Below are 56,116 nucleotides of genomic sequence, written 5' to 3'. Positions count from 1 at the left end.
CTGTCCGTCGTGGACCTCGGGTCCACGGACCTCCCGGTGCTCCGTTCCGTCGACGCCGGGAACAACCCGTGTGCCGTGGTCGCCGGGCTGACCGGGGACCAGGTCTGCGTGGCCGACTGGGCGGGCGGCCAGGTGACGGTGTTCGACAAGGAAGGGCTGTCGCCCGCCCCACGGAAGGTGGGCGCCGGTCCGTGCGCGCTGGCGGCGGCCCCGGGCGGGCAGGCGGGACGGGTCTGTGTGGTCAACGGGACGGATGCCACGGTCTCCGTGGTCGACGTGAGCGCACCCGGCTCGCCGTCCGTGGCCGCCGCTGTCCCCGTGCCCGGGGCCACCGGGGCGATCGCGGTGGCGAAGAGCGGGCGCTTCGCGTACGTCGCGAGCCGGGGCGACGGTACGGCCGACGGGTGGGTGACGGTGCTGGATCTCGACGCGGGAGGCCGGGTCGTGGGTGCGCCCGTGCCCGTGGGCGCCGAGCCCAGGGCACTGGCGCTCGGTCCCGGGGACGACCGGCTCTCCGTGGCGAACTACGGCTCCGCGACGGTGTCCGTCGCCACCGTGCACCCGGGCACCGGACGGATCGGGACGCCGGTGGCCGTCCCGGCCGGCCCTCATCCGGTCGCCGTCGACTTCGCCCCGGACGGGTCCTCGGTGCTCGTCGTGGGCCAGACCTCGGGCACCCTGACCGCCGTCCGCGTGGACACCCTGGCCCCCACGCGTCTGGACGGACCCGTCGGCGCGGTCCCGGCGGGGGTGGTCCACGGCCCGGAGGGCGCCTTCGCGTACGTCGGCGACCAGGCCACCGGAGACCTCGTCACCGTACGCACCGCTCCTCGCAAGACAGCCCAGATCACCACGGGAACGGGCTCGAAACCGGTGAACACCGCTGTGGCACCGGACGGCACGTGGGCCTATGCCACCGACTCGGTCTCGGACAAGGTGGCGGTGCTCGATCTCGGTACGCTCCGGCCCGGCACTCCCGTCGCCCTCGGCGCGCCGCACCAGCCGTGGGACGTCGCGATCGCCGCCGACCGGACGTTCGCCTGCGCGACCGGCCCCGGCTCGTCGTCCCTCCTCGTCCTCACCCCCGCCCACGGGGACACTCTCACCTTCGACGGCGCGGTCACGGTGACGCCCATCGCCCTGGCGCCCGGCGCGAGCCCGTACGGCGTGGCCATCACTCCCGACGGACGGTACGCGGTGACCGCCGACTCCGGCACGGCGACGGTCTCCCTCGTCGATCCCAAGGGCGGCCGGTACACGATCGACGCCGACACCGTGGACTGCCGACAGCCCACCGGGGCCGCGCTGTCCCGGGACGGCAAGACCTTGTACGTCGCCGACTTCGCCAGTACCCAGGAGGGTCAGCCAGGCGGCAGGATCGCCGTCCTGTCCCGGACCGGCCCGCAGCGGTGGCAGCGGCTGGACCCCATCGACACGGCGACAGGACACCTCTCGGGTCCGCACGAGCTCGCCCTGTCGGCCGATCAACTCCGGCTGTGTGTCGCCAACTACCAGAACGGGACGGTATCCGTCCTCCAGCGCGCGACGGTGAACGACGCCTGGACCTTCCACATGGCCGTGGCCAAGTCGCCCACGGCCATGAGGAACCCCTACGGGCTCGCCCTGACGTCCGACGGCCGCACGCTCTACGTCTCCAACGCCGCCGCGCAGAGGACCACGGTGGAGGTCTTCGACATCTCCGCGAAGCCGGCGGTATACCGGCGGACCATCACGGTCGAGAACGACATCCGGATCCCTCCCGGACTCGCCCTCTCCCCCGACGAACAGTATTTGTACGCGGCCGTCTCGAAGGCCTGGATGAGCGACGACACGCCCTTGGGCACGGTGTACGGCACCGAACTGGCGAAGAACGAACCCGCGATGACCGTCGTCGCCACGTCGCCCGCCGCGCCCATCGACAGGCCCAACGGGCTCGCCTGCCGGGACGACCACACCCTGTACGTCGTCAACCAGGGCCGCAAGGACGCCCCCACGCGCGACGCGTGCCTGGCCGTACTCACCCTGGACACGACGCGACTGGCGGTACAGGGGCAGCCCAAGGCCCTGCCCCTCGACAAGAACGACGTGCCCTACTCGATCGCCGCCGCCGGGGACGGCACGGCATACATAGCCGACTTCACAAGCCGGACGGTCACCGTCCTCACCTCCGGGGTGACCCCCATCCAGGTCGGCAGCCCGGGAACCTCCCGCCCGTGGGACGTCGCCGTCACCGACGACGGCGTCCACGCCTGCGCCAGCGACCGCGACGCGGGAACCGTCCACTGCGTACGGCTGGCGGGAGACCACGAGGTGACCTCGCTGGCCGTGGGCCGGGACCCCATGGGGGTGGCCTGCGCCCCGGGCGGTGCCCGGGCCTTCGTCGCCGGCCACGGGGACGACACCATCACGGTCATCGCCCTGTCCGGAGCGCGGGGGGTGCCCGAGGTCGTCGCCACATGGCGCCATCCGCTGATCGTCAAGCCCGAATCGGTGTCGGTGTCGGCGGACGGCGCCCTGCTCTTCGTCACCGGCGAGAACAACGGAGCGTTCCTCATGCTCGACACCACGACCGGAACCCCCCTCTTCTCCGTGCCGGCCGGCCGGGCACTCGCCGGAAGCGCGCCGGATCCACGCCCCGCGACGCCCCGGGTGTACCTCGCCGACACCGAGGGCTCGGCCGTGTCCGTGGCCGACACCACGGTGCTCGGCCTCGTCGGCCCGACCCCGGCGGCGTTCGACCTGCGGCAGGCACGGCGATGATCCAGCTGGTCGACCAGGCGCTGAAGGCGCGCGTCCAGCAGGACATGACCTGCCTGCCACCCGGTTTCCCGGTCACGTTCCAGCCGCCGGGCCGTGAGACCGGGCTCGGCGAGACAACCGGCTCCGAGGCGGTCGGTGTCTACCTGTACGACATCCGCGAGGACCTGGACCGGCGACAGACCGGCACGGTCCACCGGTACGGGGGACTGCCCCTGGGCCCCCTGGGGACCATCCGCTTCAAGGAGGCGCAGTTCGACCCGCCCCGGTACGCCCGGCTGTCGTACCTGGTGGCCGCGTGGGCGCCGGACGCGCTCATCGCCCACAACATGCTCGGCGACCTCCTCGTGGGCTTCGCCCGCGACCGGGAGCTGCCCGTGCGGCTCCCCCCGGAGCTGGAGGAGATGGAGCTGACGACGCTGCTGGACGTGGGGCACCCACCGACGGAGGACCGTGCCCTGACCGAACTGTGGAGCGCGGTCGGGCACACGCTCGTCCCCACCATCAACGCGACCGTCACCATTCCCCTGTTGTCGTTCGTCCCGGAGTCCTACACCCACTGGGTGACGAAGCCACCGGTCGTCAACGAGAACATCAAGCCCGGGCCGACGCCGGGAGACACACGATGACGGCGCCCACGGCGCGTCCCTCGCGTGCGCCCGTGCCCGTCCCCGGGGACTGGCTCCTGGCCCGGCTGGCGGTCGTCGAGGCCACCGTGCGACGAGCCATCGCCTGGCGCACGGGCGAGGATCCCACCGACGGTGTTCTCCCCGAACTCGAGGAGACGCCCTTCGACCCGTTGCACGGGCTCTACGTCCCCGACGACATGGCCCCGCACCTCCTCGACGCGCCCACCGGCCCCCTGCCGCCCGCGTCCTTCGAGGACGCCCTCGCCGCCTCGGTGCGTGCCCGGGAGGACGCGGCGACGGCCGCCGGGGCGCCGCCACCCGTGCGCCGTCTCGCCGAGGGCTTCGGCCTGGACGAACTCGCCACCCAGGTCCTGCTGATCGCGCTCGCTCCCGACGTCGACGCCCGGTTCGAGCGCTGCTACGGCTATCTCAACGACGACGTCACCTGCCGGCACGCCACCATCGGCCTCGCGCTGACGCTGTGCGGTGTCCCGGCCGTGTCCGCCACCGCCCGCCGGCTGTTCTCCCCCGACGCGCCGCTGCGCGCCGGCGGGCTGCTGGAGGTCGTCGACACCTCGCGCCCGTATCCGACGCGGGGCCTGCGCGTCCCCGACCGTGTCACCGCGCATCTGCTGGGCGACGACACCATGCCGGCCGCGCTCCGGCCCCTCCTCGCCCCGCCGCCCGCCCCGCCGTCTCCGGGGGACGGTCCCCTGGCCGGGGCCGTACGGCACGTCACCCGGTTGCTCACCCGCCCGTGGCCCGTCTATCTGCGCGACAGCGCCGACGGCACCGCCACCGCCATCGCCCACGCGGCCCTGGCCGCGTCGGGGCGCCAGGGGCTCCAACTGGCGCTCGACGACGCCGACCACGCGGCGCCCCCGGCCGATGCCGTCCGGGCCGCGCTGCTCGAAGCCCGGCTGCGCGGCCACGGTCTGGTCATCGGCCCGCTCGGCTCCCCCGACGACCGGTGGACCCGTGCCCTGCTCGCCCCTCTCGCCGACGCGCCCGTCCCCCTGGTGCTCACCGGAAACCGGCCGTGGGACGCCCGCTGGACGCGCACCCCACCCGTTCTGGCCGACTGCCCGCCGCTGACGCGCGCCGAACGCGCCGCGCTGTGGCGGCACGAGCTCTCCTCCCCCACCCCCTGGGCACCGGACCCGACGGCAGGCGACCACGCCACGGACGACGGGGCGGCGGGCGACGACGCCGTGACGGCCGGCGCCCGCCACCGGGCGGGCCCCGCCCGGATCCATGCCGTGGCGACCGCCGCCCGCCGGCAGGCCGCCGCGCGGGGCGTGCCCGTGGACGCCGCCGCCGTCCGGGAAGCGGCCCGGTCCTGGAGCGGCGGCGCGCTCGGCCGGCTCGCCCGGCCCGTACGCCCCGCCGTCACCTGGGACGACCTCGTGCTGCCCGAACGGCCCCACGAGCAGCTGCGCGACCTCGTCCGGCGCGTCCGCCACCGCGACCGCGTCCTGGGCCAGTGGCGGATGCGGCCGGGCGGCGGGCGCGGACGCGGCGTCGGCGCCCTGTTCAGCGGCGGGTCCGGGACCGGCAAGACCCTGGCCGCCGAGGTCGTGGCCGCCGAACTCGGCCTCGACCTCCACGTCGTCGACCTCGCCACCGTCGTCGACAAGTACATCGGGGAGACCGAGAAACACCTGGAGCGGATCTTCACGGCCGCCGACGCGGACGAGGCCGTCCTCCTCTTCGACGAGGCCGACGCCGTCTTCGGCAAGCGCACACCCGCCCAGGACGCCCACGACCGCTACGCCAACACCGGCACCTCCTATCTGCTCCAGCGCCTGGAGTCCTTCGACGGCCTGGCCCTGCTGACCACCAATATGCACGCCAACATCGATCCGGCGTTCCTGCGCCGCCTCGACCTCGTCGTCCACTTCCCCGCCCCCGACGAGACCCTGCGCCGGGCCCTGTGGGAACGCTGTCTGGGCCCGGCCGTGCCCCGGGCCGGTGACGTCGGCGGGGCCGGGCTCGCGGCGCTCGCCTCGGCCTTCGACCTGTCCGGTGGTGCCATCCGCTGCTGTGCCGTCACCGCCGCCTACCGCGCCGCCGACGACGACCGGCCCGTGGCCCTGGCGGACCTGCTGGCGGCCGTCCGCGAGGAGTACGCCAAGCTCGGCCGCTACATGGACGAGTCCGCCTTCCCCCAGGAGGTACGACCGTGAGCCCCGGCCCGCCGCACGCGCCGGCCGCCGCCACGCGCGCGCAGGCGCCCGCCCCGGCACCCGCCGAGCCGGTGCCGGACACCGCCGCGACCCTGGCGGAACGGCTGCGGAACCTCCAGCAGGAGGCCGGCAACGCCGCCGTCGCCCACGCCCTGGCCGGCCCCGCCGGGCAGCGCGCCGCCGGGGCGCCGTTCGGCCACCGCCGGGCGCTGGCCGCGCCGGGCTGGCACCAGGCGGCCGAGCTGTACGAACAGCGGCTCGGTGCGGCGCTGGCCGCCGCGCCGGAGGTGGGCCGCGCCGCCCGGACCGCCGTGCTCCGGCTCCACGAAGTGCTGAGCCGGGGTTTCGCTCCGGACGCGGCAGCGGGCGCGTTCCTGAAGGACGACCCGCAGAGCGCGGGGCAGGTGGGCACCGAGGGCGAGGCCGGGGAACGGCTCCTCCAGTGGACCGCCCCGGGCTCGTCCGCCACCGTCCGTGAACTCGTCACCGCCTTCTACAACGCCGCCTACTACAAGCACGGCCCCCAGCCCCACCCGTTCCCCGACGAGCGCGAAGTGTCGTTCAAGACCCTGCTGCACCGCGTCGTCCTCGGCGGGGACCGGCGGCTGGCCCGTGAACTCGGCCTGGACACCGAGGCCCTCGACGCCCAGCGCGCCTATCTGAGCGGCACCGCGCGCGGCCTCCTCAGCCGCCTCCCGCGCCAGTTGGGGCAGCAGTTCGCCGACGACGTCTTCGCCCTGGGGAACCTCACCGTCCAGCAGGGCCCCGGCACGACCCTGTCGATGGGCCGCAGCCAGCGCCGGCGCACGGAGCGCCCGGACCCCTCGACCGGCCCCGGCAAGCGCACCCTGCGCGACTACCGCGACCTGGGCGTACCGCTGAGCGAGGCCGAGACCGCCCACGCCCGCCGCAGCACCACCGGCCTGTCCGTCGAGGGCCTCGACGACGACCTCGCTCCCCTGCGGCACCCGGTCACTCCCGAGGAGCTCTGGGCCGCGATGACCGGGCCGGGCGAGGAGGGGCCGGAGTTCCCCCTGCCCTGGGCCCCGGGGCAGGCGGTCTTCGCCATGAGCCCGGACGACAACTGGTACCGCAAGCACCACGGGCGTGGCGCGCCCCTGGTGGCGGGGATCTCGGGGACGACCACCCGGATGCTCAGCGCCTTCCACTGGCTGCGGGCCGTGCCGGGCGGTGGCGCGGGGGGCGGGAAGGCGTCGGAGCTGTCGGAGCGCGGGTTCTTCCTCGCCGTCGCCGCGTGGATGCTGACCGGGCGTGACCACTCGCTGTACGAGATCCTGCGGGGCGCCAAGGCCGCGGGCCTGCCCGCGCTCGCGGGCCTGACGGCCTCGTCGAAGGACGTCGCCCGGATGTACCGGGACTTCGACGCGTTCGTCAGGAGCACCCTGCCGACGGCCGCGCTGCCCGAGTTGCCGTACGCGGCCGTGTACGAGGAGAAGGCGCTCGCCGCACCCGGGGACGGGGGCATGGTCACCGTGGACGACCGTACGGTGGCCGGGGCGCGCCGCAAGCGCCGGGCCCTCCTCCGGCCGCACCCGGGTGCGGATCTGACCGGCTGGCTGGCCGGGCAGGGCCTGTCGGGGCCGGAGGCGGACGCGGAGCGGTCCCGGCTGGGGACCGAGCTCCGCCTTCCGTATCTGCTGGCACTGGCGCAGTACACCGGGAGCAACCACCAGCTCGTCAACCGTGTCCTGTCCGCTCCCGGCGCCCTGGGGGCGACGGGCGTGCACCGGCTGGTCGACGAGATGATCTCCCTGCTGGTCCAGGGCCAGGCGGTCGAGGTGCCCTACGCCACCTGGCGGGACGCGGAGCTTCAGCGGTTGATCGACGCCTACCGGGCGCCGGGGCTGTCCGACGTGGAGCGCGCGGTGCGGCTGGAGGCCGTCCGGGGGCGGATGCACGGCCTCGCGGGCACGCTGCGGGCGGAGGCCAAGTCGCACGCCGACATGCTCCAGGAGGCGCTGGACAGGCTGCCGCCGGTCACGGGGGTGGTGTACCGGGCGGGCTGGGAGCTGGTGCCCCGGCAGCGCATGTCGTTCAGCGGCTTCACCAGCACCAGCCGCAGCCGCGCGGAGGCGGAGAAGTTCCTGCCCCTCCAGCACCCGCCCGCCGGGGGCCGCCGGGTGCTGTACTGCCTGGAGCTGACCGGGCACAGCGGCAGGGACATCGCCTACTTCTCCAGGGAACCGGACGAACAGGAGGTGCTGCTCCTGCCGAAGGCGTCCTTCACGGTGAACATGCGCAACCGCGACGAGGGCACGGTGGTGGGTGGGCGGCAGATGCGCTACGACTTCGTCTGGGCCACGGAAGTGGCGGGCCCCCCGGGCTGACGGCCGCGTGCGGGCTCCTCGGGCGGCCCTGATCAGGCCCCATACCACAGGTTGAGCCGACGGACCTGAAGACTTGTCACGTGCGGCCCGGCCTGGTGATCGTTGGATCTCCACGGGGGCGTACGCCGCATCGGCGGGCGGACGCCCCGGAATCCAGCGAGGAGGGGGATCAGGCATGCCGCAGAATGTTCCGTTGGACATTCCCTTCGAGGTGCGGATCAGTCCGGATGTCGAGGCCGCGAACGCCCGCCATATGAAGTGGCTGAGGGCGGAGGGGTTCGTCACCAGCGCGCCCAATGCCGAACGCTATCTGACCTGGGCGGTGGCGGAGCTCGCCGGCCGTTTCCACCCCGACGCGTTCGGGGACGACCTGGAGCTGGGCATCCAAGGGCAGACCTTCTATTTCTTCTTCGACGACCTCTTCGACAGCCACCTGGGCAGGGATCCCCTGGCCGCCTACGCGCTCTGCCGGGAGATGGCCGCGCTCGCCCGGCAGAACCCCGACTCGCCGTCGGTCAAGCCCACCTTCCCGCTCGCCCGCCTGTGGCTGGACCACTGGGAGCGGCTGCGGCAGGGCATGTCGACGGCCTGGCGGGAGCGCGCCGCCCGCCATTGGGAGCAGTACTTCCTCACCTATGTCACCGAGGCGGTCAACCGCAAGGCCGGCCTCGTCCTGGACATGAACCGGTACATGGCGTTACGGCGGCTGGCGATCGGCGTGGAGGGCGTGCTGGACACCGCCGAACGCTGCGGGGGTTTCGAAGCTCCCCCGGAAGTCCACGAGAGCACTCTCGTGCGGGAGATCCGCGAGATCACCGCAGAGGTGGTGATACTGACCAACGACCTCCACTCCCTGGAGAAGGACATGGCCAACGGGGAGGCGGACAACGCGGTCCTGCTCCTCCGCCGCGAGCGCGGTTGCTCGCAGGAGGAGGCCGTCGGCCTGTTACGGGACATGATCCACCGACGGATCGACCGCTTCCAGCGGCTCTCCGCCCGGGTGCACGAGCTGTGCGCCGCCCTGGGGCTGTCCCCGCGGCAGCGTGAGGGCACCCACCGTTTCCTGGACGCGAACCGGGCCTGCATGCGCGGGAACTACGACTGGAGCCGGGCCACCGGCCGTTACAGCCGGATCGGGGTCGAGCACGTCCGGCGGTCCCCGCGCATCGAGGACACCATCGCCTCTCACACGGACGGGTAGAACGGACGGGTAGGGCGGGACTATCCGGCTGTCACGGGGCGGGTACGGGGGCAGGCGAGGGTCGCCGTTCCGGGGTACTTGTTCCCCTGAGTGTCACTGGCGCCGGAGGGATGGCTCGCCGGGGCGTCCACGGTGAGGGTCAGCTCGAGTGGGCCGCCGTCGACGACGACTTCGATCGCGCCATGGCCGGTCCTGGCGTACTTGGCCCGGTCCTGGGCGGGAACCTTCAGCTGGACGCTGCCTGTTCCCGCCTGGGGCAGGGCGGGTGGTACCGCGTAGCCGACGGAAATGACCATGGACTCGATGTCGTCCGGTACGCAGGCGGGGAACCCTTCGATCCGGAAGCCCGCCGTGCCTTCGGGAATCGGGAGGACCGGGGACGGCGGGACGAGAACCGCAGGGAGTGTCAGGGCCAGGGTGACGGTGTCGCCCTGCCTGGCCACGATCTTCTGCATCGACGACGCCCTCAGCCGCTCGCACCGGGCTGTCCGGCGATCTGGGTGATGGTGAAGTGGACGAACTCGGCGGGGCGCACCGGTGCGACGCCGATGTCGCAGATCACCTTGCCCTCGTCGATCGTGGCGGACGTGTTGTTCGTCCGGTCGCAGATCACATAGAACGCCTCGTCCGGCGTCCGCCCCAGCAACGCGCCCTGCCGCCACTGGTCCGTCAGGAAGCTCACGACCGAATGGCCCAGCGTCGCCCACAACCGGTCGTCATTGGGCTCGAACACCGCCCACGTCGTCGACTGCCGGATGGAATCGGAGAGGAAGGAGACGAGACGGCGTACGTTGAGGTACCGCCAGTCCCGGCTGCCGGACCGGGTCCGCGCGCCCCATACGAGCAGCCCCCGGCCGGGGAAGACGCGGAGGCAGTTGACGCCCTTGTCGTTGAGCTCGCCGTTCTGGTCGTCGGTCAGGAGGGTGGGGATGCCGAGGACGCCGCGGAGGTTCTGGTTTGCGGGGGCCTTGAACACCCCGCGCTCGGCGTCCGTACGCGCCCACACACCGGCCAGATGACCCGACGGCGGCACCGTGCGCCGCACCCCGTCCACACCCGGAACCTCCACCCACGGGTAGTACAACGCCGTGAACGCCGCGTCGTCCGAGTCGGGGGTGGCGAGGGTGCCGACGAAGCTCTTGAGCGGTTCGACGAGTTGGCCGGGGGGCGCGTCGACGACCGCGAGCCGGTTGCGCAGCTGGACGCAGTGGGCGAGGACCTTGTCGAGCAGGCCCTTGCCGGTCGGCAGATCCGGCGCCGGCGGGGTCTCGGTGTCGGTGGCGGCGACGGTCATGTCCCAGAGGCTGGGGACGGCGACCATGGTGACGTCCGGCACGGTCTCCAGTCCGCCCAGGCCCGTGCGCGCCTCCGCGTCCCCGGCGAGGGTGGACCCGGTCACCGGGGTGGCGGGGTCCAGGAAGCCGACGATGTAGCAGGTCGTACCGCCGTTGGCGAAGAACCCGTACACCGCCTCGGCCAGGGTGAGGCAGCGCTGGAGCACCTGGATCTTCCTGTGGTCCCCGGCGGGCAGGGGCGGGTCGTCCTTCTGTTTCTTCAGGAGGGCGGCCAGTTCGTCGCTCAGCTCCTTGATGCTGTAGCGGTCGACGAATTCCTGCCATCCCCGGATGGGCTGGGGGATCTTGCGCTCGTCGGCGGTGAAGGGCGGGGTCGTCCGTTCCGGGGGCGTCACGCCGGGCAGTGCGGTGTAGCCGAGGAAGGCCGGGGTGGAGGTGCCCACTCCCACGATCATGCGGACGCCGCTGGACTTCTCGGTGACGTGGACGCCTGGGGGCCTGTTCGCCATCACTGCTGGTCCTCCCGGCTATTCGACGGTGATGTCCTCGTAGGTGATGGTGACCTGTTCCGTGGCGGTCCCGGAGTTGGCCGCCCCGAGCTGGGGGCCTTCCCAGCGCGAGGCCCAGGCGTTGGTGAGGTGGATGCGGCGGACTGTCCGCTTCTGGGCGTCCTTGAGGGCGATGGTGATGTTCTGCCGGGCGCTGTCGAGGTCGGCGTTGACCAGGGTGGTCTTGATCCAGTCGGTGAACGCGGTGCTCTTGTCCATGCCCCGGGTGATCGTGATCTCGCCGGTCTTCCGGGCTCCCGGCTGTTTGCGCACGATGAGCTCGCCGGTGGCGGACACCTGGCGGGTCTCGACGACGTCCTGTTCCAGGGTCAGCCCGGAGACGTCCTGGACGGTCTCGACCTGGAACTTGCCCAGTTCGATGGCGAAGGTGTTGCTGCTGAAGGTGTCACCGGTCAACACGTGCGTGTGCCTCCCCGCGTTCAGGTGGTGGCGCCGGGCTGTCCGGCGATCTGGGTGATGGTGAAGTGGACGAACTCGGCCGGACGCACCGGTGCGACGCCGATGTCGCAGATCACCTTGCCCGCGTCGATCGTGGCGGACGTGTTGTTCGTCCGGTCGCAGATCACATAGAACGCCTCGTCCGGCGTCCGCCCCAGCAACGCGCCCTGCCGCCACTGATCCGTCAGGAAACTCCCCACCGAATGGCCCAGCGTCGCCCACAACCGGTCGTCATTGGGCTCGAACACCGCCCACGTCGTCGACTGCCGGATCGAGTCCGACAGGAACGACACCAGACGGCGTACGTTGAGATACCGCCAGTCCCGGCTGCCGGACCGGGTCCGCGCACCCCAAACGAGCAGCCCCCGGTCGGGGAAGGTCCGCAGGCAGTTGACGCCCTTGTCGTTGAGTTCGCCGTGACGCCGGTCGGTGAGCAGGGTGGGCAGGGAGATCACACCGCGGAGGTTCTGGTTGGCGGGGGCCTTGAACACCCCGCGCTCGGCGTCCGTACGCGCCCACACACCGGCCAGATGACCCGACGGCGGGACCGTACGCCGCACCCCGTCCACACCCGCAACCTCCACCCACGGGTAGTACAACGCCGTGAACGCCGCGTCGTCCGAGTCCGGGCCCGCCAGCCGGGTGAGGAACTGCGATACGGCGTCGGGCGCGGTGTCCGGGGGCGGCTCGCAGAGGGTGAGCCGGTTACGCATGGTGACGCAGTGGCCGATCACTTTGCCGATGATCGCCGCGGCGGTCTCGGGCGGCGTTTCCTTGTGCCACAGGTCGGGTACCGCGACCATGTTCACGTCGGGGACGGACTTCAGCCCGGCCAGTCCGGTGCGTTTGTCGGGGTTGCCGTCGACTTCGCTCGCGAGGTCCTTGGTGGGGTCGAGGCGGAGGATGTAGCAGGAGCTTCCTCCGTTGGCAAAGAATCCGTAGACGGCTTCGTGGAGGCAGACGGTATCGGCCTGCTCGAAGACCTTCTCCAGGAAGACCAGTTCGTCCCGGCGGCGGCAGAGGGACGCCAGGTGGTCGCCCGCCGCGATCCACTGGGCGTAGTCCTCGGGAAAGGCCGTCGACACCTTCAGGGCCACGGCTTCGGCTTCCCGCCTGTCCGCGTCGCCGACGGGCTCGCCCGCCCAGTCGGCCGTCCGCACGGCGACGAGCTTGTCGAACTCCTCCGTGGTGGCGACCGGTTCGGCTCCGGTGGTGGCCAGGTGCCGGAGCGCGTCTTCTTCGGCCCCGAGGGTCGCGATCGCCTCCTCGACGGCTTCCGGCATGCCGTCCAGCGCCCGTTCGATCTCCTTCCGTCCCAACGGGGAGCGGAAGTGGAAGGTGTCCACGAACTCGGACCAGCTGCGGATCAGTGTGGGTGGTGTGGGCGCCTCCGGGCCCCCCACCGTGTAGCCGAGGAACGCGGGGGTGGACGTACCCACCCCGGTGATCGTGCGGACTCCGCTCGTACGCTCGGTGACGAACACTCCGGGTGCCGGGGGACGAGCAACCATGCCCTGTTTGCCCCTCTCTTCGGGAATGCGTGCTCGCAGCGAACCATTCCCGCGGCAGATCACGCATGCGAAGAGGGGAAGCTACGTCAGATTGCGTAGCGCCATGGAGTGCTCACACCATGTGAACAAGCCAACCCGCGCCCGGCCTTCGCCGCCGGGTTCCGGCGGCGAAGGGCGCGGCGGGGTCAGGAGAGTCGGCCGCCGTAGTCGGGCAGCTTGAAGCCCTTCTCGTAGGAGCCGCCCTCGAAGTCGGTGGGCCGGTTGCCGATGTTGGCGGTGATCGTGTAACCGTCCCGGGTGAGTTCCTCCCGGCAGCGCTCCTTGCCCTCGCCCTTCTCCTCGCCGTGCTCGCGCGTGCAGACGGCGTCCACCGGGTAGCCGGCGTCCACCAGCTGCTGCCGGGCGGACGACGAGGAGGTGCGGGCGGTGACGAACAGCACGGAGACGTTGTGCTCGTGCGCCCACTGGGCCACCTTGAGCACCGGCTTGTTGGCCTGTCCCTCGTGGTAGTAGGTCTCCAGCGCGGTGTTGTCGATGTCCAGCACGATGGCCGGGTTGCCGCCGCCCTTGGCGACGCGGTCCCGCAGCCACGGGATCGCGGGGGCTATCGCCTTGTTCACATCGCTCTGCCACGTCTGGTAGCCGGGCACGCCCCGGCCCGAGGCGGCGTCCGCCGTGGTGGCGGTGCCGAGTGCCCCGGCCGGCAGTGCGACGGCGGCGAGCGCCGCGAAAGCGGCGACGTGAGACTTCCTGACGAACACGATCCTGTTTCCTTCCGGTGACCTACTGCGCCGGTCAGAAAGATCAACATCGCGGGAAGTCGCTCAGCCGACCGCGAGGTGTCGCGGACATGAAGAAATCAGGAGCCGCCGTCTCCGGTTCCCCGGGGGAACCGGTGCCGGGCGCGTGGTTCTCAGGCCTCGCGCTTGGCGGTCTCGATGAGCACGTCGTCCTTCGGGACGTCCTGGTGGAAGCCGCGGGTGCCGGTCTGAACGCTCTTGATCTTGTCGACGACGTCCTGGCCCTCGACGACCTGGCCGAAAACGGCGTAGCCCCAGCCGTTCGGGGACTCCGACGTGAAGTTGAGGAAGTCGTTGTCGTTGACGTTGATGAAGAACTGCGCGGTGGCCGAGTGCGGGTCGTTCGTACGGGCCATGGCCACGGTGTACGCCATGTTCTTCAGGCCGTTGTTCGCCTCGTTCTTGATGGGCGCCTTCGTCGGCTTCTGGTCCATGCCGGGGGCGAAGCCGCCGCCCTGGACCATGAAGCCGGGGATGACGCGGTGGAAGACCGTGCCGTCGTAGTGGCCGGCGTCGACGTAGGCGAGGAAGTTCTCGACGGTCTTGGGCGCCTTCTCCTCGTTGAGCTCCAGAACGATGTCACCGTGGTTGGTGTGCAGCCGGACCTTGGCCATGTTGTGCTCCATATGTTCAGTGCGCTTGTTTACGCGTTTCAAGCAGAAACGATCACAGTCTGTCACACCTGGGCTGCGGGGCCACCGCGCTTCCCGCGTTCGCTCGCGTGTCCACTGTTGCTGGAGTGACCGTTTCGGCTGCGCGGCCCATCACGCTCACGGCACCCTGGAGAGCATGGCAGAGCTGGACGGGGAGAACGTCCCCGCGTACCGCAAGATCCGGATCACGGTTCCGGAGGAGCCCGTCGCGTCGCTCGCGGACGTCGAGGCCTGGCGGGCCAGGGAGGCGTATCCGGACATCCTCCTGGACGGGCACCCCGTCTTCGGTGTGGCGAGGGAACGGATGGAGGGCGGCTGGGAGCTGGTCTCCTCGCTGTCGTGCCTGGAGCCGCAGGAGGCCCGGGACTCCATGGGCTCGGTGTTCCGGCTGGCGGCGCGAACGGCCCGGGAGGCCGGCGACCCGGCCGGCCACGACGCGTATATGACCGCGGCGGAGCGCATGGACTGGGAGGCGGTCGACGAGCTGACCGTGCGGGGCGTCCGCTACCGGGTGGTGCGGGCGGAGCGTTTCCTCCGCGGCGGGCCGCAGGGCCCCGAGCCGCCCCGGCCCACCGACCCGGACCCCATGGAACCGGGCGACTCCCACCGGGCCCCGGACCCGGCGGACGGGTTCGTCATCGACCCGTTCACCGCGACCGGCATGTCGGAGGGCATCCTCAAGATGGAGCTGCTCTCCCTCGTGCGGAAGGAGGGCACGGTACCCGGGGCCGTCCGCGACGACTCCGTGCGCGCCACCGAGACCCACCCGGGAGGGGTGCTGCTGCCCGCCGTCTTCGGCACGGCGGAGTGCGCGGACGGACGCTGGCGGCCGGACTCCGCGGGCACGTCGACCACCCCGCAGGGCGCACGGGACTCCCTGGCCATGAAGCTCCGCGTCATCCTCCCCTGGCAGCGGGACCTCGCCCCCGGGGAACGCGCCCCCTACACGGCCGCGGCGGACCGGCTGGACGAGGAGCGGTGCGACGAGCTGGACGTCCTCTCCCTGCGCTTCAGGGTCGTGCGCATGGAGCGCCTGGTGCGGATCGGCCCGGACGGCCCGGAGGGCCCGCGCCCCTCCGACCTGGACTCCACACCCCCGGTGAAGGTGCAGGACCAGCGGCTCCGCGCGCAGGGCGCCGACACCGACGACGAGGACTCCCCCATCGTGCTCGACGAGCACACCCAGCGGCTGGCCGACCTCTTCCACGAGGAGGAGGCCCGCCGCAAGTCCCGGCGCCCTCGCGGACGCTAGCCGGACGCACTGCCTCTTCATGTTTATTGCCGCACGCTCATCGAGTCCTGGGGGTATTGAGATGAACGATCTCGTGGAGTCCGTCGAATCGGTGGAACAACTCGCCACGGTCTGGCGCGCCATGGTGCTCGACCGCGACACGCGTGCGGATGTGCGCGACCTGCCGGGCATCGCCGTCCGCTGGGCCGACTGCCGGTTCTCGTTCTGGAACTGCGTCACCCTGACCGACGTGGGCGCGGGAGCGGAGCTCGTCGGGCAACGGCTGGGCGAGGCGGCGGACATCATGCGCTCGAAGACGCGCCCCGGCTTCCTGTGGCTCTTCGAAGACCTTCTCGGTGAGGAGGCTCGTGCCGCGCTAGGGGCGGCGGCGGACGAGGCGGGACTTCAGTACGCCTTCCCCGCCACGGGCATGGCCGGAGACCTGCTCCCCATTCCCGAGCCGGCCCACCCCGACCTGAGGTTCGTGCGGGTGACGACCGACGACCAGCTGCGGGCCTACGCGGATCTCAACTCGCGTGCCTACGCGTTCACTCTGGACGAAGGCCGGGACGGGCTCGCCGGATCCACGCTCTGGAAGAACGAGGTGTTCGCCTACCTGGGCATGCGAGGTGACGTCCCCGTGGCGTGCGCCGGCGCGATCGAGGCGGAAGGCCGCCTCTTCGTCGCGCTCGTCGCCACGGACCCGCGGTGGCAGCGCAAGGGCTACGGCGAGGCGGTCACGCGCAAGGCGCTGTACGAGGGTGCCCGGGCCACCGGGCTGACCCGCGCCGTCCTCCACGCGACCGCCGCCGGGGCTCCGGTGTACCCGCGTATCGGGTTCAAGCCGAACTCACCGATCCATTTCTACGCCCTCAAAGGCTGATCCGCTCAGCCGCTCCGGGTACCGCCGTCGCAGCACCAGCAGCACGCCCGTCCCCAGCAGCAGCCACGCGCCCACGGCCGCGCCCGCGTACGAAACCGGTGGCTCGAGTGGGGTGACGAAGGAGAACACCGGCAACCCGGCGGCGGTGAACAGGGCCGGGACGAGGACGGCGCTCGCCAGGGCGGGCACGAGGAGGTGCCGTACCGGACGGAGTCCTGGATTCCGCAGGAAGTACCCCGCGCAGGCCAGGTCGGCCGCGATATACACGACGACCACCACGATGACGACCCCCGTGGCGATCAGGTAGAAGGCCGTGACGGGGCCGTACACGAAGCCCAGCGCCAGGGCCACCACGACGGTCACGACGGTCTGTGCCGCCAGGGCCGTCACCGGGGAACGGTGCCGGGCGTGGACGGCGGCCAGGGGCCGCGGGAAGAGTCCGGCACGGCCGAACGCGTAGGCCGTGCGCGTCGCCGCGCTGGCGCCCGCGTTGGCGTTGGCGACACAGGAGTTGACGACCGCCAGGAACACGGGCACCCACATCAGGCCGAAGGCCCCGCGGGCCACCCCGTCCCAGGACGCGTCGCCGTTCGCGGCGAAGCCCGCGAACCGTCCGGGCCCGTGGAAGACGGTCATGGCGTAGGTGGTCAGGACGTAGAGGGCACCCACACCCAGGGCCGCGCCCACCACGGCCCGCCGTACCGTTCGCCGGGACCGGCGGGCCTCCTCCGCCAGTGGGGCGGCGGCCTCGAAGCCCGCGAAGGCGAGCAGACAGTAGACCGAACCGGCGAGCACTCCTCCGACGGCGGACTCGCCGGGGGCGGTGTGCGAAGGGGTGAAGACGGACAGAGTGTTGTCCTTCCCCGCCCGGACGATCAACAGCACCGCGAACACGACGAGGACGGCGATCTCGAAGGCGCCGAGAACGGTGCCGAGCCGCGCGGAGGCCCGGATGCCCCGGTACCCGGCGGCGGCGACGGCCGCGGCGCCGGCCAGGACCCACGGCCACCACAGGCCCGCCGGGTACGCGGCCCACTGGCGGTGCAGCGTGCCCGCCACGGTGAAGCCGAGCTGGAGCAGCACCAGCGGTGGTACGAGCGCCTCGGCGAAGACGTACCCCCAGGCCACCAGGAAGCCGGCCGCGGGATGCAGGCCCCGGGCGGCGTAGGTCGCCACCGAGCCGGCCGCCGGCAGGTGCCGGGCCAGTTCGCCCAGGCAGGAGGCCGTGAGCAGCGACGCGGTGAGGGCGAGGAGGACGGACAGCGGCAGGCTGCCCCCGGCGAAGGGGGCCCCGCCCGGGATCGAGGCCACCACGGCCGCGGCGGGCGCCATGGCCGTCACGCTCTGGAACAGCACATCGGCCCCGCCCACGGCGTCCCGCCGCAGTCCGGTTCCCGTGCCCCCGACGAGTGGGCCTGCCTCGGCCGGCCGAGGCCGGGGGCGCCACGGCTTGAGACGCACTGCGAGTTCGGGAAGGTCCATGCCGGGCATCGTGCCGCGTACGACGCGCACCCGGCCAGGGGGCGGCGACCACGGCCATGTCGACGCGGGCGGCTACGGGGGCGACTCCCCCGAGGAGCGCACGGCCTGGCTCGCGGGCTGCGGCCCCCTGTTCCCGCCGGGCACGCCCGTCGGGCCCGTCCGCCACCCGGACGTCGCCGCCCAGGTCCACGCCTCGCTCGGCCGCACCGTCGACCCGCACTGGACCTTGGACGGCCGTCCGTTCGGGCAGCCGGCCCCGGTGCCGGTCGGGGCGTAGCCGAGGCCTCCGCGAGGGCGGCGGGCCGGCGTCACAGGGTGCCCCGGCCCTGCCGGAAGCGCTCCCCCACGACCCCCGGGTCGGTCTCCCACCAGGGGCGGGTGGCCTCGGGGACGGGTACGCGCCCGGGCGCCACGGCCTCCTGGGCCGGAGCCGGGGCGGCCAGGGCCGCCTCCGCGTCGAGGCGGCGGTCGAGTTCGGCGGTCCTGACGCGTTCCGCGCGCACCCACTCGACGAACACCGCGATGAGGAACGGCAGTCCCACGAGCTCGGCGATGGCGAGCATCAGCCCGCCGCCCAGCACCTGGTCCCGGTCCGGCCCGGGTCCCCAGCCCGGCTGCCGGGCCGCGTACCAGCCGGCCGCGATCCGGGTGCCGCTGCTCATCACGAGGATGCCGGGGATCGCGTCCACGAGGCCGTCGACGAAGACGAACAGGGCGCGCAACGGGTGGGTGCACCAGGCGGGCAGGAGGTCCTCGCGGCTGAGCACGGGCAGCACGAACAGGCACCCGGACAGCAGCAGCTGGAGGTACAGCAGGGAGTGCACCGCCCCGTCGCGCAGCGCCGTCTCGAAGTACGGGGTGAAGTAGACCGACAGCTCCGAGGCGAGCACGAGGAGCGTGCCGATCACGGGGAACGTCAGGACGCGGAGCAACCGCCCGCGCAGGACCCGGCCCAGCCGGTCGGCGCCCCGCTCGGGCAGTGCCAGGCGCGCCAGGGCGAGCGGGTCGCCGAGCGCGAGGCCGAGCGGGGCGACGAGGTCGAGGAGGATGTTCTGCACGGCGGCCGGCCAGAACAGCACCCGGCCGTAGACCGCGAGCGAGGACATCGTCGCCACGGCGACCGTCCCCAGGCCGAGCACCGCGAAGGCGGCGGTGCGGACGGCCGGCCAGCGATGGCCGTTCCGTCGAGCCCGGAGCACGCCCCACCCGTAGAGCCCGCCCAGCAGCACGACGGCGGCGATCCCGAACGGGTCGGCCTGCCAGGTGCCGGCCCACCGGCCGGGGGTCGGTCCCGGCAGCGCGAGGGCCGTGGAACCGGTTGCGAGGAGACTGCTTGCCATTGCCACGAGGGGTCAGCGTAGGACCCGCCCGTAACCGATCTTCGGGCGGGTTCGGGGGATTTACTCCCCTTTGCGATTCATGGAGAAGCGCTTTGCCTGCTCTTCGCCGGCCCCGGGCACAAGCGTGCCGATCACTTCAGGTCAACCACCCGTCATCCCACTTCACTTGATGCGCGTGAGGGAGTCGCCGGTTACGCTCGTCGGGTTGCTCGGCGAGGGAGGCCGTACCGCGTGTTCCGGGTGCGGTGGCTCCGTGATCGGCGCGCGCTCTTCGCAGCGGTTCGTGGAGCTCCGTCCCGAGCCGGGTGATCCATGCCCAGCAGTCCACGCGTCGTACGAGGAGTGCAGAAATGGCTGAGGTCAAGCTGGCCGCGGAGCCGCGGACCGTCTTCGGCAAGGGCGCCGCCCGCCGGATCCGCCGCGAGAACAGGGTTCCGGGTGTCGTGTACGGTCACGGCGCCGAGCCCCAGCACGTGACGGTCGACGGTCACGCGCTGATGATGGCCCTGAAAACCCCGAACGTCCTGATAGACCTGGAGATCGGCGGGAAGAGGGAACTGGTCATTCCCAAGGCGGTGCAGCGCGATGCCCTCAAGGGCTTCCTCGTGCACATCGACCTGCTGGCCGTGCGCAGGGGCGAGCGGGTCACCGTGGAGCTGCCGATCCACACCGAGGGCGCCCTGGCCCCGGGCGGCAATCTGCTCGAGCACCTGCTGAACTCCCTGCCGGTGGAAGCCGAGGCCACCCACATACCCGAGTCGGTCACGGTGTCCGTGGCGGGCCTGGACGCGGGGCACACCGTGCACGCCCGTGACATCACGCTGCCGGCGGGCGTGTCGCTGGCGATCGACGGGGACGCGGCGGTGCTCCAGGTCGTGACGACCCAGGCGGAGGAGCCCGGCGAGGACGACGAGGCCGCCGAGCTGTAGGCCGTTCCGGCCGGGGGCCGTCGTCCCGTTCCCTCCCGGAACGGGACGACGGCCGCGCTCAGCCCTCCTGACCGAGCTCGTACCACCGCTGGAACCTGCCGCCGGCCGTCACCAGCTCGCCGAAGGTGCCCTGCTCGACGATGTGGCCCTGGTCCATGACGACGACCAGGTCCGCGACCCGCGCGTTGACCGGGCGGTGCGTCACCACGACCGTGATCCGGTCCGGGGCGATGGTCCGGACGAGCCGGAACATGTCGTGCTCGCCCTGGGCGTCCATCTGTGAGGTCGGCTCGTCCAGCACCACGACGTCGGGCTCGCGGTAGAGCACCCGGCCGCAGGCGACCCGCTGCCACTGGCCGCCCGAGAGGGAGACGCCGCCCCACAGCTCGCGGGCCAGCAGGGTGTCGAGGCCGTCGGGCAGTTCCTCGGCCGCCTCGCGCATGCCGACCGCGTCGACGACCTTCCACACCCGTTCGTCGCCGGACGTGACCGGCTGGCCGAGGGTGACGTTCTCCCGGGCGGACAGCGGCCAGTACCCGAACTGCTGGGTGACCACCCCCGTGTGCTCCCAGACCCGGCGCAGGTCCATCTCCGCCAGGTCCGCCCCGTCCCAGAGCACCCGGCCCTTGTCGGCGGTGTACAGGCCGCACAGCAACCGGGTCAGCGTCGACTTGCCCGAGCCGTTCTCCCCGAGGACGGCCACGACCTGCCCCCGGCGCAGGGTCAGCGACACGCCGTCGACCGCGGGCCGGGTCTTGTTGGGGTAGGTGAACGACACGTCCTCGATGCGGATGGTCTCCGGCCGGTCGGGCACCACGACCGTGCCCCGGGCCGGGTAGTGGGCGCGGCTGGAGGTGATGAACCGCTTCCAGTCGCCGAGGAAGAGACTGGAGTGGAAGAGGGACGCGGCGTAGTGCACGGCGTTGGTGAGGTTGCCGAGCGCCGCGCGCACGGCGAGGACGGCCGTCGCGGCGATCGCGAGCGACATCCGCCCGGTGATCGTCAGCCAGGCCAGCGTGGCCCACGCCAGGGTCAGGCACACACCGCCGGCGCACGCCGAGACCAGGTTGATCCGCAGCGCGCGGGCGGCCCCGGCCAGCGACCGGGCGTCCATCCGGCCGGTGATCGTGCGGTACCAGAACATCAGGTACGGGGCCATGCTGTTGCCGCGCACCTCGTCCGCCAGCTGAGTGGTGGTCAGGTACCAGCGCATCATGCCCTTGACGTTGCGGCCCGAGCTGTTGGCGTGGTGCGTCCGGTGCTCGATCCGCGCCTCGGCCATCGCCCCCGCGCCCGACGGGGCCACGGCGAGCACGAGGACCGGCAGCATCAGCGGATGGAGGACCGTGAGCACGCCGAAGGCGGCCACGAGCTTGATCAGCGCCGACATGAACGACTGCACGTCGTAGATCAGGCGGTCGCAGCGCAGCGATCCCGCCTCCGCCGCCTCGTGCTCCTCGGCGAATCCCGGCTCGTTGAACGCCGCGAGCTCCACGGACACCATCGCGTCGACGACGGCGATGTCGGCGGCGGTCATCAGCCGTGGTCTGAGCCGGCCCACCGACCAGGACGCCAGCCCGTGGGCGACGCGGCCGGTGCCGGCGGCGACCGCGATGGCCAGCAGCGCGGGCAGCGCGGCGTGGACGCGGTCGGCGACCGTGCCGGTGCCGAGGAGGTGCACCATCGCCCGCGACGTGGCCGTCAGGGCCACGGCCGAGCAGATGCCGTAGGTGAGCTGCGCGCCCACCATGACGGTCACGTCGCGGCGGTCGATGCGCCAGGCCATGCGGAACACCTGGGCCAGGACCGCCGGGATGGACGCCGACAGCCGCCATACGCCGGCGTGGTCGAACGCCGATGTCGCCCACTGCGCCTTGCGCCGGGGTTCCACCGGCTCGGGGAACGGTAGCCTGTGAGCCTGATCCTGTTTATGGTCTCCCGGACTCTCCATGGGGTTTCCCTCCCTCGGTTGGTAAAGAGCGCCTGGTTCACGGCACCCAGTGCTCAACCGGCCGGCGGAGGAAGGGGTTCGGCTCACTTCGCCCCTTAACGGTGGAAGTCGGGGGCGCCCGGATGGCCGAAAGAGCGCGTGGAGTGCGTGGCCGGCGCCTTGTTACCGGCTGGTCCCCCGTCGGCCGGCGCTGTCAGACTGGCCGCTGGTTCACGGTGACTGGACGATCGACCGTTCACTGGGGAGGCTGCCGTGCAGAATGTCAGGGTGTCCGCCGGAGTCGTCGAGTACGAGGACGCCGGGGCGGGGCCGCCGGTCGTCCTGCTGCACGGGCTGCTGATGGACCACACGGTCTGGGACCGGGTCATGCCGCTGCTGCCCGAAGGGTTCAGATATCTGCGGCCCCTCCTGCCGCTGGGGTCCCATCGCCGGCCGATGGACGCGGGCGCCGATCTCACGATGCGGGGACAGGTCCGGCTGGTCGCGGACTTCCTGGACGCGCTCGACCTCGACGCGGTCACGCTGGTGCACTCCGACTGGGGCGGGTCGCTGTTCCTCACCGCCCACGGCCTGGACCGGCGCGTCGCCCGGAAGGTGATCCTCCCGTGCGAGGCGTTCGACAACTTCCCGCCCGGACTGCCCGGCAAGATGCTCACGATCGCCAAGCACGTGCCCGGCGGGATGAAGCTGGCGGCCCGTCAACTGCGGATCGGTCCGCTGCGACGGTTGCTGTACGGGCAGATGGTCCGGCGGCCGCTGCCGGACGCCCTCGTCCGACCCTGGACGGAACCGATCCTCACCGACCCGGCCATCGAGCGCGACCTGCTCGCGTACTGCCGCGACCCGTTCGACAAGAGGGAACTCATCCGCGACACCGAGGCCTTGCGCCGCTTCACCGGCGAGTCGCTCGTCCTGTGGTCGCCCGACAACCGGGTGATGCCGCCCGAGCACGGCCGCCGCCTCGCGGAGTTGCTGCCCGCGGGGCGCTACGCCGAGATACCCGGCGCGTATGTGCTGTCCATGCTGGACGAGCCGGAGGCGGTGGCCCGCGAGATCGGCCGCTTCCTCACCTCCCCCGCCGGCCGGTAGGCGCGGCCGGTCGGCGAGGTGAGGCCGGCGGGCGCGGGTTTTGGAGCGCTCCGGTCAGGAGGCCGGGTGGCGGTCACGGCCGGCGGTCAGTGCCGCGCAGGCCACGGCCGTCACCAATCCGGCGGCCAGGAGGCCCCGGTGGGACCGCGAGGACATCACGGACCACCGTGACCGGGAGGACAGCAGGGAGCCGGCGCTCAGCCAGGAGCCGACCGAGGCCACCGACAGGGCGCTGCCGACCGAACCGACGGACAGGAACGACCCCGCCGAGCCGATCGAGAGCACCGAGCCCGCCGAACCGATCGACAGTACCGAGTCCCGTGACCACAGGGACCACCGTGAGTTTGCATCATGCTTGGACATGCACCGATCGTAAGGCGCCCGCTCTGACCGCCGTTACGTGCCCGGGCCGTTGGGATTGTCCGGCAACGGGGGTGTGAAGGCCACCTTCCCGCCCTTGAAGGCCGCCCGGATCTCACGCTTGCCGCCCGACGGGCAGCACAGGGGATCCGAGGTCGTGAAGACGGGGTAGGAGATGGTGACCGTCGTCCCGTCCTGCTTCACGATCGTGGATTCCGTGACTCCGGGGTTGTCGTAACCCACGTAGTCATTGCCCTGGAAGAAGAAAACGCTGACACAGTGGCCGTCGACGCTTCCCGTGCAGTGGCCGTGAAGGGCACGGAAGGGGCCACGGAGGGCCTTCAGGACACTTGGCTCGTCGTCGGCCGTGTACCCCAGGCGCTTGATGCGCAGCATGGCGGCGTCCACGTCGAACGGCCCGTCGGCCGCCGTCGACGGCGAGGGGCGTCCGGCCGAGGGGTTCCACAGGGTGACCGACCGGGTCGGGCCCGGCGAGCCGACCTGGTTCCCCGACGAGCACGAGGTGGACGCGGCCACCAGGAGGAGGCACATGGCCGCCACGGCGCCTACCCGCGAGCGCATGCCGTCACCCCCAGCAGATTGCGCTCCAGGAACCCGTAGCGCACCGTTCCCATGTCGCCGCGCGCGATGTCGCGCGTGACGCGCGAGCAGAGGCCCGTGGCCCAGGCGTCCGGGGACGCCTGTTCGAGGCGAAATCTCACGTCGAGGTCCTTGCCGGTGGTCAGGAGCATCCGCTCGCCGTCGGGTGAGGGGACGACCGCCCGCACCTGGGCGGCCGTGGGTGTACGGGTCCGGGCGATCAGGCCTTCGGGGCCCCACAGTTCGAAGGCTCCCTTGCGCATGCTGACCACCTGGGTGGAACGGGCCAGGAAGACCGTGGTGCGGGAGGGGGCGGCGGGGATGCCGATGAGTTTCCGTCCGGTCTCCGCGTCGCGGACCTCCGTCTCCCCGTCCTGGCTGACCAGCATGAGGCGCGTGCCGTCGGCGCTGTACCGCACGGCCCGGTACCAGTCGAGCAGTGGTGCCGTGAAGCCGGGGACGATCACTTCGACGCGATGTCGTCTCTCCAGGTCCCAGATCTCGACGCCCCGGCGGTCGGGGGTGGTCACGGCGGCCTGCCCGGAGCGGGGGTGCACGGCCAGAGCCGTCGAGTACTCGCGCCGGTCGACGGGGGCATTGCCCGTGAAGAGCAGCGGACGCCCGGTCGCCTCGCCGGTCGTGGTGTCCCAGCGGGAGACCGCGCCGCCCGCCAGCACCGTCAGACGGCCCCGCGCGTCGAATCCCATGCCCGTGACCTCCCCCACGCGCGGTGGGGTGTCGGCGGGCAGATCGATGCGCAGCTGACGGAGCACATGGAGTCCCGGCACGCTGTAGAGCGTCACCACCGGATCCGCCATGTCGCTCACGGCGAGGACCTTCTCCGCGGGGTCGAAGACCGCGTACCCCGGAGACCCGGCCTTCGACGAGCTGTCGGTGGCGATACGGCGCCCTGTCGCCGGATCCCACAGCGTGACCGTGCCGCTGTCCACGCGCACCGTGACCAGATAGCGGCCCGTCGGGGAGAACTGGGCCGCTTCCGCGTCGCCCTGCTTGCCCTCGGGGGGCGAGCCGCTGGTCCAGTCGACCGTGCCGAGGGAGTCCGGCGCCGGGGCGGTCATGACCAGGACCTCCGTGCCCCGGGCGTGGACGATCCTCCGGCCGCCGTTGGACAGGGCGTACCGGGTGTAGCCGCCGCCCGAGGTCGCGTCCTCGTCGAACCGCGACAGCTGCCGGCCGGTGTGGGCGTCGTACACCGTGACCGTGCCGTTCCCTCGTGCCAGCACCACCTGGTCGGACACCCCGGCCAGTTCACCGGTGGTGGCGCACGGGACGGCGCGGGCGAGGCGCGGGTCGGTCGTGCCGTCGGCCGGGGCCGTCAGGTGCCATCGGCCGTCCACGCACTGGGCGACGACCGGGTGGGGGCCGCTGAGGAAGGACACCACGGGGAGACCCGGCCCCTCCTCCGGGCCCTTCTTCGCCACGACACGGCCGTCGCGCGCATCCCACACGTGGTGGCTGTCCCCGATGTGGGAGGCCACGACGTGCTCACCGCTCGCGTCGAAGGCGAACTCCCTGGCCTCCCCTTCGGTCCCGGTGGGCGTCCGCAGCGTCACCGCGGGAGCCGTGGGCCGGTCGAGATCCCACACCTGGGCCGTGTCGTCCAGCGGTGGGTGCGCCACGAGCCGGTGCCCCGTGCGGTCGAAACGCAGTTGGTCGGGCCGTTGGCCGGTGCTGGCGGTGCTCGCCGCGCCGCGCAGGGTCAGCAGCACCTCGCGCTCGCGGACGTCCCACACCACGATGCGGTTGCCGTCGCCCCCGAGCGCCAGCCGAGTGCCGTCGGGGCTCACCGCCACGGCCGAGACGTTGTCCATGTCGGCCAGCCGGGAGATGCCGCCCGAGGCCGCCACGCGCCAGACGGTGAGCCGGCCGGCGCCGGTGCGGACGGCGATGACCTGCCCCGAGTCGTCGAGCGCCGTTTCCGCGACCGTTCCGTCCGCGGGCAGCACCGCGTCGTAGGGGGAGTCGGCCAGATAGCGGTCGAAGAGGTTGTCGCGGGCCTGCTGGGTGGTGGCCGTGCGCCAGGCCGCGACGGACAGCAGGGCCGAGGTCTCCAGCCGGGAGCCGGCCTGGCGCTGCGCCTCCTGCACGAGCCCGCCCGAGAGCTCCGCCGCTTTGCTCTCCCGTACGGAGACGAGACCGGCACCGGTGAGGCCCGCCATCGCCGTGAGGACGGCCGTCCCCGCGAGGGCCCCGCGGAACCGGCGGCGCCGCCGCCACTCCGCGCTCGCCCGGATGTACGCGAGCTCGGCTGCGGGGATGTCGTCCTGCCGGTCGCGCAGCCGCTTCTCCGCCGCGCTCAGCTCCGAGCCGCGCATCAGCAGCGCCCGGTCGTGCCCGCTGAGCTCCCAGCGGCTCATCCGCGCCCGGAGGTGCTCCTGCCAGGTGCGGAAGTCCCGGTCGGCGTCGACCCAGTCCCGCAGGGTGGGCCAGTGCTCCAGGACCGCCTCGTGGGCGAGGGCGACCGTCTCCACACCGTCGGAGGCGTGGTCGAGGTGGACGAGCCGCTGGGTGGCCAGGAGCTGGGCGGCTTCCCAGCACGCGGAGGGCAGTTCGGGGCGGCGCGCGGTGCGCCCGGTGTCGACGGGGTTGTCGGAGGCGCCGTCGCCCGGGCGGACGAGCTGGACGAACAGCCGCCGCACCTCGTCCCGCAGGTGGCCCAGCCGCTCCTTGACGGCCCGTTCCGCGTGGCTCGCGAGGGCCCCGGCGACCCGGCCGGTCTCCTCGTAGGCCGCGTGCGTCAGCACCCCGTGGACCCGGCGCTCCCACAGGAGGGTGAGGGCGAACTCCAGGAGGGGCAGGGCCCCGGGGCTGCTCCCGGTATCCGACAACAGGCGCTCCGCCAGCCGGTCCTCGAACCGCACGGCGCCGTGGAAGGAGTCGACCGGGGCCAGCACCACCTCGCGCAACTGGTCACCGGACAGCTTGTTGACGAAGAAGGCCGACGTGTCGCACACACGCTCGAGCGCCGGGAACCGGCGCATGGCCTTGAGGAAGTCCAGCCGCAGAGTGAAGACCAGGCGGACGAGCGGGCCGCCGTCCGCGGTGCGCCACTCGGTCATCCGGAGGGCGTGCTCGACCAGCGCGTCCGCCTCGCCCGGAGGGCAGCGGAAGAGCACCTCGAACTGGTCGATGAAGAGGAGGAGTTGTGAGGTGCCGGAGCGGCCGACCGCCTCCGTGACCACGGGGGCCGCGGCTCCGTCCCGTAACCGCCGCGCCAGCCGGTCCAGGCGCTCCCCCACGTCGCCCGGGTCGTTCTCCTCGCCGGGGAGGGCGTCGAGCAGCGGCAGCAGGGCCGAGGCCAGCATGTGCTCGGCGCGTACGGCCGGTTCGGGGACCAGCGTCACCACGCTGTAGTCGCCGCGCCGGCGCAGCGCGGGCAGGAGACCCGCCTGGACGAGCGAGGACTTGCCGACCCCGGACACCCCGACCACCGGGACGACCCCGGACGTGGTGACCGCCTCGGTCAGCTCCTCGATCTGGACGGAACGCCCGAAGTAGTGCGCGGCGTCCCGCTCCCGGAAGGGCATGAGCCCTCGGAAGGGGGAGTCCGGCGAGGCGTGGCGGGCGAGCTCCGGGTGGGCTTCGAGGAGCGTGTCGAGGGTGATGGCGTAGGCCGCCCGGCCCACGAACCGCCGGTCGGTGGCGACGACCATGCCGACCACGCCCTTGAGCCGGTCGTCCCACAGGGGTGTGCCGCTGAAGCCCTGGAGGATCTCGCAGGCGCCGGTGCTCTCGATCTGCACCCAGCCCCGGCCCCGGTCGTCGACGATCGTGCCGTGCGACCACACTCCCTCGTCGTCGCCGGCGGGAAAGCCGAAGGCCGCGAAGGGGTGGTCCCGTACCGTGTCCACGTCCAGCAGCCGCACGGGCTCCGCCCCCGCGGGCGGGTCCTCGGCTAGGGTCAGGACGGCGATGTCCCCGGTGCCGTCGTCGGCGACCGGGATGTGCCGGGCCAGGGACGCGGTCAGCCGGGGGACCGGCAGGCCGGCGAGCGGGAAGTCCAGCTCGACGGCGAGCCCCGGGGGCAGGGCCACGGACTCGGGCTCCCCCGCGATCGCCGATATGACGTGTCCGCAGGTCAGCACGGTGCGCGGGGCGGCCAGGAAGCCCGCGCCCCGTGGGGCGCCGTGCGACCACAGCCGGGCGATGCCGGGGTTCGGCACGGGTCCGGGCATGGGGTGGTTCTCTTTCTCCTCGCCGCGGTCAGCCGGCCACGGCCGCCGCGCCGTTGGCGGCTGCTCCGTTGGCGGCCGTTCCGTTGACGCCTGTTCCGTTGGCGGCCGTTCCGTTGGCGGTGACCGCCCTGGTGACCGGCAGCGCGTCGGGGCGCTGTCCGTCCCACTCCAAGGTGAGCGTCAAGGACGCCTCGCCGGCGGTCTTGGCGAGGAAGACACCGGTCTCCCCCGAGAGCTTCAGCCCCAGTTCGAGGGTGATCTTGTTCGGCTGGCGGGGGAAGTCGGTCAGCCTGCCGACGACGGCGTGCGCGGCCTCCCGCACACTGTCCAGCCCGCGCTCCAGGGTCTCCGCGGCGTGCGCGACGGCCCCGCCGCCGCGGGCGACCCTGACGACCGCCTGAGGGTCCTCGTCGATCTCGACGAGCACGGATCCGCCGCTCTCGAGTGGCACTCTCAGCAAGTTGGGCACCGGCCGCTCCCCCTCCGTCGCTCCGCCGATCGGAACGTGCGGGACTCTAGCGAGGAGCGGCACTCCGGGTTCGTTGTTCGTCGAAGCTGCACTCGTCAGGGCGGTGCGAGTGGTAAAAGGTGCCGCGCGGCCCGCGCGTGCGGGCGAGGAAGATGCCGAGGAGGACGACGAGGAGGCCGACTCCCAGTTTGACCGCCAGGCTCCACAGCGTCTCGCGCAGGTGCACGTCGTTCCGGTTCGCGTAGATGTAGAAGGCGGCGGCGCAGAGCAGGACGAGCACGACGGCGGCCAGTCTCAGGCCCAGCCGCCGCGCGTCCCGGGTCAGCAGCGCGGCCGCCGACCAGCCCGCCAGCAGGAGGAACACCCCGGCGAGGGTGAAGGCCACGGGAAGGCCGGGGACGAACAGGGACATGGCCAGCAGGACGCCTCCGGTGACCACCGCGAGGTCCACCGCACGGCGGCCGAACCTGCCCGGACGGGTGAGGAAGCGGACCATGGCCCACACCGCGAGGGTGTAGCCGCGCAGGGCGCTGAACACCGCGCCGACGGCCTTGACGCGGGGCGCGCCGACGGCGCTCGCCGTGACGGCGGCGCTGTGTGCGGCGGTTTCGGCGAAGAGGTCGCCGCCCGCCTCCTGGGTGATCCGCTGGCCGCCGATGGTCCGGGCGCTCTCCCACAGTCGCCACATCGTCTCCGCCGGCAGCGGCCGGCCTGTCGTCGTGGACGCCGCCGCGTCGTACTGGGCGAGCCATCGCGTGCTGTCCTCGGGACGGCCGTCGCCTTCCGTGCGGACCGCGTCCGCCAGAAGGTGGAGTTCCTGTCTGAGGATGTTCGTCTGGAGGGCGTGGGTGACCGCCTCCACGCAGAGGCCGAGCCGGGGGTCGTCCTCGGGACCGGGTCCCCCGGGCGGCGTTGCGGGACGGATGGGGATGATCTGTTCCGTCGCCAGGCCCCGGCACGTGGAGGCGTAGTGCTCCTGCCAGGTCTGCTCCAGCCACGCCCGGTCGGCGGGGTCGCGCGCGTCGACGGCGCAGGCGCGCAGCGCGTCCACGAGCCGGTGGGCCGCGTCGTCGGCGTCGTCGTCCGTCGCCCAGACCTGCCGCAGCCGCTCGACCGACATCAGTGCCCGCGCCAGGTGGGCGGCGCCGTCCATGCGCCCGTGGATCCAGTCGTTGACGCGCCAGGAAGCGCGGTAGAAGGCGCCGAAGTGGTGCAGTTGCCTGCCCGTGAGCAGGCCGGGTTCGCGGGAGGAGACCTGGATCAGTTCGACTTCCTGCTCCACTGCTCGCTGGGTGTCGCCGTACGCCTGCTGGACGACTTCCAGGCGGAGCATGCGGTCCAGGACGTCCTGGGTGGAGTGGAGCAGGTAGTCGGTGAGGGCCTTGAGGTGGGTGCGTTCGGTTCCGACGGGGTCGACGACGGCCTCCCCGGCCAGGCCCCCGGGCCCGGCCTCGGTTCCGGTTTCGGCTCCGGTTCCGGCTCCGGCGACGCGGGACAGAGCGTCGTCGCAGCTCATGAGAGAGTCGGCCAGGGCGGTCGCCTGGCCGTACCGGCGCGCGTGCCGTTCCGCGTAGTCCTCCGCGCCGGTGTCCGGCGGTCCGTCCCAGTCGGTGAGGGCCTGGTGCAGCCAGTCCTCGAGGCGCCGGGTGGCGGCAGCCGTCGCCTTGCCGAGCCCGTCGTACGCGCCGGGCGGCAGGCCGGCGCCGGCGCGGGTCCAGTGCTCCGCCAGTGTGCGCCAGTCCTCCTCGATCTCCTCGAACACGGTGTTCGCCCGGCGTCGTGCCTCGATGATGGCGCGGCGTTCCGGCGAGCCCATGGGCGCGAGCCAGACGGCCCGTCTGAGGACGTCGACGACGATGTCGCGCAGTCCCTGGACGGCGGTCTGCCCCCAGTCCCAGTCGGTGCCGGTCCGGCCGGTGGCCTCGTCGACGGAGTCCCCTCGGGGGATGAACGACTCCGGTCGTGCGCGCCGGTCCCGCAGGACCACGCGGAGGCGGTCGGCGATCTCCCGTTCGCTCCATCGGCCGGCGGTCTCGGCGGGCTGCCCGGCGGCCAGCCATCGGCCGATGGTGTCGGCGGCGTGCTCGATCCGTGTCTCGAGGTAGCCCTGCCATGCCGCTCCGGAGAGTTGTCGCGCCGCGCCGGCCAGGGCGTACGCGAACCGGGCCCGGGCCCGGCGCCGGTGCCGGGCGTCCTCGTTGCGGACCTGGATCTCGGTCAGCTCGCGTGAGACCGAGTCGGTCGAGCGCAGCCGTGTCAGGACGCCGAGGAGGACGTCGGGGGCGCGCAGGGGCGGCGTCCCGGTGGGTTCCGGGGCGGGAGCCTGCGGTGGTGCTTCCGACGGGTCGGGCACGACGTAGGTGAGGACCCGGCGGACCTGTGACTGCGCGGTCTGCCGGTAGACGGCCTCAAGGGCGGGGCGGATGGGTTTGTTGAGCAGGATCCCGCCGTCGACGACGTACTGCGGGACGCGGAAGTTGGCGCGCCCGGCCGTCGAGGGCCAGGGGCCGTCGGCCGCGTCCGCGTCGACGTCCACCCACTGCGGCGCGAACGCGGCGGGGAAGGAGGAGGTGCAGCGGGCGGCGACGGCGAGCCGGTCGATCACCCCGTCGTCCTGGAGGTCGGCGACGGGGTCCGTGGCCCCGGCCTGCGAGGCGAACCGGAAGCGGGCGTCGTGGTCGACCTCGGTGATGCGGACGCCCGTGTCGTCGCAGGAGGAGCTGTACCGGCCGCGCCACAGGGTGCCGGTGAGGATGAGCTCGACGGGCCGTCGCCCGGTCCTCCCGTCGTCGGCGCCGGTCCGTGGAGGGGAGGTCGCGACGGCGCGGAGGGCGTTGCGGAGCTCGTCGAGGAAGTAGTCCCCCTGGAGGAGGGAGGGGGGCTGCCGTTGGAGCGGGTGTTGCAGCAGTTTGCCCAGCGCGCCCTTGTCCCGCCACAGGCCGCACAGGGGCGTGATGTCCTTCTCGCGGGCGAGGCCGAGGGCGAGGAAGGCGCCGTTGAGCCCGCCGGCGGAGGTTCCGGCGATCACGTCCACGCGCGCGTCGGCGCACAGCAGGTCGAGCAGCGGCCGGTAGACCGCCTCGTCCCAGCGGCGGGCCATCGCGAGGTGGTGCAGTTCGACGGTGACCCCGCCGATCCAGACGGCCAGGCTCACCCCGCCGTTCATGACCACGGCCAGCCGGATGTCCTGCCGGTCGATGTCGTCGGTCTCCGCCACTTCCGCTCCCTGCCGCTCGACCGGCTGCCACCCCCTTCGGCCTTCGGCCTGCAGCCCTTCGTCCTTCAGCTGAACACGGCGCCTCGCCGATCGCCCGTACGTCGGCCGTGTCGCAACGCCGACCGCACCCGCACGGTGGTCGTCACTCGGTTCCCCGCGTCCCCGGAGCGGACGCCGACAGCGCCTGGGCTTCCGCGTAGGACAAGGGCGTGGGGCCCGTCGGCCGTCCGTCGCGGATCGCGGTCGCGGTGGCCACGGCCGCGGTCAGGGCGCTGCGGTAGAGCAGCGAACCCAGGCTGACCCTGCGCACGCCCAGCCCGGCCAGGTCGGCGAGCGTGGGGCCGGTGGGTGTGTAGAGGATGTTCAGCGGGACGGTCAGGGTCGCCGTCAGGGCGCCGATGCCGTCCGGGTCCGAGAGTCCCGGCACGAACACCCCGTCCGCTCCGGCTTGTTCGTAGACCGCGAGGCGCGCCGCGGTCTCGTCCTCCTGGCGTCCGAGCCAGTGGGTGTCGGTGCGGGCGTTCACGAACAGCGCGGGTGCGGCGGCCTTGACTGCGGCGATCTTCGCGGCGTGCAGCTCGGCGGGAGCGAGGGTGCCGTCCGGGCGGTGGTCCTCCAGGTTGATCCCCGCGGCGCCCGCGGCGTGCAGGCTCCGGGCCAGCTCGGCCACGTCCCGCGGGTCGTCGCTGAAGCCCCCTTCGGCGTCCACGGAGAACAGGAAGGAGCCCTGTCCCAGCCGGCGGGCCAGCGCGAGGGTCGCCTCGGCGGTCGCGGCCGCCCCGTCGGGCAGGCCGGCGGCCGCGGCCACGCCGAGGCTCGTGGTGCCGATCGCCGGGAAGCCCTGCGCCGCCAGTGCGGCCGCGGAGGCGTGGTCCCAGGCGTTGGGCAGCAGCAGCGGGGCCGACTGGTGGTGGAGGCGGGCGAAGGCGGTCAGCGGGCGCCGGCGCAGGCCGTCCGCCAGGGCGAGGGCGTGTGCCCGGCCGGGGCAGACCCGTGGTGGCGCGCCGAAGGCGAGGGGCACGGGGTGGGTGCGGTGGGCGGCCGCGAGGTCCAGCACCACCGCGTCGCCCTCGGCGATCCGCCGGCCGGCGACCTCGGTGGCGTGCGCGGCGACCCGGCGCATGGTCCGCAGCGGCGGGTTCTCCCGGAGGACCCGGGCGAGGGGGACGTCGCCGGTGCCCGCGGCCTCCACCAGGGCGGCCGTCGCGTCGCACGCCTGCACCAGCAGCCCGATGCGGTTGGCGGCGGCTTCCATGCCCGCGTCATCGCCTGCTTCATCTGTCGCCGCACCCGGCGCCGTTCGCGCCACCAGCCAGGCGACCGCCTCGTCGGCGGCCTCGTCAGCGGGCGCGCCGAAGTAGGGCCCGGACACCACGGTCACCGCCTTCGCGACCGCGTCGGGCTCCGGTATCCCCATGGCTTCGGCGAGGGTGCGCACCACCCGTGTCCGGATGTCCCCGCCGGGCTCCGCCGCCACCGCCTGCCGCAGTGCGGCGGGTTCCAGCCGGGCCAGTTCGGCCTCCACCAGGGCCCGGCGCCGGCGGTGCGGCTCGCCGGAGCCGAACCGGGCCACGGTGGCCCGCAGCCAGGCGACGCTCGCCCCGGCCGGCCCGGTGGCGGCGGCCGGCGGCTCCGGGACCAGCGCGGGGTCGGCGAGGGCCGCCCGGATGTCGGCGTAGCGGTCGAATTCGTGCGTCGTATCCGTCGTGTTCGTCATGGCCTCGACGCTAGAGCCGGAACAGTTCGGCGCTCCCCGAACCATTCCTGCGGCATCCTGGCGTCATGATCCCGCTCGCCGAGACCGCCGCCCTGTTCGCCGACCGCACCCGGGCCGCGTTCTGCCAGGCCCTTCTCGACGGACGGGCCTGGACGGCGGGGGAACTCGCCACGTACGCGGGGGTGCGGCCCTCCACCGCCAGCGAGCAGATCTCCCGTCTCATCGCGGGCGGCGTGCTGGCCGAGGAACGCCAGGGCCGGCATCGCTATGTCCGCCTGGCCGGTCCGGAGGTGGCCGGCCTGATCGAAGCCCTCAGCTCGTACGCCCCGGACACCGGGGCCGCCCCGGACGCCACCACCCCGGGCGCCACCCGCCCAAGCACCACCGGCCCGCGGAACCTTCGGGAGTCGGTGCGGCAGAGCGCCGAGGCCCGGGCCCGCACGTGTTACGACCATCTGGCGGGGCGGCTCGGCGTGACCCTGGCGGAGGCGATGGTCGCCCGGGGCCTGGTCGCGGCCGACTCCGGGCTCTCCGTCACCCCGGAGGGCCGGGCGTGGCTCGCCGACGCCCTGGGCTTCGAGCAGCCCTCAAGTGCCCGGCGGCCCCTGGTGCGCGGTTGCCTGGACTGGACGGAGCGGCGCCCCCATCTCGGCGGAGCGCTGGGCGCTGCCCTGTGCGCCACCGCGCTGGAGCGGCGGTGGGTGCGGCGGGTCGGCTCGGGACGCGCCGTGAAGGTGACGCCGGAAGGGACGGAGGCGTTCCAGGAGTTGCTGGGGGCGAGGGTCTAGCCCCGTCGCACGCCGCCCTCCGGCCGCGGCCCGGCGCCGGCGCGGGCGGTGACGACCGCCACCGTGGTGTAGCGCATCGTGAAGCCGCCGCCCATCGCGTCGATGGCGGCCCCGGTGGCCTCCAGCACCTCGGCCAGCTTGTCCTGCGGAAGCCGGGTGAAGGCGCCCTGAGTGGGCATCACGTCCAGCCACGCGTCACGGGTGTAGGACCACTCCCAGGCGAACCGCCACCGCTCCGCGTCGCCGAACGCGCCGGTGTCCCGGATCGCGTCGGTGGCCCTGTCGAGAATCGGCTGATAGCCGCCCCCGGCGCTCTGCGCTCCTTGGCGGAGGTCGAACGGCGCGTCGGGAACGGCCCGTCGGGCAGCCTCCGCGATGGCTTCGGCGACGGCGGGCGGGAGCTCGGGAACGTTCCAGAACAGCGCGAGCCGGCCGCCGGGCCGCAGTACGTGCGCGGCCTTGGCCGCTCCCGCGACCGGGTCGATCCAGTGCCAGGTCTGACCGGCGACGACCGCGTCGAACTCCCGGCCTGCGGGGTCCCAGTCCTCGAACGTCGCCACGTCGACCGCCGCCCCGAGCCGCCGTGCCACGTCGGCCATGCGCGCGTCGGGTTCCACGCCGAGCACCGCGCAACCGGCCGCCTGGAACTGCCGGGCGACGATTCCGGTGCCGCAGCCGACGTCGAGGACGTCCGGGACGTCGGGGCCGGGGCTTTCGGCGGCGATCCGCTCCACCATGGCCTGGGGATAGCGGGGCCGGGTGCGGTCGTAGCGTTCGGCGTCCACGCCGAACGACGCGGCCATGAGCCGGTGTTGATGGGGGTCGCCCCCGGAAGAACGTATAGTGGGCATGCGCCCACTATGAGTGGGCGCATGCCCACTCGTCAACGGACGGGGACAGACGGAGGAGGAAGCACGGCATGCCGACAGGGGTGGCCATAGGCGACGCGCGACAGCAGCTGTTCGACTCGGCGGAGCGCATCCTGCTGCGGGACGGGCCGAACGCGCTCACCAGCCGGGCGGTCACCACCGAGGCCGGCTGCGCCAAAGGCGTCCTGCACCGGCACTTCGCCGACTTCGACGCCTTCCTCGCGGAGCTCGTGCTGGACCGCATCGCCCGGATCGACGACCAGGCCGGCGCCCTGCGCGCGTCCGCCGGGACGGGCACGGTCACCGGCAACCTCGCCGGCGCGCTGACGGAGCTGTTCGAGTCGGTCGCCGTGGCGATCGTCGCCCTCATCACCTTCCGGGACGAACTGCGTGCCCGGCTGCGCCGGGCCGGATCGACCGGGGTCCCGCTCCTCACGGAGGCCACGGCCATGATCGCCTCGTATCTGACGGCCGAGCGCGAAGCGGGACGCGTCACGGCCGGCGCCGACGTCGGCACGCTCGCCCCCACGCTGGTCGGGGCCGCGCACCTGCTGTTCGCGGACCGGGAGAGCGGCCCGCCGGACCCCGAAGCCGTCCGCAGGACCGTGGCCACGGTCGTGGCGGGCGCCGTACGGGAACCGCGATGACGAACGGCCCGGCAGCGGTTTCCCGCCGGGCCGCTCATCACGCGGGAGGGTGACGGGTCAGCTCGCGGTGCGGGCTGCCGCCGAGGCGAAGCCGAGCCAGGTGTGCCGGTTGCCCGCCCAGCACCAGCCGGCCTTCGGCGCGTCGCGCCGGTCCCGGCCGTCCCGGCCGGTCCCGTTGCTGATCCACAGGGCGGGGGTGCGCGCGTCCAGCCGCCCGCCGGCCTTCCGCAGACGGGAGCCGATGGTCATGAAACAGCGGCCCCGTTCCAGTGCCGCCGGCTGCTGGATCACCCAGTGGACGCCCTCCGCGAGGAGCAGAGGGGTGCGGTGCTCCTCGACGATGGCGGGCAGCGCCTCGTCGGGGGTCCAGTTCGCCATGTGATCGCCGCGGTCGAGGCCCTCCAGTACGTAGACCGGCGCGTCGGGCACGCGGACGCCCTCGATGGGCGAGAACCGGTCGATGTCGGTCATGTCCTCCACGACGAAGCCGGGCTTCTCCCGGTGCCGGAGGAACGGCACGAGAGCCGACGCCGGGACCCGGTCCGGGTGGATCACGAGCAGGCCGTCGCGGGCCCCCGACGCGGCGGCCGTGGAGCGCAGTTCGCCGGCGTGGATTCCGGCGAGTTCGTGAACTCCGAGATCGATCAGGCGCTCCGCCTGATCGATGATCGAGGGCAGAGCGAGCAGTGCGACTGTCATACGACTCCCTGGGGCAGCGAGAACCAGCGCGGTGTCGGCCCGTCAACGCGGCGAACCGCGGACAAATTCCCGGCCTGAGGTCCGGCCCGGCTTGCGTTGGAGTGCGCTCCAACTCCTAGTTTCTTTTCGTGGCCGCCCGGCGCACCCCGCTGACGCGGGGCGCGCCGGGCGGCCGGAACGAGACCATGAGTTGGATGGAGCACGACATGACTGCCGAGAACATGACCGCCGAGACCCGTCAGGACCGTTTCGAGCGGGGGATGCGGGTGCTCTCCGGCATCGACGGCGAGGCCGGCGAGCGCGTCGTCTCCTCGCTCGCGGACATCTCGCCGGAGCTGGGCCACCAGATCGCGGCCTGGGGCTTCGGCGACATCTACAGCCGCCCGGGCCTGGCGCCCCGCGACCGGCAGCTGGTGACCCTCGGCATGCTGACCGCGCTCGGCGGGTGCGAGCCGCAGTTGGAGGTGCACATCAACGCCGCGCTGAACGTCGGGCTGACGCCCGAGGAGATCGTCGAGGCGTTGCTGCACTCCGCCGTCTACTGCGGTTTCCCCAAGGCGCTCAACGCGACGTTCGTGGCGAAGAAGGTGTTCGGCGAGCGCGGGCTGCTGCCGGTCGAGACGCGGTAAACCGGCACGCTTCGGAGCCCCGGTCAGGCGCCGGGGACGGTGGCGCGGAACTTCTTGGTGAGGTCGGCGCCGCGGATGACGCCGTTGGTGTGGTAGGTCAGGCCCCAGGCGCTGATCGCGGATCCGTCGGCGAACAGGCACATGTCGCGCAGATGGTCGCTGTCCCGGGGCTCGCCGTCCTTGATCCAGCCGCCGACGTCGCTCTTGTGGTTGCCGAACTGGGTCGTCCCGCCCAGGTTCGCGCAGTAGACGGCCGACGGATTGCCCTGCGGGTGCTGCGGCACCGGCGGCTTGCGGACGTACGCGAGCGAGGCGAGGGTGGGCAGCTCGGCGGCGAGGGTATCGGCGGCCACGGTGATGCGCGACGTGTCGGCGGCGGTGAACTCGCACAGCTCTCGCTGACCGCCGAGAGGGCTGAGCCTGCTGCCGGCGTCGTAGAAGGGCCGGTACGTGGCGGCGACACCTCCCTGGGACGCGCACCAGGCGGCCGGCGTCGCAGCGCGCGGCTGCGCCGGCTGCGCGGTGGCCTGGGTCGCGGCCGCCGCCACAGCGGCCGTGACGAGGGTGACGGCAAGGACGCGTGCTCGCATATTGCCTCCCGTGAGCGGTGAGGCACACAGTCTCCAGCTGGTTGTGTGTACGCGTCAACGATGCGATGCCGGGCGGTGGCGCCCGCGAATCAGGCACGTTACCGGCCCGGACCATGACCGGTTCCGCCATGGATCGCCCGCGTGGGCGGGACGCCCTGAGGACTTGAGCCCCTCCCCCTCGCTCCTTACGCTCGTATACGGGAGCACTCGTCGGCAGCCTGGGTCCCGTCCGGCGCGCGGTGCCGCCCGGCCGGCGCCTCCGTCGTTCGTCGGTGTCTCTGACGTGGGGAGCCTTCCATGACCACACCCCGGGACTTGCTGATCACCGCCATGGACGTGGCGCCCGGCCACCTCGTGGAGCAGGGCGAGATGTCGCTCGCGCTGGCGGGGGCCGAGCTGATCGACTTTCTGGCCGCCGGGGTCGTCACCCTGGACGACGACCGGATCGTCCCCGGCCAGGGGGCGGCCGTGACCGATCGGCTTCTGGAGCAGGCCGAGGCAGCGCTCGCCCGCGAGGCGCCGTACGAGGCGGTGAGTGACTGGCTGTGGCGCCGGGGCCGCGAGCTGGCGCCGGCGTATCTGGCCGCCCTGGAGACGGAGGGGGTGCTCACGCGGGAGCGAAGCCACTGGAAACCCTTCCAGGGCGGACAGAGGGTGCTGGCCGATTCGCCCGACCGCCGTCTGGCGAAGGACCGCTGGGAGTCGAACGAGCCGGTGCTCGTCGCCCTCGCGACAGCCGTCGGGATCCGCGACCAGGAGGAGGGCGAAGACGCCCCGGGCGTACCCGACGAGGCGGTGGAGACCGTGCTCGCCGCGGTCAACGACGCGTTGATCGAGCTGGAGGGCGTCAAACAGCGGCGAGCCATTGAGCAGGCCGCTTTCGACAACATCTGGCGAGGTCAGTGACAGCGGCGGCAGTCACCGTCGATCGCCGGACACCTCCTGGCTCTGCCGGGGTCAGGCTGGAGCGCGGGATGATCAACCTCAATGGGATGTTCGGTGGTCATCAGGGCATTCGGTCGGCAGGCTTGAGCCATGGACTCCCAGCTCAATGACGTGCCCGGTCATTCCTGGCTCGGCGCCCCGATCGATGCCCGGTCTTCGTTCGCCCCTGAGCAGGCCGCGCTGACGGCCACGCTGCGCGGCCTGGCGTCCGCCGACTGGGACGCCGCCCTGGCTCGTGCCCGCGTTGACGGCGACCGCCGACCGGCGGAAGCGGTCTGTCAGATCGTGCCGATCGTCCACTGAGCGCGGCCGCGCCGCATCGCGGCCACCGACACCCCGCCGCGGACGACCCACTCATCAGTGCGGCACCGACCCGTCGGACACGGGACCCTGTCGTCCCTGGCCCGGAGGCAGCCCCGGCACCCGCTCCGCCTCGCGGACGAGCATGAGCACGGCCAGGGTGGATCGCGCTTCGCTCCGCAACGTCTCACGTCGCGCGAAGGTCGCGGTCAACGCGAGGGTCGCGACGATCACCACGTATAAGGAAGCGCTGATGGCAGACAGCAGCCCGATGAACACCGGGCACGCACCTTTCTTCCCCCCGCTCGGATACGCCCGGCCGCGACGACCGGGGTGCGTTCTGCTCTTCCACCATAGCGCACACCCCCGTCAACTCCGCCACGATTCAGGGGACGTTGAGGAACGGCCGTTCGGCCGTTCGTGAACAACGATCTCCCGGTCACGGAGCCCCGGTGGTCCCCACCGACGGCAGATAGCGCGGCGCCCGCCACGCGTTCAGCCGGTGCTCCACCGCGGCCCCCAGCGCCAGCAGCTCGGCGTCCTGGTGGTCGCCGGCCGTCAGCAGCACTCCCACAGGCAGCTCGTTCACGAATCCGGCGGGCACCGACAGTGAGGGATAGCCGGCCACGGCGGCGGGGGTGGAGGACGGGATGACGTCGTTGTCGCCCCGCGCGCAGTCGGTGGTCCAGGCGGGCGGGTTCGTCGGTGCGGCGATGGCGTCGAGCCGGTGGGCGGCCATGGTCTCGTCGATGGAGCGCCGGGACAGGGTCCTCAGCTCGGCGCGCTTGGCCCGGTACGCCGGGTCGGTGGTGGCGGGCGCGGTGAGGGCCTGCTCGAAGAGTTCCTGGCCGGCGAAGCAGGTGCGCTCCGCGGGGTGGGCGCGGTTGAACTCGATCAGTGCGGCGAGGTCGCGCGGACCGTCGCGCGTGGCGAGGTAGGCGTCGATGTCCCGGCGGAACTCGCTCAGCAGCGCCGGGAACTCGAGCTCGGCGAGCCGCTGCTGGTACGGCGGTGTCACGTCGACGACCACCGCTCCCGCGCCGCGGAGCCTCTCCGCCGTGCGGGTCATCACGGCGTCCACCTGCGGCCCGAGCGCGGGCAGCCGCCACAGGCCGACGCGTTTGCCGCGCAGCCCGCCCGCACGCGCCGCCTCGTCCGGGAGGCCGAGAAGGGTGGTGTCGCCGCTGAGGACGGCGAGGGTCAGCGCCGCGTCCGTCACGTTGCGGGCCATGGGCCCGGCGGTGTCCTGCTCGGCCGAGATCGGCACCACGCCCGTCTGGCTGACCATTCCGAGGCTGGGTTTGTGGCCCACCACCCCGTTCATCCCGGCGGGGCAGACGATGGAGCCGTCGGTCTCGGTGCCGATGGCCACCTGCGCCAGCGAGGCGGCGAGCGCGGCGGCCGAGCCGGAGGACGATCCGCACGGGTTGCGGTCCAGGACGTACGGGTTGCGGGTCTGTCCTCCCACCGCCGACCACCCTGATGTCGGTCTCGTCGCACGGAAGTTGGCCCATTCGGACAGGTTGGTCTTGCCGAGGGTCACCGCCCCCGCGTCACGCAACCGGGTCACCAGCTCGGCGTCGGCGCGCGGCGGGCGTCCGGCCAGTGCCAGGGACCCGGCCGTGGTCGGCATGTCGCGGGTGTCCACGTTGTCCTTGAGCAGAACGGGAATGCCGTCGAGCGGGCCGCGGATCTCGCCGCGCCGGTGTCTGGCGTCGCTGGCGGCCGCCTGCCGGAGGGCTTCCGGGCCGGTGCGCAGGACCGCGTTGATCCTGGGGTTGACGGCTTCGATGCGCCGCAGGTAGGCGGCGGTCAGCGCGGACGAGGTCAGCGCGCCGTCCGCCATACGGGCCTGAAGCTCCGGGATCGTCACCGTGTCCAGGTCGACTCCTAGTGCCGGGAGCGGTCCGGCCGGTGGGAACGCGCTGCCGGAGCCCGGTCCGGCGGCGTCCGCGCGCGGATGCGGCACGCCCGTCATGAGAAATCCCGCGACCAGCGCGGCGACCAGAGCGATGGTGCTCCTCTTCGTCATGTGGGGTAGCCGACTACACGCCGGGATCCCCCGCAAGGGTGCCTACCGTGAACCCGGACTCGAAGCTGCCGCAACGGCAGCTTCTACCGTTCTCATCAGGGACGGAGAACGCCTCCGCCCCACAGGGGGCGTTCATGAGGGGGCGACGGAACGGCCTGGCCGATCGCGGAGATCGCCCGGATGCCGGGGCTGACGGCCCGGACTCTGCGGCACTACGAGGAGATCGGCATCAGCACGGGCAGACGCTGCGGGACTTCCCGGAGCCGGCCGGGACAATCGGGCGGTAAGCCCTGGAGGGGACATCGTCGTGGACTCCCTGTCGGGCCCGTCGGCCCGAGGGCAGACTGGACGGGCAACTCCTCCGAGGGGAGCCGTACATGAGCGAACACCGTCCCGCCCCATTCGTCTGCTACCCCACGGCGATCCTCGACGTGCTGGCGCGCACCCCGGACCGGACCGCCCTGGTGGCGGCCGACGGGCGGCGCGTCACCGCCGGCGCGCTGCGCGACAGCACGTACCGGCTGGCGCGGGAGCTGGCCGAACGGGGCGTCGGCCGGGGCGCGACCGTGTCCCTGCTCACCGGCAACACCCCGGAATCGCTCGTCGCGCGCTACGCGGCGCACCTCGCGGGCGCCCGGGTGGTCCACCTCTACGAGGGCATGGCCCCCGCGGTGCTCGCCCGGATCGCGGGCGTCGTGGACACCACGCTGCTGCTCGTCGACGGCACCAGACACGCGGCGGCCGAGGAGCTGCTGTCCATCACCGGACCGGACGGCGTCCCCGCCCTGCTCGGCCTGGGCGCCAGCCCCTTCGGCGAGGACGTCCTGGCGGCGGCCTCCCGGCGCGCACCGGCACCGTTCACGTCCGGGGTCGCGCCCGAGGACGACATGTCCATCACGTTCACGGGCGGCACCACCGGCATCCCCAAGGGCGTCCCCGCCACTCACGGCCCGTACCGCCAGGGGCTGGAGCACCCGGTCCCCGGCGCGGGCGACCCGCCCCGCTACCTCGCCTGCACCCCGCTCGCCCGGCTCTCCGGCCCGCTCACCGACAGCGCCCTGATGCACGGCGGCTCAGCCGTCCTGCGGCGCGCCTTCGACCCGGGCGACGTCCTCACGACGATCGAGCGCGAGCGGATCACCCACATGTGGCTGCTGCCGCCGCTTCTGTACCGGCTGCTCGACGACCCGGGGCTGGCCAAGGCCGATCTGTCGAGCCTCGGCCGGATCACCTATGGCGGCTCCCCCGCCTCGGCCGTCCGTCTGCGCCGGGCCATCGACGTCTTCGGGCCGATCCTCTACGGCTGGTACGGCCAGACGGAGGTCCCCGCCATCGCCGAGGCGCGCCCGCCCGACCACGCGGTGACCGGGCGCGGCGGCCGGATCACCGCCGGCCGGCCACTGCCCTGGGTCGAGGTGGCCGTCCGCGACGGCGACGGCCGGACCCTCCCGGCGGGCGAGGAGGGCGAGGTGCAGGTGCGGTCCCCGGGGATCATGCCCGGCTACTGGAAGCAGCCCGGGCTCACCGCCGAGGTCCTGCGGGACGGCTGGCTGCGCACCGGGGACATCGGCTATCTCGACGAGGACGGCTATCTGTTCGTCGTCGACCGCCTCAAGGACATCGTCATCGTGGTCGGCGGCCACGTCTACCCCACGGAGCTGGAGGAGCTGCTCCTGTCCCACCCGGCCGTCGCCCGGTGCGCGGTCTTCGGCACCCGGGACGAGGAGTCGGTGGAGCACGTCCACGCCGCCGTCGTCCCGGCGCCCGGTCACTCCCCCGGTCTGGACGAGATCCGTGCCTTCGTCACCGACCGGAAGGGCCGCATGTACGCGCCCGAGGCGCTCCATGTTCTGCCCGACATCCCGCTGACGTCGGCGGGCAAGCCCGACAAGGCGCTGTTGCGCGCCACGCTGGGGGTGTGACGGCCCACAGCGGCCGGGGGAAGCCGTGCCGCTTCCCCCGGCTCGCGCACGCCTTACGGGTTACGCCTTACGGGTTACGGGTTACGGGGCCATCTCGTACGCGCCCGACAGCGCTTCGACGCGCTCCCAGACGCGTGCCGAGCGGTCCGCGTCGACGACCGGGCGGCGGACCGCGCCGAGGGCCCAGTCCTGCTGCTCCTCGGTGGCGGAGTCCTTGCCGTGCAGCTCGACGGCGTGGGCGGAGTAGTCGCGGACGAGGACGGCGAACAGCTCGTCCAGGACGTCCTCCTCGGTCCCGGTGAGGGCGGCCTGCTCAAGGATCAGCTGGCCGTGGACGACCAGGGCGAAGAGCTGGCCGACGGCCAGGAGCAGGTCGAGGTCGCGGCTCTGCTCCTCGCCGGGGGCGGCCGTGGTGACGAACGCGCACAGGGCGTCGGCCTGCTCCCGGAAGCGGGCCACGTTCGGCAGGTGGGCGTACGCGTCGTAGGCGGCGCGCCAGTCGTGGAAGCGCACCGAGCCAAGGCCCCGGGCCGGCCCCTGCCGGAAGAGGAAGGTGTCGTCGGCCGCGTCGAGCCGGGTCGGCACGGCCGGGTAGTCGGCGGGGGCCAGAAGGTGGTTGCGCATGAACTTCAGGATGAGCGCGAGGTTGACGTGGACCGTGCCCTCGAGCTTCGGCAGGCCGCGGATCTCGCTGGCGGCCTGGGCGAAGTAGGTGTCCTTCTCGAAGCCCTTGGCGGCGATGACGTCCCACATGAGGTCGATGACCTTCTCGCCCTCGGTCGTCACCTTCATCTTCGTCATGGGGTTGAAGAGGAGGTAGCGGCGGTCGTCGGGGCCGGCGGTGCGGAAGTAGTCGACGGCGCGGTCGCTGAAGAGCTTCATGCCGACGAGCCGGACGTAGGCGTCGGTCAGCTCGCGGCGCACGTGCGGGAAGGCGGTGACGGGACGGCCGTAGAGGATGCGGTTGTGGGCGTGGGTGACGGCCTCGTACATCGCGTGCTCGCAGATGCCGATGGAGGCGGTGCAGAGGTTGAACTTGCCCACGTTGACGGTGTTCAGCGCCGCGTCGAAGGCGGCCTTGCCGGTGTGGAGGACGTCGTCGGCGGCGACGGGGTAGTTCTCGAGGCGGAATTCGCTGACGTACTTCGAGGAGTCGACCACGTTCTTGACGAGGTGGTAGGCCTCGTGGCGGCTGTCGGCGGCGAAGAAGACATAGCCGTCGGGGCCCTCGACGTCGGTGCGGCGGCCGAAGACGGAGACGAGGCCGGCGGCGTTGCCGTTGCCGATGTAGTACTTGGAACCGGTGGCCCGGAAGCCGCCGTCACCGTCGGGCTCCAGCAGCATGTCGGTCGAGTAGATGTCGGCGCCGTGGGTCTTCTCCGACAGGCCGAAGGCGAACACCTCGCCCTGGTCGAGCAGTTCGGCGGCGCGGGTGCGGGCGGCGGCGTTGTCGCTCTGCCAGACGGGGCCGAGGCCGAGGATGGTGACCTGCCAGGCGTACCAGTAGTCGAGCCCGTAGAAGCCGAATATCTCGTTGAGGGCGGCGATGCGGGCGGTGTCCCAGCGCTTGTCCTCGGCGCCGGCGGCGGCCGCGGCGGGGGTGAGGAACGTCGCGAACAGGCCTTCCTTGGTGGAGAATTCGAGGAAGTCGGCCAGCCAGGCGCGGGAGCGGTAGTCCTCGATGAGCTTGCGCTTGCCGCGGGTCTCGAACCAGTCGACGGTGGCGCGCAGCAGCCTGCGGGTCTCGGGGTCGAAGTGCGCGGGGTCGTAGGTGCGCGGGTTGAAGAGAAGCGGGTCGGCCATGGTTGTCCGCCTTTCCGGCTCGGAGTCGGGGGGAACGGTTCGGTAGGTCAGGGGCTGGGGCGTTCGCCGGCCCGCGATCCGGTGGCGCGTGTCGCCTGGATGCGGTGGAGGGTGGCGAGGACGTCGTCGAGCCAGGCGAGGGTCATCCGCTCGTACGCGATGCCACCTCGCAGCACGACGTGCTGGAGCTCCCGCATCGCGTCCGGTCCGGATGCGGCGGGCGCGTCGGGCCCGGTGAAATCGCGCAGCTCGCCCGCGAGGTAGTGCGTCAGCCGTTCGGAGTGCACCTGGTGGTACCGCTCGACCTGGCGGATCAGGGCGGCCGGGTCGTCGAAGGCGGCGCCCCGGATCTTCACGGCGAGGTCGTGCCGGACGCTCTCGGGTTCGATGGGCTCGTGGAGCCAGTCGGAGAGGACGGCCCGCCCGGCAGCGGCCACCGAATAGTGCTTCTTGTCCGGCTTGCCCTGCTGTGCCACCTCATGGACATCGACCCAGCCGTCGCCCTCCATCCGTTTGAGGACGCGGTAGATCTGCTGGTGGGTGGCGGTCCAGAAGTAGCCGATGGACCGGTCGAATCGCCGGGCGAGCTCATAGCCGGAACCCGGCTTCTCCAGCAGAGAGACGAGGATCGCGTGCTCGAGCGCCATACCGCGGATCCTCTATGCAACTCGTTTCATAGGCAAGTGGCCCGGGCGCGGTGAGACACGGCTCACGCCCGCGACCGGGAGGCCAGGTCGATCGCCTCGTCCAGGACGTCCCGGGAACGGACCAGATCCATGATCAGCCGGTCTATCCGCTCGCGCTCCCTGGCGAGCTCGCCGACGAGCCGCTCGGTCGCCAGCGCGGACGGCCCGCCGTCCACGTCGCGCATACAGGGGAGCAGTTCGCCGATCTTCGCGCTGTTCAGGCCGGCGGCGAAGAGGGCCTGAACGCGGATGACCCGGTCGACGGCCCACTCGCCGAACTCGCGGTGGCCACCGGGCGTGCGCTCGGCGGTCAGCAGGCCCTGCTTCTCGTAGTAGCGCAGCGAGCGTTCGCTCACTCCCGTGCGCTCGGCCAGTTCCCCGATCCGCACCGTTCCCCCTCGCCCCATGGCGTCCGGGCACGCCCGCCCGGACTTGAACCTGACACCGGTGTCAGTTCCTACCGTACGGGCATGACGCAGACGACCGTACGCCCCGCCCTCTTCCAGCCCACCCGCCTCGGCCCGCTCCACCTGACCAACCGCCTGGTCATGGCACCGCTCACCAGGAACCGGGCCGGAGCCGACGGTGTCCCCGGGGCCCTGATGGCCACCTACTACGCCCAGCGGGCCTCGGCAGGCCTGATCATCGCCGAGGGCACCACGCCGAACGCCGTGGGCCGCACGTACCCCAACATCCCCGCGATCCACAACGAGGCCCATGTGGCCGGATGGCGGCACGTGACCGAGGCGGTGCGCTCGGCAGGCGGGAGGATGTTCCTCCAGCTCCAGCACGGAGGCCGGGTCGGCCACCCGCTCAACAGCGGGCTGGTGCCGCTCGCCCCCTCCCCCGTCCCGCTGCCCGAGACGATCCACACCCCCGACGGCCGCCGGCCCTCCGTCGTGCCGCGCGAGATGACCGCACAGGACATCCGGTCCACGGTGGCCGACTTCGCCCGGGCCGCCCGCAACGCCATGGCGGCGGGCTTCGACGGGGTGGAGGTGCACGCCGCCAACGGTCAGCTCCTCCACCAGTTCATGGCGCGCAACACCAACCACCGCACGGACGCCTACGGCGGCACGGTGGCGAACCGCATCCGCTTCGCGGTGGAGGTGACCCGCGCCGTGGCCGACGCGATAGGCCCCGACAGGGTGGGCGTGCGGATCTCCCCGGCCAACACCGTCAACGGCATCGAGGAAGGCGACACCAAGCAGCTCTACCCGGCGCTCGTCGACGCCCTGGCGGACATCGCCCCGGCCTATCTGCACATCGAGTTCGCCGACCCCGCCGACACCCTCTTCACCACCCTCCGCGACCTCTGGCCCGGCACCCTCATGGCCAACCCCGCCCTGGGATGGCCGGACCCGCTGCCCGCCGACGGCGGACTGGCCGCCGGGGAACGCCTGCTGGCCGCGGGAGCCGACCTGGTCTCGCTGGGCCGCGCGTTCATCGCCAACCCCGACCTCGTCGCCCGACTGCGCACCGGAGCGCCCCTCAACCCGGTGCGTGAGAAGTACACGATGTACGTGGGAGGGGCCACCGGATACACCGACTACCCCGCGCTGACCGCCTGACCGGCCGGACGCGGCGCCGGCTCGGTGACCGCGTCCGCTATGCGCAGCACCATCGCCATCTGGGTCTTGTCCCGGTGCGTGGGGGTCCAGGAGTACACCGCCGTGCGCCGGAGGTCCCGCGTCGCGACCACCGCCGAGTTGTAGCCGTACCGCTCCCCCGTCTTGCCCCACAGGGTCACACCGTTCATCGTCACGGTCTGGAGACCCATGCTGTAGGAGGCCGGGGATCCGTCCACCATCCGCACATCGGCGCCCGGCAGCGCGAACATCTTGTCCAGCGTCGCCTTGGGCAGCAGCCTGCCGGGGGTGAACAGCGCCGTGATGAAGCGCTCCAGGTCGCCCGTCGTGGAGATCAGCTCGCCCTCGCCCCAGGCCTCGGACTGGTCGTACTCCGTCGCGTCCTTCAGCGTGCCGTCCGACATCGCCAGGTATCCGTGGACGTGCGGGCCGTGGATCTTCGGGTCGTCGCCCGGGAAGGAGGTGCGGTGGAGGCCCAGCGGGCGCAGGACGCGCTCACCGATCGCCTTGGCGTACGGCTTGCCCGTCACCTTCTCGATCAGCATGGCCGCCAGGACATAGTTCATGCCCCGGTACTCCTGCTTCGTGCCCGGCGTGAACTTCATCGGGCCGCCGGGCAGGGTGGCCACGATCTTCTTGGGCGTCCACCGGTCGTAGCGGTGCTCCAGGATCCGCTCCGGGGTGTCCCTCGGGGTGCCCGTGTCGCTCTCGTCCGGCAGGCCGCTGGTGTGGTTGAGGAGCTGCGAGACCTTGATGGGCGCGTAGCTCTTGGGGAGCAGGCCCGGCAGGTAGTCCTGGATCGGCTTGTCCAGGTCCACCCGGCCCTCCGCCGACAGCTGGAGCACCACCGTCGCGACGAAGACCTTCGTGATGCTGCCCGCCCGGAAGGTGTCGTTCGCCCGGACCGGCGCGCCCGTCCTTCTGTCCGCCACGCCCGCCGTGCCGTACCACTGGCCGGCCGTGCCGCCGACCCTCAGCTGCGCGGCCGTCGCCTGCGGGTGGTCCAGGTCGGAGATGGCCGCGCGCAGGGCCGCCGTGTCGAGCGGCGGCACGGCGGACGCCGCCGGATCGGCCACCGAGGATGCCTTGGACGGCGGCGCGGCCGCGAACGCCGCGGGGGCGGCGGCACCGGCGAGAAGAGCGGCGGTCAGTGCGGCGCCCACGAGGGCCCGGCGGGAGAGGAAGGTCGAAGTCATGACGATCATGATTCCGGCACCCGGCCCGCCCCGGCATCCGGTAACGCCCCCGATCCACCCCTGACGCACCCCTGATCCCGGGCCGGGGCCCGGCCCTGACGTCCTCTCAGGGTGGGCTCCGGGCCCGGCAGCTCATGCCCGGAGGTGGATGCGCCGACTCCCGCTCGGCCCACGGCGCGTCAGTTGACGCAGGGAATACCGCCCTCCTTCACCGACTCGCCCGCGAAGCCGCCGTCCGGCGCCGACGCCGCCGGGCCGGAGGGGGAAGCCGCCGGTCCCGAGGACGGGGACGAGGACCGGGACGGAGATGGGGACGAGGACGAGGACGGGGATGTGGATGGGGATGGGGACGAAGTGGACCCGCCGATCTTCGCCTGCACCAGGGCCCGGATCTTGCCCTGGTCGACCAGCTCCACCTCCTCGCGGTTGCGCGTGGCAGGCCCTTCCGTCGGCAGGGTGTTGAACTCGACGTTGCCACCGGTGAGGTTGCCGGCCTGCCGGGCGAAGTCGATCACGTTCAGTTTGCTGTCGACCACCAGGTCCTTCTTCACCACCCCGAACAGGCCCCGCAGCTTGCCCAGGTCGTCGAAGACGCCCTGCGTCTTGAGCTTGTGGGTGACGGAGGAGAGGAACGCCTGCTGCCGGTGGGTCCGGTCCAGGTCGCCGCCGTCCAGCCCGTGCCGCTGGCGAACGAAGGCCAGCGCCTGTTTGGGGTTCAGCTCCTGGAGGCCGGCGGGGAAGTCGGCGCCGGAGTAGCGGTCGCGCACCGGGTGCTTCAGGCAGACCTGGACCGGCTGGAGCACCTTGGCGATGTCGTAGAAGCCCAGCAGGTTGACCTCGGCGAAGTGGTCGACCGGCACCCCGAGGAATTTCTGCACGGTGGCCAGGGTCGCCTCCCGGCCGGCCTCCCGGCTCCGTGCCTCCAGGTCGCTGCCGCGCGCGCCCTCCCGGTAGAGCCGCTCCCGGGCGCCGGTGTAGGCGTTGGAGTACGCCTCCTTGATCTTGAAGTGTCCCTGGGACGAGCCGTCGCCGTTGAAGGTCTGGACGTAGTCGTCCCGGGGGATGGAGAACGCCTGGACCTTTCCGCCGTCGGCGGGGATGTGCATCAGGATCAGGGTGTTGGTGTTGTAGTACCCGATGTCGCTCGACCCCGCGTGCAGTTGGTCCTGGACGAACTCCTTCGGCAGGTCGTCGCCGTTCATGTCCTTGCGGGAGTCGAGGCCTATCAGCAGCAGGTTGACCGAGTTGTCGAGATGCCTCGGCGCGTTCCGCTTGACCCTGTCGAGGGCGTCGGAGGTGTTCAGGCCGTCGGTGACCCAGCGGTACGCGGCCCAGGAGACGCCGCTGGCCGCCAGGACGGCGGCGGAGGCGAGGCCGACGACGATCCGCCCGGCGACCACCGTGCGGGGCGTACGGGGCGTGCGTCCGCCGCCGCGATGCCGGGCCGCCCTGCCGCGGGCGGAGCCGCCGGCCCTCCACTCACCGGTCGTTCCGGCGCCGTGCCGCGCGGCGCCCTGCTCTTCACTCACCGTTCCTCCTCGCGCTCCGCCGGGACCGGATCCATCGCGCGGCCAGCACCGCGAGGAGGGCGGCCTCGGCCGCCGCCATCGCCGGGAAGGCGTCGACGGCCCAGTGCACCGCCGCGGTCGCGATCCCCTTGCCGTGGCTCTCCCCTGTGCCGCCGCCCAGCTCCTCGGCGACCACCGTGATCGACGCCACCACCAGCGGCGGGGCGTACGCCACCCACCAGGCGCCCGCCCGCGAGCAGGTCATGGCCGCCAGAACCGCGGCGACGACCGCCGTGGCCACGAAGGCCCAGCCGGGCGCGGAACCGGTCGGCCCGTCCACGGCGATCCCGGCCACCGGCAGCGCCAGGGCGGCCAGGGCGATCAGGGCCGCCCTGCGGGACCGCGCCCGCGATCTGCTCCCTCTCCTGCCGTGCGCGGCCGCCCGGTCCCGGGCGGCCGGCACCCGCCGTGCCCCCTGGACGCGGGGGCGCGACGCGGCCGGGTCGGGCGAGGGCCTCGCGCCACCGCGCGACGGGGTGGCCCGGTGGTCTGCCGTGGGCATTCCGGATTGCATAGTTGCGCAATATAGCAAGTATGAGTGCCGCTGCGGCGCGGGGGCCTGGTGGGGACGCACCGGCGCCCGCGCCGGATACGACGGACGTCAGTTGTGGCAGGCCTCCCGGGCGGCGACCTCAGGCGGCCTCCGGGGCCGCGGCCTCCAGGTCGTCGACGCTCCCCGACATGATCGTCCGCACATGCTCGGTGATGTGCCCGGCGGGCCAGTCCCACCAGGCCACCGCCAGCAGGCGGGCGACGTCCTCGGCGCCGTAGCGGGTGCGGATGAGGCGGGCCGGGTTGCCGCCGACGATCCCGTAATCGGGCACGTCCGAGGTGACCACGGCGCCGGCTCCGATGATCGCGCCGTGTCCGATCCGTACGCCGGGCATCACCGTCGCGCCGTACCCGAACCACACGTCGTTGCCCACGACCGTGTCCCCTCGGTTCGGGAGACCGGTGAGCAGGTCGAAGTGCTCGGCCCAGGAGCCGCCCATGGTCGGGAAGGGGAAGGTGGAGGGGCCGTCCATGCGGTGGTTGGCGCCGTTCATGATGAACCGCACGCCCGTGCCCACGGCGCAGAACTTGCCGATGACCAGCTTCTCCGGCCCGTAGTGGTAGAGCACGTTGCGGGTCTCGAACGCGGTCGCGTCGTCCGGGTCGTCGTAGTAGGAGTACTCCCCCACCTCGATCAGCGGGGACTTCACCAGCGGCTTGAGCAGCACCACCCGCGGCTGACCAGGCATCGGATGGAGCACGGTCGGATCGGCGGGAACAGGCATGACGGGCGTTTCCTCACGGGTTGCGGGCCGGCGTTCCTTTCCATGATCGCAAAGGCTTCGCCGTCCGGAACAGCGTTTTCCCACCGGCAGGAAGACGAACGACGCTCACGACGCGGGGCTCAGGGTGCGGACACCGCCGGCTCCGCGTCGTCCCGTTCCCCGCGCGTCGCGCGGTACCAGCGTCCCCAGGCGTCGAGCTGGTTCGCGATGGCGTCCAGGCTCCGCCCCGTCTCGGTGAGCGTGTACTCGACGCGCGGCGGCACCTCACGGTAGACGGTCCGCGTGATCAGGCCGTCCGCCTCCAACTCCCGCAGCTGGCGCGTGAGCATCCGCTGGGTGATCCGCGGCAGCGCGCGCTTGAGCTCGCTGAACCTCTTGGTGCCGTCGAGCAGTTTCTTCAGGATCGCCAGTTTCCAGCGGCCGCCGAGCACTTCCATCGCCGCCTCGACGTCGCAGTACTCCGGAGTGTCCTCGATGTCGCCCCGCACGGAGCCCACCTCCCCAACTCGGTATACAGAATGGCACTATGGCACATTCATGACCGTACTTGTCCTGTGCGTCAGTAGCGGCCCATAGTGCCGTCATGCCCCGAAGCGACACGCCGACACGTACGAATCCGCCCATGGCCACGGACCAGCCCTTCCCGCCCGCGCGGCGCTGGGCCGTCCTGGCCGTGCTCTCCACCAGCCTGCTGCTCTGCGGCATCGACCTGACCGTGCTCCATGTGTCCGTGCCCAGCATGACCAGGGACCTCCACCCCAGCGCGGTGGAACTGCTGTGGATCGTCGACGTGTACTCCCTGACGCTGGCCTCCCTGCTCGTGACGTGCGGGACGCTGGGTGACCGCATCGGCCGCAAGCGCATGGTGCTCAGCGGTTTCGCCGTCTTCGGTCTGGCGTCCGCCGGAGCCGCGTTCTCCGCGTCCACGCCCCAGCTCATCGCCGCGCGCGTGGGGCTCGGGGCCGGCGCCGCCATGATCATGGCGTCGACCGTCGCCGTCATCCGCGTCGTCTTCACCGACGACCGGGAGCGGGCCGTCGCCATCGGCGTCTGGACGGCGGCGCACAGCGTGGGAGCGACCGTGGGACCGCTGGTGGGCGGGCTCGTCACCGAACGCTGGGGGTGGGGGGCCGTCTTCCTCGTCAACGTCCCCATCGTGCTGGTCATCCTGGCCGTCGGCGCGCGCGTCATCCCCGAGTCGAAGAACCCCGCCCCGCGCCGCTGGGACCTGGCGAGCGTGGCCCTGTCCGTCGTGGGCCTGGCGGGCGTCGTCTACGCGCTCAAGCGCGCCGGCGAGCACCTGACGGTCGACGTCTCCGTCGTCGTCACCGCGGCGGTCGGCGCCGGCCTGCTGGTGCTCTTCGTGCGGCGCCAGCGGCGCCTGGCCGAACCGCTCCTGGACGTCGCCCTGTTCAACGACCGCCGCTTCTCCACCTCGACCGTGTGCGTCATCAGCTGCTTCGGCTCCTACGTCGCCCTGCTGTTCTTCCTCACCCAGTGGCTCCAGCAGGTCGGGGGCTACTCGCCCCTGGGCGCCGGACTCGCCCTCGTGCCCCTGGCCGCCGCCAACGCGGTGGGAGCCGCGACCGCCCCCTGGCTCTCGGCGCGCTGGGGCAACCGCTGGTCGCTCACCGGCGCCCTCGCCGGCTGCGCCGCCGCCTTCGCCCTGCTCGCCCTGATCGGCGACGCCGGCGACTACGCCACCCTCGTCGGCACGATGCTCGTCGTCGGCTACGGGGCCGGTGTCGTGATGACGCTCGGCGCCGACTCCATCATGGGCGCCGCCTCCCCCGAACGGTCGGGCGAGGCCGCCGCGATCCAGGAGACGTCCTTCGAGCTCGGCGCCGGCCTGGGCGTGGCCGTGCTCGGCACCGTCCTCGCCGCCGCCTACCGCACGGGCCTCCCCGGCCTCCCCACGCTGGGCCCGGACGACCGGTCGGCCGTGAAGCAGTCCTTCGGCGGGGCCGAGGACGTCGCCGACCGTATCGGCGCGACAGCCGCCCGGCAGGTCATGACGGCCGCCCGGCACGCCTACGACCACGGCTTCACGGCCGTGGCCGCGGTCGCCGCCGCGGGACTCGCCCTCACCGCTCTGCTCGCGGCCCTCGTACTGCGCCCGCGCGGCACGGACGGGTAGAACGCGCGGCACGGACGGGCAGAAACGGACGGGTCCATCAGGCCGGTGCGGACCGCGCCGGCGGGAACGCCTCCCGCAGGCGCGCGAGGAGGGCCTTGGCCGCCGGGGCGGCCGGGCCGTCCGCCGGCCAGGCCAGGGCGACCCGGCCGCGGAGGCCCGGGTCGGTGATGGGGAGGGTGCGCAGGCCCAGCTCGGCGGCTGCCTCCGGCGGCAGCTCGGGGAGGACGGCCACTCCGAGGCCCCGGGCCGCGAGCCGGGCCAGCAGCTTCGGCGCGGCGCCCTCGAAGGCGATGCGGGGCTCGAACCCCGCCTGCTCACAGGCGTGTTCGAGCACGCCGCGCAGGCCCGTGCCGCGCGGCAGGCTGATCAGGGAGCGGCCGGCGAGCGCGTTCAACGGGAGCGCGGCGCGGCCGGCGGGTGCGAGCAGCGGATCGTCCGGGGCCATGGCGGCGACCAGCGGGGTGTCGATGACGACCTGGAGTTCGACGCCCGGCAGGGGTTCCCGGCCGGCGAGGCCGACGACGGCGAGGTCGAGTTCGCCGAGGCGCAGGGCCGCGAGCATCCGCTCGGAGGTGTCCTCGGTGAGCGCTATCTCGACCCGCGGATGGTCCTTGTGGAAGCCGGCCAGCACATCGGCCACGTCGAAGCCGTCGGCGACCGCGCCCGAGACGAGCCCGATGGTGACCTGTCCCCGTATGAGCCCGGTGAACTCGTCCACCGTCTGCCGCAGCCCCTCGACGGCCGCGAGCGCCGCCCGGGCGTACGGAAGGACCGCCGCGCCCACGGCGGTCGTGGTCACGGTGCCGCCGGAGCGGTCCAGCAGGGGCTGTCCGAGCTCCCGTTCCAGCTGCCGGATCTGAGCGCTCACGCCCGGCTGGGCGAGGTGGAGGCGGGCGGCGGCGCGGGTGAAGTTGGCCTCCTCGACGACGGCGAGGAAGTACTTCAGCTGACGGAGCTCCATAAGCGGAGATTCTAGTGACGAGAAGTACCCGCTCTTGGACTTCTGGCAGGGGCTGGACGAGGCTGGTGGCCATGACGAGCGCAACGGTTGACGTCGGTACGGCGATAGCGGCGGAGCGGCGTGAACTCGCCGATGTCCTCGACGGTTTGACCGAGGCCCAGTGGAACGCGCCGTCCCTGTGCGCGGGGTGGCGGGTGCGGGAGGTCGCCGCCCACATGAGCCAGGGCTTCCGGTACTCGTTCGGCAGGACGGCGCTGGAACTCGTCCGGGCGGGCGGCAGTCTCCACGCGATGACGGACCGCCTCGCGCGCCGGGACGCCGCCGCCCTGTCCCGGCACGAGCTCGCCCAGGCGCTGCGGGACAACGCCCATCACCCGTGGACGCCCCCGGTGGGCGGCCTGCCTGCGGCTCTCGGGCACGACGTGGTCCACGGCCTGGACATCACCGTCCCCCTCGGCCTCGGCCGCCGGGTTCCCGAGGAGCGCCTGCGGATCGTGTTCCGGACCGTCCAGCCGCGCACACTCCGCTTCTTCAAGGCGAAGCTGGACGGCGTCGAGCTGCGCGCCACCGACCTGGAGTGGTCGTACGGTTCGGGCAGGACGCTGACGGGCCCCGCCCAGGAACTCCTGCTGCTCGCGTACGGGCGCAGGGTCACGCTCCCCGCATGACGTTGCGTCACTTTCCGTTATCGGCAAAGGTGATGGGAGCCCCCAAGAAGGGTGGGTGAATGCCGTAAAGGTGACGCATCACATTTAACCCGTCACCCTTCCTCCGGTCGGCAGTTAACTCGAAGTGAAAGTACGCCGGTCATACGTGCGCCGGCGTCGACTGGAGGGGAATCCTGTGAGCATCATCAAGCGGGTCGCCGCGGCCGCCACGCTCGTCGTCACCACCATCGGTGTCGGCTGCGGCACCGCCTCGGCCGCCACGGCCGGCTCGGGACACGGCGAGGGTTACACGAACATCTACTGCAACAACCCGTACAACGCCAGCCTGGTCGACGCCTCCGGTGGTACGGCGGTGGTGCGGCAGGCCCAGGACCTCCTCGGTGTCGGCGTGGGCGGTGACGGGACGGGCGGCTCCGGGGCCGGCGGCACCGGTTCGGGCGGCAACGCCTCCAGCGGTGACGCCAGCGGCGGTGGGGCCGGGGCCGGCGGTGGCGGCAGCGTCTTCGGCGGCGGCAGCCCGGACGCCACGGGCGGCAGCGGCACCAGCGGTCCCGCCTCGGGTGGACCCGGCACGGGCGGCCTCGGCGCCGGAGGCACGGGCAGCGGCGGCTCCGGCTCGACCAACGGCGCTCAGCACCAGGGGGCAACGGCCAACGGCGGCAAGGGCGGCACCGCGGACCTCTCCAACGTGCAGCAGGCCAACCACAACCGCTGTGGGCAGACCTCGGAGTCCCAGGTCAGCACCACGGTCGACAAGAGCACCACGATCGACAACAGCACGTCGATCGACAAGTCCGTCAGGACGAACAACCAGCGCTTCGACCGCGTCGGCCGGCACCCTCAGCACTGAAGCGCGCTGAGACACGACTGACGGGCGGCCGGTAGCGAGCCCTCGGGGGTGTTCCGCCGTGACGAACACGGCGGAACACCCCCGCCCTCATGTCCGCCACCCCTCGTCC

General features: G+C 72.6%; 50 protein-coding genes (1 of these 50 cut by a window edge). 21 read left to right on the top strand and 29 right to left on the bottom strand.

Annotated features, from left to right (window positions below; genetic code table 11):
• From K6I33_RS00880 to K6I33_RS00860, 5 genes are all read left to right on the top strand, one after another.
• Positions 1–2,760: the 3' portion of a beta-propeller fold lactonase family protein gene (locus K6I33_RS00880; RefSeq protein WP_229347311.1), read on the top strand. 207 nt of this gene lie to the left of the window's left edge; 2,760 of the gene's 2,967 nt are visible here — the last part of the coding sequence; the start codon falls outside the window, past its left edge; it ends in the stop codon at positions 2,758–2,760.
• A complete protein-coding gene (locus K6I33_RS00875) occupies positions 2,757–3,386 on the top strand; it encodes a DUF4255 domain-containing protein (protein WP_229347307.1) in 630 nt (209 codons plus the stop codon). Before K6I33_RS00880 ends, K6I33_RS00875 begins: the two co-directional genes overlap by 4 nt.
• The gene (locus K6I33_RS00870; RefSeq protein WP_229347305.1) at positions 3,383–5,572 is read left to right on the top strand and encodes an ATP-binding protein; all 2,190 of its coding nucleotides are present in this window, start codon (positions 3,383–3,385) and stop codon (positions 5,570–5,572) included. The genes K6I33_RS00875 and K6I33_RS00870 overlap by 4 nt, the downstream gene beginning before the upstream one ends.
• Positions 5,569–7,920 carry a hypothetical protein gene (locus K6I33_RS00865; protein ID WP_229347303.1) on the top strand — a complete coding sequence of 784 codons (2,352 nt, stop codon included), beginning with the start codon at positions 5,569–5,571 and terminating at the stop codon, positions 7,918–7,920. The genes K6I33_RS00870 and K6I33_RS00865 overlap by 4 nt, the downstream gene beginning before the upstream one ends.
• Before the next feature lie 175 nt (positions 7,921–8,095).
• Positions 8,096–9,121 (top strand): pentalenene synthase, encoded by a 1,026-nt coding sequence (locus K6I33_RS00860; RefSeq protein WP_229347301.1) that lies wholly within the window; start codon positions 8,096–8,098, stop codon positions 9,119–9,121.
• A 20-nt stretch (positions 9,122–9,141) separates the two neighbouring features.
• Here the strand turns inward: K6I33_RS00860 and K6I33_RS00855 are convergent, their stop codons facing one another.
• From K6I33_RS00855 to K6I33_RS00830, 6 genes are all read right to left on the bottom strand, one after another.
• Positions 9,142–9,576, bottom strand: coding sequence for a hypothetical protein (locus tag K6I33_RS00855; RefSeq protein ID WP_229347299.1), 435 nt, complete (start codon positions 9,574–9,576; stop codon positions 9,142–9,144).
• 11 nt (positions 9,577–9,587) lie between these two features.
• Complete coding sequence (locus K6I33_RS00850; RefSeq protein WP_229347297.1) at positions 9,588–10,925, bottom strand: phage tail sheath C-terminal domain-containing protein; 1,338 nt, start codon at positions 10,923–10,925, stop codon at positions 9,588–9,590.
• Between the two features lie 18 nt (positions 10,926–10,943).
• A complete protein-coding gene (locus K6I33_RS00845; RefSeq protein WP_229347287.1) occupies positions 10,944–11,384 on the bottom strand; it encodes a phage tail protein in 441 nt (146 codons plus the stop codon).
• Between the two features lie 20 nt (positions 11,385–11,404).
• Positions 11,405–12,934: a phage tail sheath C-terminal domain-containing protein gene (locus tag K6I33_RS00840; RefSeq protein WP_229347285.1), complete on the bottom strand. Its 1,530-nt coding sequence runs from the start codon at positions 12,932–12,934 to the stop codon at positions 11,405–11,407.
• 185 nt (positions 12,935–13,119) lie between these two features.
• Entirely contained in the window at positions 13,120–13,695 is a 576-nt protein-coding gene (locus K6I33_RS00835; protein ID WP_229347277.1) for an HAD family acid phosphatase, read from the bottom strand.
• Positions 13,696–13,847: 152 nt separating this feature from the next.
• Positions 13,848–14,348 carry a peptidylprolyl isomerase gene (locus tag K6I33_RS00830; RefSeq protein WP_229347317.1) on the bottom strand — a complete coding sequence of 167 codons (501 nt, stop codon included), beginning with the start codon at positions 14,346–14,348 and terminating at the stop codon, positions 13,848–13,850.
• Between the two features lie 175 nt (positions 14,349–14,523).
• Between K6I33_RS00830 and K6I33_RS00825 the strand changes: the two genes are divergently transcribed.
• Together K6I33_RS00825 and K6I33_RS00820 are read left to right on the top strand one after the other, a co-directional pair.
• Entirely contained in the window at positions 14,524–15,639 is a 1,116-nt protein-coding gene (locus tag K6I33_RS00825) for a DUF5954 family protein (protein WP_229347275.1), read from the top strand.
• Positions 15,640–15,700: 61 nt separating this feature from the next.
• A complete protein-coding gene (locus K6I33_RS00820) occupies positions 15,701–16,501 on the top strand; it encodes a GNAT family N-acetyltransferase (RefSeq protein WP_229347267.1) in 801 nt (266 codons plus the stop codon).
• Here K6I33_RS00820 and K6I33_RS00815 read toward each other — a convergent pair.
• Positions 16,469–17,983: an APC family permease gene (locus K6I33_RS00815; protein ID WP_229347261.1), complete on the bottom strand. Its 1,515-nt coding sequence runs from the start codon at positions 17,981–17,983 to the stop codon at positions 16,469–16,471. The genes K6I33_RS00820 and K6I33_RS00815 overlap by 33 nt on opposite strands.
• Between K6I33_RS00815 and K6I33_RS00810 the strand changes: the two genes are divergently transcribed.
• Entirely contained in the window at positions 17,982–18,260 is a 279-nt protein-coding gene (locus K6I33_RS00810) for a hypothetical protein (RefSeq protein ID WP_374282833.1), read from the top strand. The two genes, K6I33_RS00815 and K6I33_RS00810, sit on opposite strands and share 2 nt — an antisense overlap.
• 31 nt (positions 18,261–18,291) lie before the next feature.
• Here the strand turns inward: K6I33_RS00810 and K6I33_RS00805 are convergent, their stop codons facing one another.
• Positions 18,292–19,323 carry a cytochrome c oxidase assembly protein gene (locus K6I33_RS00805; RefSeq protein ID WP_229347260.1) on the bottom strand — a complete coding sequence of 344 codons (1,032 nt, stop codon included), beginning with the start codon at positions 19,321–19,323 and terminating at the stop codon, positions 18,292–18,294.
• 350 nt (positions 19,324–19,673) lie between these two features.
• Between K6I33_RS00805 and K6I33_RS00800 the strand changes: the two genes are divergently transcribed.
• Positions 19,674–20,252, top strand: coding sequence for a 50S ribosomal protein L25/general stress protein Ctc (locus K6I33_RS00800; RefSeq protein ID WP_229347258.1), 579 nt, complete (start codon positions 19,674–19,676; stop codon positions 20,250–20,252).
• A 58-nt stretch (positions 20,253–20,310) separates the two neighbouring features.
• On the opposite strand, the gene K6I33_RS00795 is transcribed toward K6I33_RS00800, so the two are convergent.
• Positions 20,311–22,203: an ATP-binding cassette domain-containing protein gene (locus K6I33_RS00795; protein WP_374282829.1), complete on the bottom strand. Its 1,893-nt coding sequence runs from the start codon at positions 22,201–22,203 to the stop codon at positions 20,311–20,313.
• A gap of 252 nt (positions 22,204–22,455) precedes the next feature.
• On the opposite strand from K6I33_RS00795, the gene K6I33_RS00790 reads away from it, so the two are divergent.
• A complete protein-coding gene (locus K6I33_RS00790; RefSeq protein ID WP_229347254.1) occupies positions 22,456–23,292 on the top strand; it encodes an alpha/beta fold hydrolase in 837 nt (278 codons plus the stop codon).
• A gap of 54 nt (positions 23,293–23,346) precedes the next feature.
• Here K6I33_RS00790 and K6I33_RS00785 read toward each other — a convergent pair whose 3' ends face one another.
• The 6 genes from K6I33_RS00785 to K6I33_RS00760 all read right to left on the bottom strand — a co-directional run bounded on the left by K6I33_RS00785 (position 23,347) and on the right by K6I33_RS00760 (position 33,851).
• A complete protein-coding gene (locus tag K6I33_RS00785) occupies positions 23,347–23,655 on the bottom strand; it encodes a hypothetical protein (protein WP_229347252.1) in 309 nt (102 codons plus the stop codon).
• A 33-nt stretch (positions 23,656–23,688) separates the two neighbouring features.
• The gene (locus tag K6I33_RS00780; RefSeq protein ID WP_229347250.1) at positions 23,689–24,234 is read right to left on the bottom strand and encodes an LppP/LprE family lipoprotein; all 546 of its coding nucleotides are present in this window, start codon (positions 24,232–24,234) and stop codon (positions 23,689–23,691) included.
• The gene (locus tag K6I33_RS00775; protein ID WP_229347248.1) at positions 24,219–28,448 is read right to left on the bottom strand and encodes a trypsin-like peptidase domain-containing protein; all 4,230 of its coding nucleotides are present in this window, start codon (positions 28,446–28,448) and stop codon (positions 24,219–24,221) included. Before K6I33_RS00775 ends, K6I33_RS00780 begins: the two co-directional genes overlap by 16 nt.
• A gap of 28 nt (positions 28,449–28,476) precedes the next feature.
• Positions 28,477–28,899: a CU044_2847 family protein gene (locus K6I33_RS00770; protein ID WP_229347244.1), complete on the bottom strand. Its 423-nt coding sequence runs from the start codon at positions 28,897–28,899 to the stop codon at positions 28,477–28,479.
• 64 nt (positions 28,900–28,963) lie between these two features.
• Positions 28,964–32,134 (bottom strand): patatin-like protein, encoded by a 3,171-nt coding sequence (locus K6I33_RS00765; protein WP_229347242.1) that lies wholly within the window; start codon positions 32,132–32,134, stop codon positions 28,964–28,966.
• A gap of 142 nt (positions 32,135–32,276) precedes the next feature.
• Positions 32,277–33,851, bottom strand: a complete 1,575-nt coding sequence (locus K6I33_RS00760; protein WP_229347240.1) for an isocitrate lyase/phosphoenolpyruvate mutase family protein — start codon at positions 33,849–33,851, stop codon at positions 32,277–32,279.
• A 65-nt stretch (positions 33,852–33,916) separates the two neighbouring features.
• Between K6I33_RS00760 and K6I33_RS00755 the strand changes: the two genes are divergently transcribed.
• Positions 33,917–34,639: a helix-turn-helix transcriptional regulator gene (locus K6I33_RS00755; protein WP_229347235.1), complete on the top strand. Its 723-nt coding sequence runs from the start codon at positions 33,917–33,919 to the stop codon at positions 34,637–34,639.
• Here K6I33_RS00755 and K6I33_RS00750 read toward each other — a convergent pair.
• Positions 34,636–35,442, bottom strand: coding sequence for a bifunctional 2-polyprenyl-6-hydroxyphenol methylase/3-demethylubiquinol 3-O-methyltransferase UbiG (locus K6I33_RS00750; protein WP_229347233.1), 807 nt, complete (start codon positions 35,440–35,442; stop codon positions 34,636–34,638). The two genes, K6I33_RS00755 and K6I33_RS00750, sit on opposite strands and share 4 nt — an antisense overlap.
• Positions 35,443–35,558: 116 nt before the next feature.
• Here K6I33_RS00750 and K6I33_RS00745 point away from each other — a divergent pair, with 116 nt between their 5' ends.
• Positions 35,559–36,155: a TetR/AcrR family transcriptional regulator gene (locus K6I33_RS00745; RefSeq protein WP_229347231.1), complete on the top strand. Its 597-nt coding sequence runs from the start codon at positions 35,559–35,561 to the stop codon at positions 36,153–36,155.
• 57 nt (positions 36,156–36,212) lie between these two features.
• On the opposite strand, the gene K6I33_RS00740 is transcribed toward K6I33_RS00745, so the two are convergent.
• Positions 36,213–36,854: a DUF5701 family protein gene (locus tag K6I33_RS00740; protein WP_229347229.1), complete on the bottom strand. Its 642-nt coding sequence runs from the start codon at positions 36,852–36,854 to the stop codon at positions 36,213–36,215.
• Between the two features lie 206 nt (positions 36,855–37,060).
• Between K6I33_RS00740 and K6I33_RS00735 the strand changes: the two genes are divergently transcribed.
• On the top strand, positions 37,061–37,483 hold the full coding sequence (locus tag K6I33_RS00735) for a carboxymuconolactone decarboxylase family protein (RefSeq protein ID WP_229347227.1): 423 nt from the start codon (positions 37,061–37,063) through the stop codon (positions 37,481–37,483).
• A 23-nt stretch (positions 37,484–37,506) separates the two neighbouring features.
• Here K6I33_RS00735 and K6I33_RS00730 read toward each other — a convergent pair whose 3' ends face one another.
• Positions 37,507–38,073, bottom strand: coding sequence for a DUF333 domain-containing protein (locus K6I33_RS00730; RefSeq protein ID WP_229347225.1), 567 nt, complete (start codon positions 38,071–38,073; stop codon positions 37,507–37,509).
• Between the two features lie 297 nt (positions 38,074–38,370).
• Here K6I33_RS00730 and K6I33_RS00725 point away from each other — a divergent pair, with 297 nt between their 5' ends.
• Both K6I33_RS00725 and K6I33_RS00720 read left to right on the top strand, forming a co-directional pair.
• Positions 38,371–38,979: a GPP34 family phosphoprotein gene (locus K6I33_RS00725; protein WP_229347223.1), complete on the top strand. Its 609-nt coding sequence runs from the start codon at positions 38,371–38,373 to the stop codon at positions 38,977–38,979.
• 129 nt (positions 38,980–39,108) lie between these two features.
• Positions 39,109–39,321, top strand: a complete 213-nt coding sequence (locus K6I33_RS00720; protein ID WP_229347319.1) for a hypothetical protein — start codon at positions 39,109–39,111, stop codon at positions 39,319–39,321.
• 54 nt (positions 39,322–39,375) lie between these two features.
• On the opposite strand, the gene K6I33_RS00715 is transcribed toward K6I33_RS00720, so the two are convergent.
• Entirely contained in the window at positions 39,376–39,597 is a 222-nt protein-coding gene (locus K6I33_RS00715) for a hypothetical protein (RefSeq protein WP_229347221.1), read from the bottom strand.
• A gap of 160 nt (positions 39,598–39,757) precedes the next feature.
• Entirely contained in the window at positions 39,758–41,350 is a 1,593-nt protein-coding gene (locus tag K6I33_RS00710; protein ID WP_229347219.1) for an amidase family protein, read from the bottom strand.
• A gap of 180 nt (positions 41,351–41,530) precedes the next feature.
• Between K6I33_RS00710 and K6I33_RS36520 the strand changes: the two genes are divergently transcribed.
• Together K6I33_RS36520 and K6I33_RS00705 are read left to right on the top strand one after the other, a co-directional pair.
• On the top strand, positions 41,531–41,731 hold the full coding sequence (locus K6I33_RS36520) for a hypothetical protein (RefSeq protein ID WP_374282816.1): 201 nt from the start codon (positions 41,531–41,533) through the stop codon (positions 41,729–41,731).
• Complete coding sequence (locus K6I33_RS00705) at positions 41,728–43,272, top strand: AMP-binding protein (protein ID WP_229347217.1); 1,545 nt, start codon at positions 41,728–41,730, stop codon at positions 43,270–43,272. Before K6I33_RS36520 ends, K6I33_RS00705 begins: the two co-directional genes overlap by 4 nt.
• 81 nt (positions 43,273–43,353) lie before the next feature.
• Here K6I33_RS00705 and K6I33_RS00700 read toward each other — a convergent pair whose 3' ends face one another.
• The 3 genes from K6I33_RS00700 to K6I33_RS00690 all read right to left on the bottom strand — a co-directional run bounded on the left by K6I33_RS00700 (position 43,354) and on the right by K6I33_RS00690 (position 46,150).
• The gene (locus K6I33_RS00700; RefSeq protein WP_229347207.1) at positions 43,354–45,075 is read right to left on the bottom strand and encodes an acyl-CoA dehydrogenase family protein; all 1,722 of its coding nucleotides are present in this window, start codon (positions 45,073–45,075) and stop codon (positions 43,354–43,356) included.
• A gap of 47 nt (positions 45,076–45,122) precedes the next feature.
• Positions 45,123–45,722 carry a PadR family transcriptional regulator gene (locus K6I33_RS00695; protein WP_229347205.1) on the bottom strand — a complete coding sequence of 200 codons (600 nt, stop codon included), beginning with the start codon at positions 45,720–45,722 and terminating at the stop codon, positions 45,123–45,125.
• Between the two features lie 62 nt (positions 45,723–45,784).
• Positions 45,785–46,150, bottom strand: coding sequence for a MerR family transcriptional regulator (locus K6I33_RS00690; RefSeq protein WP_229347195.1), 366 nt, complete (start codon positions 46,148–46,150; stop codon positions 45,785–45,787).
• Positions 46,151–46,231: 81 nt separating this feature from the next.
• Between K6I33_RS00690 and K6I33_RS00685 the strand changes: the two genes are divergently transcribed.
• Positions 46,232–47,332, top strand: a complete 1,101-nt coding sequence (locus tag K6I33_RS00685; RefSeq protein WP_229347193.1) for an alkene reductase — start codon at positions 46,232–46,234, stop codon at positions 47,330–47,332.
• Here K6I33_RS00685 and K6I33_RS00680 read toward each other — a convergent pair.
• From K6I33_RS00680 to K6I33_RS00660, 5 genes are all read right to left on the bottom strand, one after another.
• Positions 47,311–48,546, bottom strand: coding sequence for a serine hydrolase (locus K6I33_RS00680; protein WP_229347191.1), 1,236 nt, complete (start codon positions 48,544–48,546; stop codon positions 47,311–47,313). The two genes, K6I33_RS00685 and K6I33_RS00680, sit on opposite strands and share 22 nt — an antisense overlap.
• Positions 48,547–48,725: 179 nt before the next feature.
• Positions 48,726–50,075, bottom strand: coding sequence for an LCP family protein (locus K6I33_RS00675; RefSeq protein WP_229347188.1), 1,350 nt, complete (start codon positions 50,073–50,075; stop codon positions 48,726–48,728).
• Positions 50,068–50,616, bottom strand: a complete 549-nt coding sequence (locus tag K6I33_RS00670) for a DUF6542 domain-containing protein (protein ID WP_229347186.1) — start codon at positions 50,614–50,616, stop codon at positions 50,068–50,070. The genes K6I33_RS00675 and K6I33_RS00670 overlap by 8 nt, the downstream gene beginning before the upstream one ends.
• Positions 50,617–50,746: 130 nt before the next feature.
• Positions 50,747–51,391: a CatB-related O-acetyltransferase gene (locus tag K6I33_RS00665; protein ID WP_229347184.1), complete on the bottom strand. Its 645-nt coding sequence runs from the start codon at positions 51,389–51,391 to the stop codon at positions 50,747–50,749.
• A gap of 119 nt (positions 51,392–51,510) precedes the next feature.
• The gene (locus K6I33_RS00660) at positions 51,511–51,879 is read right to left on the bottom strand and encodes a helix-turn-helix domain-containing protein (protein WP_229347182.1); all 369 of its coding nucleotides are present in this window, start codon (positions 51,877–51,879) and stop codon (positions 51,511–51,513) included.
• 134 nt (positions 51,880–52,013) lie between these two features.
• Between K6I33_RS00660 and K6I33_RS00655 the strand changes: the two genes are divergently transcribed.
• Positions 52,014–53,528 (top strand): MFS transporter, encoded by a 1,515-nt coding sequence (locus K6I33_RS00655; protein ID WP_229347180.1) that lies wholly within the window; start codon positions 52,014–52,016, stop codon positions 53,526–53,528.
• Positions 53,529–53,565: 37 nt separating this feature from the next.
• Here K6I33_RS00655 and K6I33_RS00650 read toward each other — a convergent pair whose 3' ends face one another.
• Positions 53,566–54,489, bottom strand: a complete 924-nt coding sequence (locus K6I33_RS00650; protein WP_229347171.1) for a LysR family transcriptional regulator — start codon at positions 54,487–54,489, stop codon at positions 53,566–53,568.
• Positions 54,490–54,560: 71 nt separating this feature from the next.
• Here K6I33_RS00650 and K6I33_RS00645 point away from each other — a divergent pair, with 71 nt between their 5' ends.
• Positions 54,561–55,157: a maleylpyruvate isomerase family mycothiol-dependent enzyme gene (locus K6I33_RS00645; protein ID WP_229347160.1), complete on the top strand. Its 597-nt coding sequence runs from the start codon at positions 54,561–54,563 to the stop codon at positions 55,155–55,157.
• 175 nt (positions 55,158–55,332) lie between these two features.
• On the top strand, positions 55,333–56,007 hold the full coding sequence (locus K6I33_RS00640; RefSeq protein ID WP_229347158.1) for a hypothetical protein: 675 nt from the start codon (positions 55,333–55,335) through the stop codon (positions 56,005–56,007).
• The last annotated feature ends 109 nt before the right edge of the window (positions 56,008–56,116 follow it).

The organism is Streptomyces sp. UNOB3_S3, from assembly GCF_020740895.1.
GTDB lineage: Bacteria > Actinomycetota > Actinomycetes > Streptomycetales > Streptomycetaceae > Streptomyces.
This window is presented reverse-complemented; position numbering and strand designations above follow the sequence as displayed.

Excerpts from the sequence above, each read along its gene's own strand:
- K6I33_RS00815 (WP_229347261.1), bottom strand. The coding sequence starts at position 17,983 with ATGGACCTTCCCGAACTCGCAGTGCGTCTCAAGCCGTGGCGCCCCCGG.
- K6I33_RS00840 (WP_229347285.1), bottom strand. The coding sequence starts at position 12,934 with ATGGTTGCTCGTCCCCCGGCACCCGGAGTGTTCGTCACCGAGCGTACG.
- K6I33_RS00805 (WP_229347260.1), bottom strand. The coding sequence starts at position 19,323 with ATGGCAAGCAGTCTCCTCGCAACCGGTTCCACGGCCCTCGCGCTGCCG.
- K6I33_RS00665 (WP_229347184.1), bottom strand. The coding sequence starts at position 51,391 with ATGCCTGTTCCCGCCGATCCGACCGTGCTCCATCCGATGCCTGGTCAG.
- K6I33_RS00800 (WP_229347258.1), top strand. The coding sequence starts at position 19,674 with ATGGCTGAGGTCAAGCTGGCCGCGGAGCCGCGGACCGTCTTCGGCAAG.
- K6I33_RS00875 (WP_229347307.1), top strand. The coding sequence starts at position 2,757 with ATGATCCAGCTGGTCGACCAGGCGCTGAAGGCGCGCGTCCAGCAGGAC.
- K6I33_RS00680 (WP_229347191.1), bottom strand. The coding sequence starts at position 48,546 with ATGACTTCGACCTTCCTCTCCCGCCGGGCCCTCGTGGGCGCCGCACTG.
- K6I33_RS00670 (WP_229347186.1), bottom strand. The coding sequence starts at position 50,616 with ATGCCCACGGCAGACCACCGGGCCACCCCGTCGCGCGGTGGCGCGAGG.
- K6I33_RS00855 (WP_229347299.1), bottom strand. The coding sequence starts at position 9,576 with ATGCAGAAGATCGTGGCCAGGCAGGGCGACACCGTCACCCTGGCCCTG.
- K6I33_RS00820 (WP_229347267.1), top strand. The coding sequence starts at position 15,701 with ATGAACGATCTCGTGGAGTCCGTCGAATCGGTGGAACAACTCGCCACG.
- K6I33_RS00725 (WP_229347223.1), top strand. The coding sequence starts at position 38,371 with ATGACCACACCCCGGGACTTGCTGATCACCGCCATGGACGTGGCGCCC.
- K6I33_RS00685 (WP_229347193.1), top strand. The coding sequence starts at position 46,232 with ATGACGCAGACGACCGTACGCCCCGCCCTCTTCCAGCCCACCCGCCTC.
- K6I33_RS00795 (WP_374282829.1), bottom strand. The coding sequence starts at position 22,203 with ATGGAGAGTCCGGGAGACCATAAACAGGATCAGGCTCACAGGCTACCG.
- K6I33_RS00645 (WP_229347160.1), top strand. The coding sequence starts at position 54,561 with ATGACGAGCGCAACGGTTGACGTCGGTACGGCGATAGCGGCGGAGCGG.
- K6I33_RS00810 (WP_374282833.1), top strand. The coding sequence starts at position 17,982 with ATGCCGGGCATCGTGCCGCGTACGACGCGCACCCGGCCAGGGGGCGGC.
- K6I33_RS00775 (WP_229347248.1), bottom strand. The coding sequence starts at position 28,448 with ATGCCCGGACCCGTGCCGAACCCCGGCATCGCCCGGCTGTGGTCGCAC.
- K6I33_RS00870 (WP_229347305.1), top strand. The coding sequence starts at position 3,383 with ATGACGGCGCCCACGGCGCGTCCCTCGCGTGCGCCCGTGCCCGTCCCC.
- K6I33_RS00720 (WP_229347319.1), top strand. The coding sequence starts at position 39,109 with ATGGACTCCCAGCTCAATGACGTGCCCGGTCATTCCTGGCTCGGCGCC.
- K6I33_RS00830 (WP_229347317.1), bottom strand. The coding sequence starts at position 14,348 with ATGGCCAAGGTCCGGCTGCACACCAACCACGGTGACATCGTTCTGGAG.
- K6I33_RS00755 (WP_229347235.1), top strand. The coding sequence starts at position 33,917 with ATGATCCCGCTCGCCGAGACCGCCGCCCTGTTCGCCGACCGCACCCGG.
- K6I33_RS00760 (WP_229347240.1), bottom strand. The coding sequence starts at position 33,851 with ATGACGAACACGACGGATACGACGCACGAATTCGACCGCTACGCCGAC.
- K6I33_RS00740 (WP_229347229.1), bottom strand. The coding sequence starts at position 36,854 with ATGACAGTCGCACTGCTCGCTCTGCCCTCGATCATCGATCAGGCGGAG.
- K6I33_RS00705 (WP_229347217.1), top strand. The coding sequence starts at position 41,728 with ATGAGCGAACACCGTCCCGCCCCATTCGTCTGCTACCCCACGGCGATC.
- K6I33_RS00850 (WP_229347297.1), bottom strand. The coding sequence starts at position 10,925 with ATGGCGAACAGGCCCCCAGGCGTCCACGTCACCGAGAAGTCCAGCGGC.
- K6I33_RS00780 (WP_229347250.1), bottom strand. The coding sequence starts at position 24,234 with ATGCGCTCGCGGGTAGGCGCCGTGGCGGCCATGTGCCTCCTCCTGGTG.
- K6I33_RS00710 (WP_229347219.1), bottom strand. The coding sequence starts at position 41,350 with ATGACGAAGAGGAGCACCATCGCTCTGGTCGCCGCGCTGGTCGCGGGA.
- K6I33_RS00695 (WP_229347205.1), bottom strand. The coding sequence starts at position 45,722 with ATGGCGCTCGAGCACGCGATCCTCGTCTCTCTGCTGGAGAAGCCGGGT.
- K6I33_RS00825 (WP_229347275.1), top strand. The coding sequence starts at position 14,524 with ATGGCAGAGCTGGACGGGGAGAACGTCCCCGCGTACCGCAAGATCCGG.
- K6I33_RS36520 (WP_374282816.1), top strand. The coding sequence starts at position 41,531 with ATGCCGGGGCTGACGGCCCGGACTCTGCGGCACTACGAGGAGATCGGC.
- K6I33_RS00655 (WP_229347180.1), top strand. The coding sequence starts at position 52,014 with ATGGCCACGGACCAGCCCTTCCCGCCCGCGCGGCGCTGGGCCGTCCTG.
- K6I33_RS00785 (WP_229347252.1), bottom strand. The coding sequence starts at position 23,655 with ATGTCCAAGCATGATGCAAACTCACGGTGGTCCCTGTGGTCACGGGAC.
- K6I33_RS00735 (WP_229347227.1), top strand. The coding sequence starts at position 37,061 with ATGACTGCCGAGAACATGACCGCCGAGACCCGTCAGGACCGTTTCGAG.
- K6I33_RS00700 (WP_229347207.1), bottom strand. The coding sequence starts at position 45,075 with ATGGCCGACCCGCTTCTCTTCAACCCGCGCACCTACGACCCCGCGCAC.
- K6I33_RS00860 (WP_229347301.1), top strand. The coding sequence starts at position 8,096 with ATGCCGCAGAATGTTCCGTTGGACATTCCCTTCGAGGTGCGGATCAGT.
- K6I33_RS00730 (WP_229347225.1), bottom strand. The coding sequence starts at position 38,073 with ATGCGAGCACGCGTCCTTGCCGTCACCCTCGTCACGGCCGCTGTGGCG.
- K6I33_RS00750 (WP_229347233.1), bottom strand. The coding sequence starts at position 35,442 with ATGGCCGCGTCGTTCGGCGTGGACGCCGAACGCTACGACCGCACCCGG.
- K6I33_RS00650 (WP_229347171.1), bottom strand. The coding sequence starts at position 54,489 with ATGGAGCTCCGTCAGCTGAAGTACTTCCTCGCCGTCGTCGAGGAGGCC.
- K6I33_RS00745 (WP_229347231.1), top strand. The coding sequence starts at position 35,559 with ATGCCGACAGGGGTGGCCATAGGCGACGCGCGACAGCAGCTGTTCGAC.